Source organism: Photobacterium sp. J15, from assembly GCF_963870815.1.
In the GTDB taxonomy this organism is placed as follows: Bacteria; Pseudomonadota; Gammaproteobacteria; order Enterobacterales; family Vibrionaceae; genus Photobacterium; species Photobacterium marinum.
This window is the reverse complement of sequence record NZ_CAWMUI010000001.1, coordinates 2,881,691-2,938,458: the sequence shown is the minus strand read 5'-3', so window position 1 is coordinate 2,938,458 and position 56,768 is coordinate 2,881,691. Positions and strand designations below refer to the sequence as shown.

Annotated in this window: 58 protein-coding genes and 2 tRNA genes (2 of these 60 running past the window's edge); 43 read left to right on the top strand and 17 right to left on the bottom strand. The window is 46.8% G+C overall.

Going from position 1 to position 56,768, the window contains the following annotated elements:
• Positions 1–744 carry the start of a nitrate/nitrite two-component system sensor histidine kinase NarQ gene (narQ, locus tag AACQ93_RS13190; protein WP_064605520.1) on the bottom strand. It extends 948 nt beyond the left edge of the window, so the window shows 744 of its 1,692 coding nt (coding positions 1–744); the start codon lies at positions 742–744; its stop codon lies beyond the left edge, outside the window.
• Positions 745–1,042: 298 nt separating this feature from the next.
• Here narQ and napF point away from each other — a divergent pair, with 298 nt between their 5' ends.
• From napF to AACQ93_RS13160, 6 genes are all read left to right on the top strand, one after another.
• On the top strand, positions 1,043–1,531 hold the full coding sequence (gene napF / locus AACQ93_RS13185) for a ferredoxin-type protein NapF (RefSeq protein ID WP_064605518.1): 489 nt from the start codon (positions 1,043–1,045) through the stop codon (positions 1,529–1,531).
• Between the two features lie 5 nt (positions 1,532–1,536).
• Positions 1,537–1,809 carry a chaperone NapD gene (locus tag AACQ93_RS13180; RefSeq protein ID WP_007466547.1) on the top strand — a complete coding sequence of 91 codons (273 nt, stop codon included), beginning with the start codon at positions 1,537–1,539 and terminating at the stop codon, positions 1,807–1,809.
• The gene (gene napA / locus AACQ93_RS13175) at positions 1,806–4,292 is read left to right on the top strand and encodes a periplasmic nitrate reductase subunit alpha (RefSeq protein WP_064605517.1); all 2,487 of its coding nucleotides are present in this window, start codon (positions 1,806–1,808) and stop codon (positions 4,290–4,292) included. Before AACQ93_RS13180 ends, napA begins: the two co-directional genes overlap by 4 nt.
• A gap of 112 nt (positions 4,293–4,404) precedes the next feature.
• Entirely contained in the window at positions 4,405–4,848 is a 444-nt protein-coding gene (locus AACQ93_RS13170) for a nitrate reductase cytochrome c-type subunit (RefSeq protein ID WP_369808743.1), read from the top strand.
• Between the two features lie 30 nt (positions 4,849–4,878).
• Positions 4,879–5,451, top strand: coding sequence for a NapC/NirT family cytochrome c (locus tag AACQ93_RS13165; RefSeq protein WP_036800167.1), 573 nt, complete (start codon positions 4,879–4,881; stop codon positions 5,449–5,451).
• A gap of 36 nt (positions 5,452–5,487) precedes the next feature.
• Positions 5,488–5,622 carry a TIGR02808 family protein gene (locus AACQ93_RS13160; protein ID WP_007466543.1) on the top strand — a complete coding sequence of 45 codons (135 nt, stop codon included), beginning with the start codon at positions 5,488–5,490 and terminating at the stop codon, positions 5,620–5,622.
• A gap of 73 nt (positions 5,623–5,695) precedes the next feature.
• On the opposite strand, the gene AACQ93_RS13155 is transcribed toward AACQ93_RS13160, so the two are convergent.
• From AACQ93_RS13155 to AACQ93_RS13145, 3 genes are all read right to left on the bottom strand, one after another.
• Positions 5,696–5,926, bottom strand: coding sequence for a hypothetical protein (locus tag AACQ93_RS13155; RefSeq protein ID WP_064605515.1), 231 nt, complete (start codon positions 5,924–5,926; stop codon positions 5,696–5,698).
• Between the two features lie 83 nt (positions 5,927–6,009).
• Positions 6,010–6,462 carry a DUF1499 domain-containing protein gene (locus AACQ93_RS13150; RefSeq protein WP_064605512.1) on the bottom strand — a complete coding sequence of 151 codons (453 nt, stop codon included), beginning with the start codon at positions 6,460–6,462 and terminating at the stop codon, positions 6,010–6,012.
• A 50-nt stretch (positions 6,463–6,512) separates the two neighbouring features.
• The gene (locus tag AACQ93_RS13145; RefSeq protein ID WP_064605510.1) at positions 6,513–6,863 is read right to left on the bottom strand and encodes a DUF2956 domain-containing protein; all 351 of its coding nucleotides are present in this window, start codon (positions 6,861–6,863) and stop codon (positions 6,513–6,515) included.
• Between the two features lie 470 nt (positions 6,864–7,333).
• Between AACQ93_RS13145 and AACQ93_RS13140 the strand changes: the two genes are divergently transcribed.
• Together AACQ93_RS13140 and AACQ93_RS13135 are read left to right on the top strand one after the other, a co-directional pair.
• Entirely contained in the window at positions 7,334–7,795 is a 462-nt protein-coding gene (locus AACQ93_RS13140) for a DUF2919 domain-containing protein (protein ID WP_064606711.1), read from the top strand.
• 5 nt (positions 7,796–7,800) lie between these two features.
• Positions 7,801–8,205 (top strand): hypothetical protein, encoded by a 405-nt coding sequence (locus tag AACQ93_RS13135; RefSeq protein ID WP_064606709.1) that lies wholly within the window; start codon positions 7,801–7,803, stop codon positions 8,203–8,205.
• A gap of 3 nt (positions 8,206–8,208) precedes the next feature.
• Here the strand turns inward: AACQ93_RS13135 and AACQ93_RS13130 are convergent, their stop codons facing one another.
• Positions 8,209–9,804, bottom strand: coding sequence for a GGDEF domain-containing protein (locus AACQ93_RS13130; protein WP_064605508.1), 1,596 nt, complete (start codon positions 9,802–9,804; stop codon positions 8,209–8,211).
• A gap of 231 nt (positions 9,805–10,035) precedes the next feature.
• Here AACQ93_RS13130 and AACQ93_RS13125 point away from each other — a divergent pair, with 231 nt between their 5' ends.
• The gene (locus tag AACQ93_RS13125) at positions 10,036–10,932 is read left to right on the top strand and encodes a Dyp-type peroxidase (protein WP_064605506.1); all 897 of its coding nucleotides are present in this window, start codon (positions 10,036–10,038) and stop codon (positions 10,930–10,932) included.
• A 151-nt stretch (positions 10,933–11,083) separates the two neighbouring features.
• Here AACQ93_RS13125 and crr read toward each other — a convergent pair whose 3' ends face one another.
• The 5 genes from crr to cysZ form a co-directional block, all read right to left on the bottom strand.
• A complete protein-coding gene (crr, locus tag AACQ93_RS13120; protein ID WP_007466535.1) occupies positions 11,084–11,593 on the bottom strand; it encodes a PTS glucose transporter subunit IIA in 510 nt (169 codons plus the stop codon).
• A gap of 41 nt (positions 11,594–11,634) precedes the next feature.
• Positions 11,635–13,362 carry a phosphoenolpyruvate-protein phosphotransferase PtsI gene (gene ptsI / locus AACQ93_RS13115; protein WP_064605504.1) on the bottom strand — a complete coding sequence of 576 codons (1,728 nt, stop codon included), beginning with the start codon at positions 13,360–13,362 and terminating at the stop codon, positions 11,635–11,637.
• 53 nt (positions 13,363–13,415) lie between these two features.
• Positions 13,416–13,673: a phosphocarrier protein Hpr gene (ptsH, locus tag AACQ93_RS13110; protein WP_007466533.1), complete on the bottom strand. Its 258-nt coding sequence runs from the start codon at positions 13,671–13,673 to the stop codon at positions 13,416–13,418.
• Between the two features lie 315 nt (positions 13,674–13,988).
• Positions 13,989–14,957: a cysteine synthase A gene (gene cysK, locus AACQ93_RS13105; RefSeq protein WP_007466532.1), complete on the bottom strand. Its 969-nt coding sequence runs from the start codon at positions 14,955–14,957 to the stop codon at positions 13,989–13,991.
• A gap of 298 nt (positions 14,958–15,255) precedes the next feature.
• A complete protein-coding gene (gene cysZ / locus AACQ93_RS13100) occupies positions 15,256–16,017 on the bottom strand; it encodes a sulfate transporter CysZ (RefSeq protein ID WP_064605502.1) in 762 nt (253 codons plus the stop codon).
• Positions 16,018–16,394: 377 nt separating this feature from the next.
• On the opposite strand from cysZ, the gene zipA reads away from it, so the two are divergent.
• The 3 genes from zipA (at position 16,395) to AACQ93_RS13085 (ending at position 21,307) form a co-directional block, all read left to right on the top strand.
• Positions 16,395–17,495: a cell division protein ZipA gene (gene zipA / locus AACQ93_RS13095; RefSeq protein ID WP_339367450.1), complete on the top strand. Its 1,101-nt coding sequence runs from the start codon at positions 16,395–16,397 to the stop codon at positions 17,493–17,495.
• A 67-nt stretch (positions 17,496–17,562) separates the two neighbouring features.
• Complete coding sequence (gene ligA / locus AACQ93_RS13090; RefSeq protein WP_064605500.1) at positions 17,563–19,578, top strand: NAD-dependent DNA ligase LigA; 2,016 nt, start codon at positions 17,563–17,565, stop codon at positions 19,576–19,578.
• 652 nt (positions 19,579–20,230) lie between these two features.
• Complete coding sequence (locus tag AACQ93_RS13085) at positions 20,231–21,307, top strand: porin (protein ID WP_064605499.1); 1,077 nt, start codon at positions 20,231–20,233, stop codon at positions 21,305–21,307.
• A gap of 171 nt (positions 21,308–21,478) precedes the next feature.
• Here the strand turns inward: AACQ93_RS13085 and AACQ93_RS13080 are convergent, their stop codons facing one another.
• Complete coding sequence (locus AACQ93_RS13080; protein WP_064605498.1) at positions 21,479–22,141, bottom strand: DUF2057 domain-containing protein; 663 nt, start codon at positions 22,139–22,141, stop codon at positions 21,479–21,481.
• A 451-nt stretch (positions 22,142–22,592) separates the two neighbouring features.
• Here AACQ93_RS13080 and gltX point away from each other — a divergent pair, with 451 nt between their 5' ends.
• Complete coding sequence (gltX, locus tag AACQ93_RS13075; RefSeq protein WP_064605496.1) at positions 22,593–24,017, top strand: glutamate--tRNA ligase; 1,425 nt, start codon at positions 22,593–22,595, stop codon at positions 24,015–24,017.
• 59 nt (positions 24,018–24,076) lie between these two features.
• Here the strand turns inward: gltX and AACQ93_RS13070 are convergent, their stop codons facing one another.
• Entirely contained in the window at positions 24,077–24,253 is a 177-nt protein-coding gene (locus AACQ93_RS13070) for a hypothetical protein (protein WP_198160131.1), read from the bottom strand.
• A 263-nt stretch (positions 24,254–24,516) separates the two neighbouring features.
• On the opposite strand from AACQ93_RS13070, the gene AACQ93_RS13065 reads away from it, so the two are divergent.
• Positions 24,517–24,592, top strand: a tRNA-Ala gene (locus AACQ93_RS13065).
• Between the two features lie 185 nt (positions 24,593–24,777).
• Here AACQ93_RS13065 and AACQ93_RS13060 read toward each other — a convergent pair.
• Positions 24,778–24,854, bottom strand: a tRNA-Arg gene (locus AACQ93_RS13060).
• A gap of 61 nt (positions 24,855–24,915) precedes the next feature.
• Complete coding sequence (locus tag AACQ93_RS13055) at positions 24,916–26,052, bottom strand: flagella assembly protein FlgT (RefSeq protein ID WP_064606707.1); 1,137 nt, start codon at positions 26,050–26,052, stop codon at positions 24,916–24,918.
• Between the two features lie 201 nt (positions 26,053–26,253).
• On the opposite strand from AACQ93_RS13055, the gene AACQ93_RS13050 reads away from it, so the two are divergent.
• The gene (locus tag AACQ93_RS13050; RefSeq protein ID WP_064605494.1) at positions 26,254–26,889 is read left to right on the top strand and encodes a FlgO family outer membrane protein; all 636 of its coding nucleotides are present in this window, start codon (positions 26,254–26,256) and stop codon (positions 26,887–26,889) included.
• An 8-nt stretch (positions 26,890–26,897) separates the two neighbouring features.
• Positions 26,898–27,323 carry an LPP20 family lipoprotein gene (locus AACQ93_RS13045; RefSeq protein ID WP_064605493.1) on the top strand — a complete coding sequence of 142 codons (426 nt, stop codon included), beginning with the start codon at positions 26,898–26,900 and terminating at the stop codon, positions 27,321–27,323.
• Between the two features lie 282 nt (positions 27,324–27,605).
• On the opposite strand, the gene AACQ93_RS13040 is transcribed toward AACQ93_RS13045, so the two are convergent.
• The 3 genes from AACQ93_RS13040 to flgA all read right to left on the bottom strand — a co-directional run bounded on the left by AACQ93_RS13040 (position 27,606) and on the right by flgA (position 29,193).
• Positions 27,606–28,034: a flagella synthesis protein FlgN gene (locus AACQ93_RS13040; protein ID WP_064605492.1), complete on the bottom strand. Its 429-nt coding sequence runs from the start codon at positions 28,032–28,034 to the stop codon at positions 27,606–27,608.
• A gap of 54 nt (positions 28,035–28,088) precedes the next feature.
• The gene (flgM, locus tag AACQ93_RS13035) at positions 28,089–28,412 is read right to left on the bottom strand and encodes a flagellar biosynthesis anti-sigma factor FlgM (protein ID WP_064605489.1); all 324 of its coding nucleotides are present in this window, start codon (positions 28,410–28,412) and stop codon (positions 28,089–28,091) included.
• Between the two features lie 73 nt (positions 28,413–28,485).
• Positions 28,486–29,193 (bottom strand): flagellar basal body P-ring formation chaperone FlgA, encoded by a 708-nt coding sequence (gene flgA / locus AACQ93_RS13030; RefSeq protein WP_064605488.1) that lies wholly within the window; start codon positions 29,191–29,193, stop codon positions 28,486–28,488.
• Between the two features lie 125 nt (positions 29,194–29,318).
• Here flgA and AACQ93_RS13025 point away from each other — a divergent pair, with 125 nt between their 5' ends.
• The 27 genes from AACQ93_RS13025 to fliI form a co-directional block, all read left to right on the top strand.
• Positions 29,319–30,236, top strand: coding sequence for a chemotaxis protein (locus tag AACQ93_RS13025; RefSeq protein ID WP_064605487.1), 918 nt, complete (start codon positions 29,319–29,321; stop codon positions 30,234–30,236).
• Positions 30,237–30,255: 19 nt separating this feature from the next.
• Positions 30,256–31,086: a CheR family methyltransferase gene (locus AACQ93_RS13020; RefSeq protein WP_064605485.1), complete on the top strand. Its 831-nt coding sequence runs from the start codon at positions 30,256–30,258 to the stop codon at positions 31,084–31,086.
• 218 nt (positions 31,087–31,304) lie between these two features.
• Positions 31,305–31,700 carry a flagellar basal body rod protein FlgB gene (gene flgB, locus AACQ93_RS13015; RefSeq protein ID WP_064605483.1) on the top strand — a complete coding sequence of 132 codons (396 nt, stop codon included), beginning with the start codon at positions 31,305–31,307 and terminating at the stop codon, positions 31,698–31,700.
• A gap of 3 nt (positions 31,701–31,703) precedes the next feature.
• Entirely contained in the window at positions 31,704–32,120 is a 417-nt protein-coding gene (flgC, locus tag AACQ93_RS13010; RefSeq protein ID WP_007466515.1) for a flagellar basal body rod protein FlgC, read from the top strand.
• 19 nt (positions 32,121–32,139) lie between these two features.
• Positions 32,140–32,853: a flagellar hook assembly protein FlgD gene (flgD, locus tag AACQ93_RS13005; RefSeq protein ID WP_064605481.1), complete on the top strand. Its 714-nt coding sequence runs from the start codon at positions 32,140–32,142 to the stop codon at positions 32,851–32,853.
• Positions 32,854–32,874: 21 nt separating this feature from the next.
• The gene (gene flgE, locus AACQ93_RS13000; RefSeq protein ID WP_064605479.1) at positions 32,875–34,182 is read left to right on the top strand and encodes a flagellar hook protein FlgE; all 1,308 of its coding nucleotides are present in this window, start codon (positions 32,875–32,877) and stop codon (positions 34,180–34,182) included.
• Between the two features lie 241 nt (positions 34,183–34,423).
• Positions 34,424–35,173, top strand: coding sequence for a flagellar basal-body rod protein FlgF (gene flgF / locus AACQ93_RS12995; protein ID WP_064605476.1), 750 nt, complete (start codon positions 34,424–34,426; stop codon positions 35,171–35,173).
• 21 nt (positions 35,174–35,194) lie between these two features.
• Positions 35,195–35,983: a flagellar basal-body rod protein FlgG gene (gene flgG / locus AACQ93_RS12990; protein ID WP_064605473.1), complete on the top strand. Its 789-nt coding sequence runs from the start codon at positions 35,195–35,197 to the stop codon at positions 35,981–35,983.
• Between the two features lie 16 nt (positions 35,984–35,999).
• On the top strand, positions 36,000–36,764 hold the full coding sequence (flgH, locus tag AACQ93_RS12985) for a flagellar basal body L-ring protein FlgH (protein ID WP_064605471.1): 765 nt from the start codon (positions 36,000–36,002) through the stop codon (positions 36,762–36,764).
• A 42-nt stretch (positions 36,765–36,806) separates the two neighbouring features.
• Entirely contained in the window at positions 36,807–37,868 is a 1,062-nt protein-coding gene (locus AACQ93_RS12980; RefSeq protein WP_064606705.1) for a flagellar basal body P-ring protein FlgI, read from the top strand.
• Between the two features lie 27 nt (positions 37,869–37,895).
• Complete coding sequence (gene flgJ, locus AACQ93_RS12975) at positions 37,896–38,903, top strand: flagellar assembly peptidoglycan hydrolase FlgJ (RefSeq protein ID WP_064605469.1); 1,008 nt, start codon at positions 37,896–37,898, stop codon at positions 38,901–38,903.
• A 283-nt stretch (positions 38,904–39,186) separates the two neighbouring features.
• A complete protein-coding gene (flgK, locus tag AACQ93_RS12970; protein WP_064605466.1) occupies positions 39,187–41,070 on the top strand; it encodes a flagellar hook-associated protein FlgK in 1,884 nt (627 codons plus the stop codon).
• Positions 41,071–41,088: 18 nt separating this feature from the next.
• Entirely contained in the window at positions 41,089–42,279 is a 1,191-nt protein-coding gene (gene flgL / locus AACQ93_RS12965; protein WP_064605464.1) for a flagellar hook-associated protein FlgL, read from the top strand.
• A 308-nt stretch (positions 42,280–42,587) separates the two neighbouring features.
• Positions 42,588–43,736, top strand: coding sequence for a flagellin (locus AACQ93_RS12960; RefSeq protein ID WP_064605462.1), 1,149 nt, complete (start codon positions 42,588–42,590; stop codon positions 43,734–43,736).
• A 348-nt stretch (positions 43,737–44,084) separates the two neighbouring features.
• Complete coding sequence (locus AACQ93_RS12955; RefSeq protein ID WP_064605460.1) at positions 44,085–45,236, top strand: flagellin; 1,152 nt, start codon at positions 44,085–44,087, stop codon at positions 45,234–45,236.
• Between the two features lie 64 nt (positions 45,237–45,300).
• On the top strand, positions 45,301–45,759 hold the full coding sequence (locus tag AACQ93_RS12950) for a flagellar protein FlaG (protein WP_064605458.1): 459 nt from the start codon (positions 45,301–45,303) through the stop codon (positions 45,757–45,759).
• A gap of 23 nt (positions 45,760–45,782) precedes the next feature.
• On the top strand, positions 45,783–47,156 hold the full coding sequence (gene fliD, locus AACQ93_RS12945; protein ID WP_064605456.1) for a flagellar filament capping protein FliD: 1,374 nt from the start codon (positions 45,783–45,785) through the stop codon (positions 47,154–47,156).
• Positions 47,157–47,186: 30 nt separating this feature from the next.
• Positions 47,187–47,471 carry a hypothetical protein gene (locus tag AACQ93_RS12940; RefSeq protein WP_064605454.1) on the top strand — a complete coding sequence of 95 codons (285 nt, stop codon included), beginning with the start codon at positions 47,187–47,189 and terminating at the stop codon, positions 47,469–47,471.
• Positions 47,472–47,488: 17 nt separating this feature from the next.
• Entirely contained in the window at positions 47,489–47,893 is a 405-nt protein-coding gene (fliS, locus tag AACQ93_RS12935; RefSeq protein WP_064606703.1) for a flagellar export chaperone FliS, read from the top strand.
• A gap of 291 nt (positions 47,894–48,184) precedes the next feature.
• On the top strand, positions 48,185–49,639 hold the full coding sequence (locus AACQ93_RS12930; RefSeq protein WP_064605452.1) for a sigma-54 dependent transcriptional regulator: 1,455 nt from the start codon (positions 48,185–48,187) through the stop codon (positions 49,637–49,639).
• Positions 49,640–49,777: 138 nt separating this feature from the next.
• Positions 49,778–50,845, top strand: coding sequence for a sensor histidine kinase (locus tag AACQ93_RS12925; RefSeq protein WP_064605450.1), 1,068 nt, complete (start codon positions 49,778–49,780; stop codon positions 50,843–50,845).
• Entirely contained in the window at positions 50,845–52,227 is a 1,383-nt protein-coding gene (locus tag AACQ93_RS12920) for a sigma-54-dependent transcriptional regulator (protein ID WP_064605448.1), read from the top strand. The genes AACQ93_RS12925 and AACQ93_RS12920 overlap by 1 nt, the downstream gene beginning before the upstream one ends.
• 140 nt (positions 52,228–52,367) lie before the next feature.
• Positions 52,368–52,679 carry a flagellar hook-basal body complex protein FliE gene (fliE, locus tag AACQ93_RS12915; RefSeq protein WP_064605446.1) on the top strand — a complete coding sequence of 104 codons (312 nt, stop codon included), beginning with the start codon at positions 52,368–52,370 and terminating at the stop codon, positions 52,677–52,679.
• A 15-nt stretch (positions 52,680–52,694) separates the two neighbouring features.
• Positions 52,695–54,443 carry a flagellar basal-body MS-ring/collar protein FliF gene (fliF, locus tag AACQ93_RS12910; RefSeq protein WP_064605444.1) on the top strand — a complete coding sequence of 583 codons (1,749 nt, stop codon included), beginning with the start codon at positions 52,695–52,697 and terminating at the stop codon, positions 54,441–54,443.
• Entirely contained in the window at positions 54,436–55,476 is a 1,041-nt protein-coding gene (fliG, locus tag AACQ93_RS12905; RefSeq protein ID WP_064605442.1) for a flagellar motor switch protein FliG, read from the top strand. Before fliF ends, fliG begins: the two co-directional genes overlap by 8 nt.
• Positions 55,477–55,517: 41 nt before the next feature.
• Entirely contained in the window at positions 55,518–56,321 is an 804-nt protein-coding gene (gene fliH, locus AACQ93_RS12900; protein WP_064605440.1) for a flagellar assembly protein FliH, read from the top strand.
• Positions 56,321–56,768: the start of a flagellar protein export ATPase FliI gene (fliI, locus tag AACQ93_RS12895; RefSeq protein ID WP_064605438.1), read on the top strand. The gene runs 878 nt beyond the window's last position; the window shows 448 of its 1,326 coding nt (coding positions 1–448); it begins with the start codon at positions 56,321–56,323; the stop codon falls past the right edge of the window. Before fliH ends, fliI begins: the two co-directional genes overlap by 1 nt.

Sequence of the window (56,768 nt, the reverse complement as noted above, 5' to 3'; positions counted from 1 at the left end):
GAGTGACTCATTGGCATGGCGTAGGCGGCGCGTTTTTTCATCTACACTCTTTTCCAGTCCCCGGTACAGCTTGCCTAGCTCAGTAGCCATTTGAGAGAAAGTACTTGCCAGTGTGCCGAGTTCATTATTACTTTTGACATTCAATTCGATATCAAACACGCCGTTTTGGATCTGTTTGCTGGCGGAAACCAGTTGGTTGAGCGGTGACACGACTTTACGTTGAGTAAAGTGGATGGTGAACAGGACGATGATCAGGATCAGGCTGAGGCCGATCCCTCCTGTGATAGCAAGCACTTGGAGTTTAATGACTGAGAATTCCTGCAACTCAAAAACAAAGCGGTCGATCCTGTCGACAAAAGTTGCGACTTCGTCAAGAAATTGCTGCGATTGTCCGTTTTCAATCAGGGGTTGCAGGTTCTCCCACCGACCGATCAGGTTGTAGTAGTGAAGCCGGATATCAGACGGTACGGTCCAGTGTTCCAGCGCCGCCATTGAGGGGGAGAAGAGCGACTGTTCGAATTGAGCGATATGCGTGGCAACTTGTTCGGAATCGGTACGGATGTCATAGGCCAGACGATAGCTTTGCATTCGCATCGAGCCGGAAACATTGATGGCTTCGGCATCGTTGAGGCTGGAGGCCAGAGTCACCAGGGCAAAGCTGGTGGTCATCACCGATAGCAGCAGAATAGCCAGCATGGCTCGGGCTATGGTGGTTGTCACGGGTTTGAACGGCCTTTTTTTCACTTAAAGTCCTTTCTTCTACACTGAGATTTAGAGGCGGTACCAACCCTTTTGAGTATTTATTGCGCACTGTTCTTTAAAGGGCAGTAGTAGATAGTGTGAGGGATGTCATTTTCTTTTATTGATCCAAGACAAATTTACCCCCTAATTAACCCTTACTGGGTATTTAAGCATTTATTTCCGAATTTACACTGGTTGTAAACAAAAATGACAGCTTATTAATGCTAGAAAGTGCATTGAGTACAGCCTGAAATACATCAAATTTTCAATATTCAACCAAGGTTATACGGAGTAAGAGCATATGTTTGACCGTTCCCGCCGTAGCCTGCTGACCCGACGTCGCAAGCCTCAGTTGCAGCGAATGCCCTGGGTTGTCGATGAAGATACGTTTATTGACCGATGTACGCGCTGCAACAAATGTCTTCATGCATGTGAAACCAAGATCATTATTAAAGGCGATGGCGGATTTCCGACCGTCGACTTCAACCAGGGTGAATGTACGTTTTGCTATGGCTGCGCTGAAGCCTGCCCCGAAGCTTTGTTTCATCCCAGGACGGAATCGCCCTGGGCTCTGAAGGCCGACATTGGTCAGGGCTGCCTGGCCCGGAACCGAATCGAGTGCCGGAGCTGTGGGGATATGTGTGAGGTGCAGGCCATTAGTTTCCGGTTACAACCGGGCGGTGTTGCCCAGCCAGTACTGAATAATGAGGGTTGTACTGGTTGCGGTGCCTGCTTGTCGGTATGTCCGGCTTTGGCAATCACTATGGTTACCCATCAATTAGAAGAGTAAAAGCGATGGCATTACAAGAAGTGCACATATCTAGCCTGGTGGTTCACGTTAAACCTGAACACCTTGAGGGAGTAAAGGCTCAGATAGCGACTTTGCCAAATGCAGAAATTTACGGCGAAAGTGAAGAAGGCAAAATCATCGTGGTCCTGGAAACTGAAAATCAGGGCTTCGTGACCGACACCATAGATAAAATCAATAACTTAGAACACGTTTTAACTACTTTTTTGGTTTACCACCAAATTGAACACTTTGACTCGCAATCTGAGGATGACGCATGAAAATGACAAGACGTGCGTTTGTGAAAGCAAACGCCGCTGCATCGGCAGCCGCTGTAGCCGGTATTTCATTGCCGGCATCAGCCACTAACTTAATTGTTAGTTCTGATCAAACCAAAATTAAATGGGATAAAGCGCCTTGTCGTTTTTGTGGTACAGGTTGTTCAGTACTGGTTGGTACTCAGAATGGCCGCGTTGTGGCTACCCAGGGTGATCCGGAAGCGCCGGTGAACAAGGGCCTGAACTGTATCAAGGGTTACTTCCTGTCGAAAATCATGTACGGCAAAGATCGTCTGCAGACGCCGCTGCTGCGCATGAAGAACGGCAAGTTCGACAAAGACGGTGATTTCCAGCCTGTATCATGGGATCAAGCCTTTGATGTGATGGCTGAGAAGTGGAAAGAAGCACTGAAGAAGCAGGGCCCGTCCGGTGTTGGTATGTTCGGTTCCGGCCAGTGGACCGTGATGGAAGGTTATGCGGCTGCCAAAATGATGAAGGCGGGTTTCCGCTCGAATAACATCGACCCGAATGCCCGTCACTGTATGGCGTCAGCGGTTGGTGCTTTCATGCGTACCTTTGGTATCGATGAGCCAATGGGCTGTTACGACGATTTCGAACATTCTGATTCGTTTGTACTATGGGGCTCAAACATGGCCGAGATGCACCCTGTGCTGTGGACTCGCCTGACTGACCGCCGTTTGAGTAATCCTCATGTCAAAGTGAACGTGCTGTCGACCTATACCCACCGTTCTTTCGAACTGGCGGATAACGGTATGATCTTTGAGCCTCAGACCGATCTGGCGATTGCGAACTACATTGCGAACTACATTATTCAGAATGATGCGGTGAACTGGGATTTCGTAAATAAGCACACTCACTTCAAGCGTGCGACTACAGATATCGGTTACGGCCTGCGTGATGAGCACCCGCTACAGCAGAAAGCGGCGAATGCTAACTCTGGCAAACTGCATCCGATGAGTTTTGAAGAGTACAAGGCTTCTGTAGCTGAGTACACACTAGAGAAAGCTTCTGAGATGTCAGGCGTAGAGCCTGAGAAACTGCTGGCACTGGCGAAGCAGTATGCGGATCCGAATACCAAGGTAATGTCACTGTGGACCATGGGCATGAACCAGCACACCCGTGGTGTGTGGATGAACAGCCTGGTTTATAACATCCACCTTCTGACCGGTAAGATTTCCAAGCCGGGTTGTGGCCCGTTCTCACTGACCGGCCAGCCATCTGCCTGTGGTACAGCGCGTGAAGTGGGTACGTTTGCTCACCGTCTGCCTGCTGACATGGTTGTTAAGAATCCTAAGCACCGTGCGATCAGTGAGAAAATCTGGAAACTGCCTGAAGGCACTATTCCACCGAAGCCGGGCTATCACGCCGTGGTGCAGGATCGCATGCTGAAAGACGGAAAGCTGAATGCTTACTGGGTAATGTGTAACAACAATATGCAGGCTGGTCCGAACATCAACGAAGAGCGCCTGCCAGGCTACCGAAACCCGGAAAACTTCATTGTTTGTTCTGACCCATATCCGACAGTAACAGCACAGGCGGCTGACCTGATCTTGCCGACAGCAATGTGGGTAGAGAAAGAAGGTGCGTACGGTAACGCCGAGCGTCGTACTCAGGCCTGGTATCAACAGGTTGAAGCCCAGGGTGATGCGAAATCGGATCTGTGGCAGATCATGGAATTCTCCAAGCGCTTTAAGATTGAAGATGTATGGGGAGAGGATCTGCTGGCGAAAGCACCTCAATACCGCGGTAAGACAATGTACGACATGCTGTTCCGCAACGGTCAGGTAGATAAGTTCCCGCTGTCTGAAGCCCAGGAACTGAATGATGACGCTAAGTCACAGGGCTTCTATGTTCAGAAAGGCCTGTTTGAAGAATACGCAGCCTTTGGTCGCGGCCATGGTCACGACCTGGCGCCTTACGATGTTTATCACCAGGTTCGCGGTCTGCGTTGGCCTGTGGTTGACGGTAAAGAAACCCAGTGGCGTTTCGTAGAAGGTTCGGATCCATATGTACCAGCCGGTGAAGGTTACCGTTTCTACGGTAAGCCGGATGGTAAGGCAAATATCATCTTTGCACCGTACGAGCCTGCTCCGGAAATGCCTGACAAAGAATACGATATGTGGCTATGTACCGGCCGTGTACTTGAGCACTGGCACACAGGGACAATGACCCGTCGTGTACCTGAGCTATATAAAGCCGTGCCGGATGCTGTGTGTTATATCCACCCGGATGATGCCCGTGCTCGTGGCCTGCGCCGTGGTGATGAAGTCAACCTTGCTTCCCGTCGAGGTGAAGTTCGTTGTCGAGTTGAAACACGTGGACGTAACCGCCCGCCTGTCGGTCTGGTTTTCGTACCTTTCTTTGATGCACGGATTTTGATTAACAAATTGATTCTGGATGCAACGGATCCGCTGTCTAAGCAGACCGATTTCAAGAAGTGTCCAATCAAGATCACTAAAGTGTAACTCATTGAAGTAATAGTAAAGCCTGTCCGTTCCGAGGAACGGACAGCAGCTAGCCTGACTCGAATTTAGCCATAAGGCGGAGAAGAACATGAAACGTTTAGTTTTAGCTGTGATGGCAGTTGGCATGATGGTAGCCGGTGCCGTACAAAGTGCGGAAGCACTGAACAATCCTGGTGGAATCGGTGGCCTGGAATCACTGCGTGGTGGTATTGAACTGGAAACGACCCGTGCGGCGGATCCGATGAAACGTTATCCTCGCGATCAGGGCACAATCGATAGTGACTATGTGTATCAGCCACCACTGATCCCACATACCATTCGTAACTACGAAGTGTCATTGAATGCCAATAAGTGCCTGGCGTGCCACAGCTGGAAAAATGCCAATGAAATGGGCGCAACCAAAATCAGTGTGACGCATTACCAGTCACCGCGTAAGGGCCAGGTGCTGTCAGATGTCTCACCTTCACGCTACTTCTGTCTGCAGTGCCACGTACCACAGGCTGATGCCAAGCCATTGGTTGAAAATAACTTCCAGCGTGTTGACGCGCTGCGCTAGTCATAGCCAACAGACACAGAGAGGCTATAGATGAACATATTGAAAACATTTTGGCGGCGGATGACGTCACCGAGTAAGGTGGCTGTGGGATTGGTCCTGTTTATGGGCTTTATCGGCGGCCTACTGTTCTGGGGGGCTTTTAACACCGGGATGGAATTGACCAACACCGAAGAGTTCTGCTCCGGTTGCCATGCTCCGATTGTTAAAGAGATCCGTGAGACGGTGCACTATTCAAACCGTTCCGGTGTACGTGCTATCTGTTCAGACTGTCACGTACCGCATAACTGGACTGATAAGATTGTTCGTAAAGTCCAGGCATCGAAAGAGCTGGTGGCCTTTGCGATGGGGACAATTGATACCGAAGAGAAGTTCAAAGAGCGCCGGGGGTATCTGGCAAACCGTGAATGGCACCGGATGAAGAACAACGATTCGAAGGAATGTCGTAACTGTCATGACTTTGAATATATGGATTTCTCCGAACAGGGTGCGCGCAGCGTTAAACAGCATTCAACTGCGCTGGCATCGGGTGAGAAGACCTGCGTTGATTGTCACAAAGGGATCGCCCATAAACTGCCTGACATGAAAGATGTGGAAGGCTGGTAATCCGGATTCCCGGCAATAACAGAAAGGTACAAGACGATGAGTACATTAGAGTCGATTATCTGGCATACCCTGGGCTATGCCGCTATGCCGGTGATTATCCTGACAGGATTTGTTGGGGTGGCTGCCATTTCTATCTGGCTTCTTTCCTTGGGTAAAGACAAAGAAGTTTGAGTAGCTTCTGCTTCTATTTCTGGAAGCTGAACATCGCTAATCAAAAAAAGCCATGTCTTACGACATGGCTTTTTTACAGGTGTTTCCCAGAACTCGTGTGAAAGTGGTTTTCTGAGTTTTGTAGCGAGCGCTTGAACACACCGATAAGCAACAGGCTTGCCCAGCAACAGTAAAGTGGTAACCACTCGAGAAGGAACTGCTTCAGTGACATAGCTTGTCCGCCCAGCCAAATTTCACCAAGATGCAAGGCGACCATACTAAATAAGCCGATAATGCTGAATATCAGAAATGATGGTCTGTCCATGGTCTTCCCTCCGGATCGATAGGGTAACTATAGATCTAAATGGGAATTATTATCAAGTGGGTTTTATACCTTTTTTAACGTTATTAAGGTTTGAGTAAACCCGCAGCAATTAACAGTTGGCGAAATTGTTCTGCTCGCTCTCTATTAACACCAAAATCGGAATAACCGGTTCTTGATTCAGATCGGACGATGAGGGTATCGCCCTGTCGGCGAACCTCAAAATCATCTACAAAGCCAAAGATCCGGCTACGGCATTCTACGCGGAAGTAATTGTCTTCTTGTTGCGCCATGCTGGCTCCGGGAAGCTCAAGGGCATTATCAATAATAGCCTGCCAGTTCTGTCCACCTTGTTGGCTGAGCGTAAACTGCGCCAGTGTGAAATCTTCTCTGGATTCCAGTGTTGAAACACAGTTAGGTTTTTCACCACAGGGAGAACCGGTGCGATCGGCCATTATTTGCTGCTGGTCACTATTAGAGCAACCGAAAAGAAGCAGACCGGAGAATATTACCAATATATAAGTTGATGCCTTTTTCATAACACGATCCTTGTTCTTTCGAGCGTTTAGCAAATAAAGGGAGAGCCCTTTTATTTTACTGCCGGCAAAAAAGTATAGGCAGCAAAACCAACCCATGACAAAGCAAGCAATAGCCAAGGTAGCCAGTGCTGTTTATAAATGGTTTGTTGCTCAGTAGCCGTATGAGTTTCTGTGGATTCTACTGTTTGTTTTTCTTTCGCCTGCTTTTTGCGGAATTTATCGCGTTCGCGGGCCTTCATCTTTTGCTGCTTTTTGTATTGCTCAATACCTTTTTGAATTCCCTGGGCAATGAGTTTGGTTTGCTCTTTGGTCTGGCCTTGTTTCTGTGTTGCTTTCGCTATTCTCATCGCTTCAGCCTGAGTTTCCGGCGACGGGGTGTTTTGCTGGTTTTTTTTAGCCATGATTAATCCATGAGGAACAGTGAATTATTTATTCTGTGGTGATTATACCCTGAAGTCGGACGCTTTTGATGAGAGGCAACTAGGAGATTTTCCTTACAAATGTAGGAAAGTTTCACATTGTGAACAAAAAATGAACGGGCTAAACTGTTTTATATCATTAAGCCTAAGTTAATGATATTTAATGGCTTGGTGAGGGTTTTAATGAATCAAAAAACTTAAATTCAGACTGTGAGCTATGTAATAAAATGAGAAAATCACACGATATTAGCTACGCAAAGCGTGATCTGGGCTACAAGACAAACAATCGAAAAGTGCGGTCAGCCACAGAATTTACCACTGCCGGGTTGTGATTAGGGCGATATGAATTATGGTATCAGCATAATAAATATAACGTGCTACTCCTATTGAGGTTGAATTCTGTAATCTGTGCCGCCATTGCTAAAAAGAGAAATGGTGTACGGGGAATCAGTTTGCTTTATCCGATAGATGCTTATGACAAGCATGGCTTATTAAAGCCGTCAGCAATGCTCTGGCTGACTTTAATTTTTAATGCAAAAGCATGGATTATATTTGTTATGGCCGGCGCCAGTCGTGAACAGGGCGCCCAGGTTTTAGAAATTTTGTATCCGGTGCGAAATAACCTTTATTTCGCAATGGTAATGGGGTTACCCGCATTGTTTTTAATGTGGTTAACCGGACAACGACACAAAAACAAAAAACTAATTAATGCATTGTGGCGGCGTGGTAAATCGATCTTGCTCGCGGCCTACATGACAGATTGTGCTTTGCAAGTGTATCAACTGACATTATTACATGGTGCATTTAGCTGGTCCCGAGCGATAACGCTGTTAATAACCGTATGGCTGGGCCTCTATCTTATCCGTAGCACCAGGGTTAGAAATACATTTGCAGACCAGCCTTTGGAGAGGTGATGCAGATGAATGATTGGGGTAAAGGTTTAGTTCTCTTTAGCGCCTTTTTAAGCCCATTGGCCATGGCTGATTGGCTTCTGGATGTGGACTTTGAACTATCAAGCGCTGGTATGACCCAGACAGTGAATACATCCCTGTCCCTGTTGCCGGGTGAAGAGACCGTGTTCTTTGGTACTGATAATGAAAATACTAATCGTCGGGAATTAGTCGGTAGCGCAGAGTTATTGGAAGTATCGGCTGAAGAAGTAAAAATCGCCTTTAAGGTGCAGGAGCGACTTGATGATGGGGCCTGGCGGACGATTATTTCACCAACAATTTCGACTGGTTTGAACTCACCGGCATCATTTGAAAGTTCTGATGGCGATGCAGATGAGCAAGTGAAACTGAAAGTGGAAGTGACATCTGTTTAGAGTTTAAAGAACATGACTGACGTTTCTGAAACGCTCCTTCTGGGAGCGTTTTTTGTTTCTGTACATTTTGCTGTCGGCCCGGGAAAGAAAATAATCTGGTGTATCATTTTGTCGATAAAAGGTAATACCAACACTGGCACCAATTTGGATCCGATTGTTATCAATGAAGAAGGGTTTTCCGGCATAAGCTGACAGCGATTGAGCCAGTCTTCGCGTCTCATGTTTATGGCTGTTGTAAAGCAGGATGACAAATTCATCGCCTGCCAGCCGGGCAAAAAAACTCTTTTCACTATCCAGCAGTGTACTTACTCGTGCGCAGAACCGCTGCAATACCTGATCGCCGATGGAGTGACCATAGGTGTCATTAACAGCTTTAAAGTTATCAAGATCGATGAATAACAAGGCAGGTTTCCAGGAGTTGCTGTTTGCTATCGTATGATGCAGTTTTTCGACCAGGGCATAACGGTTTGCAATTCCTGTAAGGGTGTCTTTTCGGGCCATTTCTTCGGCCCTTTGTTCCGCCTCTTTCCTTCGCGATATCTCCTTTTTCAGCATTTGATTGACATAAGAAAAGTAAGCGGCAGCCATGGATGTAATTGTCAGCAAGATAGCGCCAATAAGAATCCAAAGCTTCAGTTGTTGCCAGGAGATTTTGCTTCGTAATGGGTAGAGGAAGTTCTGATCTATAGTCGTCTTCGGAATGATATTGAGTTCAGCTAACTCATCCGCAATAAGCTGCCAGCGTGCTTGGCTCATGTGACCGATATCGACAACATCAGGCATGATCAGTTTTGATGCTGTCTTTAATTCATACTCAAGGTTAGCCCGACTTTTCTGTGGGTGATACTTTTGCTCTATGATATCCAGTGTTTCTTCTATATGGGTAAGGGCGTAATACCATCCTTTTATCGAGGCATTCAGAAAATTATCAACAGTTTCTGGTCGGTTTTCAGCCAGTGCCTGGCTGGTAAAAATAACATCACTGTAAAAGCGAATACCGTAATCGGCAGGGTTGAAAATCAGCGCTTTTACGCCGCTTTCCTCAAAAAAGAATGGCTCATTGGTCAGGTAACCATTGAAGGCATCTACTTTTCCTGAAAGCAGGTCATTGATATTGGCTGATGTTGTTATTTGTTCAAAGTCGGTAAGGGAGATATGGTTACGAGAAAGAAGAAGGAGCAGTTCAGCATCTTCAGTGCCGGAAAACATCATTACACGCTTGCCGACTAAATCATGGATAGTTTGAATATCACTGTCAGCGTTTGCCATCAGGATAGATGGTGACAGCTGGAAAACAGCACCAAGAGCAGTAACAGGAAACCCTCGGCCATAGGCTACTAGCACTTCAGTGTTGCCTACACCGAAATCAGCATTGCCGTTAAGAACTTCTTTGATTGGAACTTTGTTGTTACCGCCTGGCAGGATAGTAACGTCAAGTCCGGCATCATGATAAAAGCCTTTTTCTTTTGCCATGTAAAAGCCGGCAAATTGTGCCTGATGCAGCCAGCGTAGCTGTATAGAAACGCTTTCAGTGGCGGCCGAAGGGGAAGCTAGTGCAAGTAAACATATTGAGATGAGCAGGGACAGAAGGCTTTTCATTATATGCAATTATTTGTATTTGTGAGCTGTGCCAATTTTCGTTTACGAACGTAAGGAAGTAAAGAGCAGATTTAATTTTTGATAGCAGAGGAAATACTCAGTTATTTGGTACCTTGAGGGTTATAATTATGCCTTTATACCCTGGTATTTTTGAGGATACTTAGGGGATTGCTCGGTAACTTTAATGTGCCAGGGTATAAGATGTCAGTTAATAATAATTAGGAGAAATATATGGCTATTGCACAACCAGCCATTTTGCCGGAAGCTGGCCCGTTTGCACTTTATGTAGTAATGAAAGTTACTGGTGATAAGCAAGCTGTGATCAAGCAATGTCAGGAGCTTCATAATGTGCTGGCGCAAGTGAATGAGCAGCAGCCAGGTGCTTCACTGCGAGCTAGTATTGCCTTTGGTAAGTCATTCTGGTTGAGCCTGGAAAAAGGCTGCCCGGCTGGTTTTGAAGATTTTCGTCAGTTAGGTTCAGGTGATACTACTGCACCGGCAACAGGCGGTGATATTCTGCTTCACGTGAACTCCAGCCGTCATGATCTTAACTTTTACACGCTACGTCAGTTCCTGCAGCCAATTGCTCAGGAAGTGGAAGTTATGGACGAGACTTATGGTTATAAGTACCTGGACGCGCGCGATATGACCGATTTTATTGACGGTACTGAGAACCCGAAAACGGAAGAATCCCGTCGAAATGTTGCTCTGATTGCTGATGGAGAGTTTGCCGGCGGTAGTTTTGTTATGGTTCAGCGCTTTATTCACAACTTACCAGCCTGGAATAAGATGGCAGTAGAAGCGCAGGAAAAAGTGATTGGCCGAACTAAGCCAGATTCTGTTGAGCTTGAGGACGTTCCTGCTGATTCACATGTTGGTCGTGTTGATATCAAAGAGGAAGGTAAAGGGCTTAAAATTGTTCGTCATAGCCTGCCATATGGCTCGGTAACAGGTGATCACGGCCTGCTGTTTATTGCTTATTGCAATACGCAGCATAACTTCAACGCCATGCTGGAGAGCATGTATGGTGAAACTGATGGTACAGTTGATCAACTGCTACGTTTCACTCGAGCTGTTACCGGTGCATATTTCTTTGCACCTTCGCAGGAAGTTTTAGAGAGTTTATAGCAGAAGCGAGTTCGCTTCGAAGGACAAGAAAAGCAAGAGTTCACCGCTCTTGCTTTTTTATATCACGCATCTTTGTGCTCGATACTGATATCTTTTCTACTCATAAAAAAACGCAGCCCGGAGGCTGCGTTTTCTTGAAGATATTACTATCTTACTTCTTGATGCGCAGGATTGGTGTTTCACCAACTGTAGTTGCACCAGAAAGCTTGTTCAGCTCTTTGATTTCGTCCATGTTAGAGATAACAACTGGAGTCAGAGTTGATTTAGCTTTTTCTTCAAGAAGAGCTAGGTCGAATTCGATGATTGCGTCACCAGCTTTAACAGTTTGGCCTTCCTCTGCGATACGAGTGAAGCCTTCGCCTTTCAGTTCAACAGTGTCGATACCGAAGTGAACGAATAGTTCGATACCATCATCAGACTCAATAGAGAAAGCGTGGTTAGTTTCGAAGATCTTGCCGATAGTACCGTTTACTGGTGCAACCATTTTGTTGCCAGCAGGTTTGATAGCAACACCGTCACCAACGATTTTTTCAGCAAAAACAACATCTGGCACATCTTCGATGTTTACGATTTCACCAGATAGTGGTGCGATGATTTCAATTGCACCAGCTTCGTTGCTGTCGTCTGAAACCAGCTTCTTCAATTTGTCAAACAGACCCATATCGTTGCTCCTAAGCGTTTTATTCTATCTGCAGCTATTAATTAGCAGATGGTCTTTTCTGCGATGAATTTTTCTACGTGTGCTTCAATCTCAGCAGCAGTAGGCATAGCCAGTGCTTGCTCAGCCATAGCTTTAACGTCAGCAAAATTCGCGTTGCGGATAACTTTCTTAATGCGTGGAATCGAAATTCCGCTCATGCTGAATTCGTCCAGACCCATACCTAGTAGAAGTAGGGTTGCACGCTCGTCACCAGCAAGCTCGCCACACATACCAGTCCACTTGCCTTCTTTGTGAGAAGCATCGATTACTTGCTTAATCACTGTCAGTACTGCAGGTGATAGTGGGTTATAAAGGTGAGAAATCAGCTCGTTACCACGGTCAACAGCAAGAGTATACTGGGTTAAGTCGTTAGTACCAATACTAAAGAATGCAACTTCTTTCGCCAGATGGTGTGCAATTGCAGCAGCTGCAGGTGTTTCAACCATCACACCGATCTCGATGTTTTCGTCGAATGCCAGGCCTTCAGCACGAAGTTCTGCTTTGTATTCTTCGATAGCTGCCTTCAGTTCACGGATTTCTTCAACAGAGATAATCATCGGGAACATGATGCGAAGCTTACCGTGTGCAGATGCACGTAGGATAGCACGAAGCTGGTCACGTAGAATTTCACGACGGTCCAGGCTGATTCGAACTGCACGCCAGCCAAGGAACGGGTTCATTTCTTTTGGCAGATCCATGTACGGCAGATCTTTGTCACCACCGATATCCATAGTACGGATAATCACTGGCTCGCCGTGCATTGCTTCTGCAACATCTTTGTACGCTTGGTATTGCTCTTCTTCAGTTGGAAGGGCATCGCGATCCATGAACAGGAACTCTGTACGGTACAGGCCAACACCTTCACCGCCGTTGCGAAGAATACCGTCACAGTCTTTAACTGTACCGATGTTACCGCAAACTTCTACCTGCTTGCCGTCTAGCGTGATAGCTGGAAGATCTTTCAGTTTAGCCAGTTCTTCTTTTTCAGCTAGGTATGCGTCACGGATAGCTTTGAATTTAGTTAGCTCATCGTCAGATGGGTTGATCACAATCTTGTTGTTGATTGCGTCAAGAATCAGCATGTCGCCATTCTTAACCTGAGCTGTGATGTCGTTAGTACCTACGATTGCAGGTAGTTCCAGAGAACGTGCCATGATAGAGGTGTGTGAAGTACGACCACCGATATCAGTCACGAAGCCAAGAACGAACTTCAGATTGATCTGAGCTGTTTCAGAAGGAGTTAGGTCGTTAGCAACAAGGATAACTTCTTCGTTGATTGCGCTCAGGTTTACGATGTTGATGCCCAGAGCATTCTTAACAACGCGGTTACCGATATCACGGATGTCGGTTGCACGCTCTTTTAGGTATTCATCGTCAAGTGATTCAAGCGTTGTTGCCTGCTCTTCAATCACAGAGTGAATAGCAAGGTCTGCAGACGCTTTGTTGTCTTTAATGAAGGCTATGATTTCTTCTTCTAGCTCTTCATCTTCCAGCAACATGATGTGGCCTTCAAAGATGGCTTCCTTCTCTTCACCGAAGGTTGCTCTTGCTTTTTCTTTGATTACTTCTAGTTGCTCAGAGGATTTTTTTCGAGCATCGAAGAAACGCTGAATCTCGTTTTCGATTTGGTCTGCAGCGACTGGAGTTTTGTTTAGAACAATCTCTTCTTCCTGCAGTAGTAGTGCTTTACCAAAAGCAATACCAGGAGATGCCAGGATACCTGAAATCATAGCCTTACCTTAAATTAACTTAAAACTAGGGGAAGTAACAAACGGACTGCGAATTAGTGCAGTTCGTCCATTAGGGCAACTAGGTGATCTACAGCTTGCTGTGCCTGAGCACCTTCAGCAGAGATAGTCACAACTGTACCTTTTACCAGACCTAGAGTTTGTAGTTTGAACAGGCTTTTCGCGCTTGCGCTCTTACCGTTAGAAGTAACAGTGATGTCCGCGTCGAAACCTTTAGCTTCTTTTACGAACTGAGCTGCTGGACGAGTGTGTAGACCGTTTTCTGCAGTGATCTCAACTTGCTTCTGATACATATTTCACCCCGATTATTGATATAGTAGTATTTGATATTTACTTAACTGAAAGTAAGCTTAACGCGGATAACATTAGCTCGCTAATCTGGAGTATAAACTACCCAACAGTCCGTCGTATTTGCTTAATCCAAGTCAAATTTTTGTGACATTTCTTGTTTTCGAGGCATCAAAATGGCGGTTTATTGACCTTTTATTTTGATGCTTAAAATAAAATTCAACGGATTTATATTAAAGCTCAGTTCAAAATGCAACAAAAAACCCCCCTGTTGGGGGGCTTTTGAGCAACAATCGTGAACCTAATCTTTCAAAATGTGATCACTGTTGGGTTTCTTTTTCAGTGAATAGCCCTGCAAAGAGTGCGGTTGAAAGATAGCGTTCACCCGAGCTTGGTAGAATAACAACGATGTTTTTGCCTGCGTACTCCGGACGCTCTGCAATTCTGTTTGCTGCAATCACCGCTGCGCCAGATGAAATTCCGGCCAGGATCCCTTCTTCATCCATCAGGCGGCGAGCCATTTCGATGGATTCTTCAGAGCTTACTCGCTCAACTTCATCAATTAATGTCAGATCAAGGTTGCCAGGAATGAAGCCTGCGCCGATACCCTGAATTTTATGCGGAGCAGGTTGTACTTCGTCGCCGTTCAGGGTCTGAGTAATAACTGGCGACTCTGATGGCTCAACAGCAATAGTCGTAATGGCTTTGCCTTTTTGCTGTTTAATATAACGGCTGACACCTGTTAATGTACCGCCGGTTCCGACGCCTGAGACAAAGACATCTATTTCGCCATCTGTAGCATCCCAGACTTCTGGTCCAGTGGTCTTTTCATGGATTTCCGGGTTAGCCGGGTTGTTGAACTGTTGAAGAAGCAGGTACTTCGATGGATCGGACGCCACAATTTCTTCTGCTTTTTCAATAGCGCCTTTCATGCCTTTTGGTGCTTCAGTCAGGACAAGATTGGCTCCAAGGGCTTTGAGCAGTTTGCGGCGCTCCAAGCTCATACTTTCCGGCATGGTTAGGGTTAGCTTGTAGCCGCGAGCTGCTGCAACAAAAGCAAGGGCAATACCTGTATTACCACTGGTTGGTTCAACCAGTTCGACGCCTTCTTTCAGAATACCTTTTTTTTCGGCATCCCAGATCATGTTTGCGCCAATACGGCACTTAACACTAAAACTTGGGTTACGCGCTTCTATTTTGGCCAGTACATTACCTTTACTGACACGGTTCAGACGAACTAGCGGGGTGTTACCAATAGTCAGGGAATTATCTTCGTAGATTTTGCTCATGCTTTTCGTTCCTTCGTAACGCGATCTGTAAAAATGACACTTAAAGAATAATCGGTCATATTCATTTGGAAAGTAATTAATTGTTATATCTTATTGTTATATAAGAGGCGCTTTGTTGGGGGAAAGGGAAATAGATGATCACTACAAGCGAATCTTTCTCAGAAGGGGGACTACCAAGGGGCAATGTGAGTTAAGTTGTGAAGGCTTGGGGGGAGGGAATACTGTTGATCTGACCTTTTATAAATAAGAAAGGCGAGAATCGACAGACACTCGCCTTTCCTTTGTTCATTACCTGAGCTTATCTCTGTTTGTATTCATCCCGGTAGTTGTCTACCCACATGGCTGTAGCGCCGCAGACTGCGATTGGCATAACAAACAGATTTAGGATTGGAGTTATAGTAAATAGCATCACCAGGCTACCAAAGCTTAGTGACTTACCGCGCTTAACTTTCAAGGCATCACGCATAGCGGTAAATGGTACCTTATGGTTATCGAAAGGGTAGTCGGCATACTGAATACTCATCATCCAGGCACTGAACAGGAACCAGAGCACCGGGCCCACAGTCTGGCCGATAGCCGGGATACATAGCAGAATAAGCAGGCCAATGGCCTTAGGCAGGTAGTACTTCAGCTTTACCCATTCTCTATGCATGATACGAGGGAGATCTTTGATGATGGCTTTAATACCAGCATCCGGCAGGCATTCACCGGTAAGTTTGGCTTCAAGGTGTTCTGCCAGTAAGCCATTGAAAGGTGCCGCAATCCAGTTAGCAATGGTGCTAAAGAAATAGGAAAAGGTGACTAGGGTGGCAACTGCCAGTAATGGCCACAATATATAAGACAGCCAGTCCATCCATTCCGGCAGGTAAGCCAGCCAGCTATCGATCCACTCGCTGAGTTGACTCAACACCAGAGTAAAAGCCGTTCCGAAAAGCAGAATATTCACCAGCAGCGGTAAAATAACAAAACGGCGGGTACCGGGCTGCATGGCCAGTGACATTCCTTTGAAGAAATACTGGGCACCGCTGACCGGGTGTTGGATTGCTGGTGATTGACGCATCTGATTCTCCTTTATGTGCTTTTCTCTATCAATGAACATAAATATGAGAAAAGGCTGGTGAGTGCATGTTAACGGTGAGCGGTGCAGTGAATCAAATATCATCGCCAGAATCATGTAGATTAAAAGTAAAATATCGCAATATTCCGGCTGATTTTTGTCCGTTTTTGTGCTCAGCCACACTATCTTGCAGGAATCGATATAATCAACTTCTCTTTATGATCTTAGATTTGGTACATTATTGGAGATTCCTTTTATTATCTGCCTTGGGATAAGCGAGATAATAAAAGGAATCGGTAGAGTTATTCGGTGTTACTCCAGGCCTGATGGATTCATGTTCTGGGCAGCCCGATGAATTATCGTGTGTCATTAGTCCCGTAATGGGTAACGAGTATATTCAGAGTATTCATATGCAGGAATTGCGTCTGGTTCTTATTATTGTCGGTGCGTTGGCGATTGCAGCGTTACTGTTGCATGGCCTTTGGAGCAGTCGAAAGGAAAAACCCGCTAAGTTCAGTGAAAAGCCGCTGGGCAAGTTAGATGAATCATCCAAGCCGGTTGATGCGGATGGTTTTGATGAGGACGGTGTGGGTAGCGTAAGAGTGGTTAACAGTGATGAACCGGCTCAGGGAAATCCGCGACCGCCTCGTAAAGAACCTGAACTGCACTTTGGTGATAAGGCTGAGGTTGATCCCCTGATGGATTCAGCCGCAGGTAATTTTAAAGAATCTGCTGATTTTGATTTGCCGAAGATGTCAGCTCAGCAAGAGTCTGCTTCTAAAGTTGCAGAGGCGGTCAGTCAGCCGTCAGCAGAGCCTATGATGACGCCAGAGGTGAATGTACCTCAGCCACAAATTGTTCAGCCTCAGTCAGAAGGCATTAAGCAGGTGACAACTGAGGCTGAGCTTCCTCAGCCTGAGTTGAAAGAACCAGAGCAGATGATTGTTGTTGAGCCAATTGAAACGGCTGTAGCTGCGGAACCTGTTGTTGAACCGCAACAACCGATCAGTAATGAAGCGATTGCTGATGAAGTTGCAGAGTCTTCAGTGGAGCCAGAGCCAGTGTTGCCACCTGATTATCTGGTTCTGAATATTCATGCCCGTAAAGGTGAGATTCTGACTGGTAGTAAATTGTTTAATACTCTGGAACAAAATAATTTGTTCTATGGGGAAAATTCGGTGTACCACCGCCATGCTGAAAGTGCAGGTACCGGAGCCATTATTTTCTCGGTCACCAACATGGTACATCCGGCCCAGTTCCCTGAAGGCGGCGATGATAGTTTTGAAACTCCAGGAATTGCATTTTATCTGATGTTGCCTTGTCCGGGCAGAGCGGATTACAACTTTAATATTATGCTTCAGACGGTTCAACGAATTGCTGATGAGCTCGGAGCTGATGTGTTAGACCATGAAAGGGCGATGATTACCCCGCACCGTATTGATGAATATCGGGAAAAGGCAAAACTCTACTCTCGGGCATAACACCAAGAAATAATTAGCTTATAATCAGGCCCCTCTTCGGGGCCTTTTTTATTCGATAGGAAGAACAATGAGTCAAGACATTCAGCAGCAACTGAAGGAGCTGCGCGACCAACTTGCATACCACGGGCATCGCTACTACGTAGAAGATAACCCGGAGATCCCTGACGCTGAATATGATCGGATGATGCAGCAACTGCTGGCGCTGGAAGCTGAAAATCCAGCGCTTATTACTCCGGATTCACCAAGTCAGCGTGTTGGCGGCAAGCCGCTGGATGGATTTACGCAAGTGACTCATGAACTGCCAATGTTATCGCTAGACAATGCGTTTAACGATGATGAGTTGCGTGCGTTTGAGAAGCGAATGCAGGATCGCCTGATCCCATCGCTATCTCTGAGCTACTGTTGTGAGCCAAAGCTTGACGGTTTGGCTGTCAGCCTTATGTATGAAAATGGCATTTTGGTTCAGGCAGCCACCCGTGGCGACGGTACAACCGGTGAAAACATTACAACCAATGTTCGTACTATCCGTTCTATCCCTCTGAAGTTGCAGGGAGAAGGCTGGCCGGAGCGTCTGGAAGTGCGTGGTGAAGTATTCATGCCTAAGCAAGGCTTTGATGAACTGAATGCCAGAGCTCAAAAGAAAGGTGAAAAAACCTTTGCTAACCCGCGTAATGCTGCTGCCGGCAGTTTGCGTCAGCTGGACTCAAAGATCACTGCGACTCGTCCGCTAAGCTTCTTTGCTTACTCGGTGGGTGTTGTTGAAGGTATGGATCTGGCGGCAAGTCAGTATGAACGCCTGGTTCAGCTGAAGTCGTGGGGTATTCCAATGTGCCCTGAAATTCGTCAGCTGAATAGCTTAGACGACGTGATTGCTTATTATCAGGATATTGCAGAAAAACGTCCGTCGTTGCCTTATGAGATCGATGGTGTTGTTATCAAAGTTGATGATGTCGAGACTCAGGATCAGCTCGGCTTTGTTGCCCGTGCACCTCGCTGGGCGATCGCCTATAAATTCCCGGCACAAGAAGAAATGACTTTACTGAACAACGTAGAGTTTCAGGTCGGTCGTACAGGTGCGATTACTCCGGTTGCCAAGCTTGAGCCTGTCTTTGTTGGTGGTGTGACGGTGAGTAATGCAACCCTTCACAACGCAGATGAAGTTGAGCGTCTTGGTGTGATGATTGGCGACACTGTGATTATTCGTCGTGCTGGTGATGTGATCCCACAGATCGTGTCTGTAGTGGAGTCTCGCCGTCCGGAAAATGCCACGCCAATTATTTTCCCGGAAGCCTGTCCGATCTGTGAATCCAAAGTTGAGCGTGTCGAAGGAGAAGCTGTTGCCCGTTGTTCAGGTGGCTTGTTCTGTCAGGCTCAGCGTATCGAAGCCCTTAAGCACTTTGTTTCCCGTAAAGCACTTGATGTTGATGGTTGCGGCGAGAAAGTTATCGAGCAGTTGGTAGACCGTGAAATGGTTTCCACACCGGCAGATCTGTTTAAGTTGTCTGCGGGTGTACTGACAGTGCTGGAGCGAATGGGGCCGAAATCAGCCCAAAAGCTGGTGGATGCGCTGGATAAATCCAAGCTGACAACATTGCCTCGTTTCCTTTATTCACTGGGTATTCGTGAAGTGGGTGAAGCGACAGCCGCTAACCTGGCCCTTCACTTTGAAACACTGGATGAAATTAAAGCGGCCAGCAAAGAGCAATTGATTAAAGTGCCGGATGTCGGTGATATCGTTGCTGAGCATGTTTATAACTTCTTCCGTGAAGAGCATAACCTTAAAGTGATCAACGAGTTGCTGGAAGAAGGGATCAACTGGCCAGCGATTGAGAAGCGTGAAGAAGGTGTTGAATTGCCGCTTGACGGAAAAATTGTGGTACTGACAGGTTCCCTGTCGCAGCTAACTCGTTCTGAAGCAAAAGCGGCACTGCAGGATCTTGGCGCCAAAGTAACGGGTAGTGTTTCGAAGAAGACCGATTTGCTAGTTGCCGGTGAAGCAGCGGGCTCAAAACTGACAAAAGCCCAGGATCTTGGTATTGAAATCTGGGATGAGCAAACCCTGGTTGATTTCATGAATCGTTAATACTATTTCCATCAGTAAATATGGCGCAGGCAAAAGTGTTTGCGCCATCATTGTTTCCAATCTCCAATCTCCAATCTCCAATCTCCAATCTCCAATCTCCAATCTCCAATCTCCAATCTCCAATCTCCAATCTCCAATCTCCAATCTCCAATCTCCAATCTCCAATCTCCAATCTCCAATCTCCAATCTCCAATCTACTTTACAAATATACCTTTTAGTTATTTTTCAACTCCAAAATAGTATCAAAAAACAGCTGATTGTCTGGCGTATAAATTAATGAAACCACTAACAGTTTCATCAGCTTTTTTCGAAAGGTATCACAAGATTTAGTATGCTGTCTTTTTAATTGATTGATTCTTAATGGATTTTTCTTTTGGGGTTATCTGGAGTTAAAAAGATATGATACTGATCACTTTAGCAGCAAAAGTTTGTACCTCATCATATTTTTTAAACAATTAATTAAGTTCTAATTGATGTTTTGCGCTGCAAAAGTAGTCTAATAGTTGAAGTGAAACAGCAGTTCTGAATGAACTTAAAATTATGATTTAACGGGGTTATTACCTGCGTTGACATATTGGGAGAGTCACTCGGTGCCTTCGGCGGCCAACCTATCAGGCACCGGTATACAGCTAGTATTTTTAGGAGTTTTTCCATGAATAAGATCTTTAAGCGTTCTGTTCTGGGCGCGGCTATTGCAACAGCTGGTTTAGTTTCTGCATCTGCAAATGCATATACAATCGGTGAGTCAAATGACTCTCAAGTTGAACTTTATGGCATCGTATCCATCTCTGCTGTAGATATGGGCAAAAAGGATAGTAGTTGGGAGTTAGATAATGAAACTCGCATTGGTTTCCGTGCTGCACAGGCTATGAGTGATAGTGTTGAAGCCTTTGTTCAGGTTGAATCTGGTTGGATGAAGGACGAAGGTGCTGATCTTGGTCACCGTGATACATTTGTTGGTATGCGCGGTGATAACTGGGGTCAGGTTCGTTTCGGCCGTATGCTGACACCAATGTATGAATTGGTTGACTGGCCATACAGTGCATCAAACATGGGTGAGACATTTGACCGTGGCTGGCGTAGTGGAGAGCGTTTCTTATTTGATCGTAAAAGTCAGCAAATTCGTTATGATTCAGTCAAACTTGCTGACATGATAACTTTCAGTCTGTCAGTTGGTAATGGTAGTGAAAATACTGACGACTCAAACTTCTACGGTGGTAAAATCTCTATTACACCTGCTGATATGTTAACTCTGCACGCTGCTTTTGAAGTTGGTGAAGATACCGAGTTTGAATCTGGTTCTGATGCTACTTTTAACAAAGATGGTACACTGAAGGAAGCTGGTAAAGAGGCATCCATCGGTGATACAGATTCATTCTTTGTTGGATTTGAACTTCGTCCAATCGATAGCGTAATGGTTGCTGGTGCATATAAGACCGGTGAATATGATGCAAGTAATAAAGGTAGCTTCACTTACGATAAGCGAGAAATTGATGCGTACTCAGTGCAGGCTAACTACTATATGGGTAACGCTAATTTCCGTATTGGCTACGCGAACCAGGATGGTGATACTGACGGCGTGAATGATGCTCATCTTGACCGTGAAACAATTACTGGTGAGTTTGGTTATACCTTTAATAGTGTTTACACTTTCCTTCGTGTAGCTGAGCATAGTAACGATGGTGACGGTGACACAATGGTACGTATCGGTACTGAATGGTACTTCTAATTAACGTTTAAATTATTCACTGCTTGATAAAAGGCTTCGGTAAACCGAAGCCTTTTTTGTTCTACAATTAAATTTGCTTTTTATTAAAGAATAATAATATAAGCTGATAAATGTATATTATGCTTTATTCTTGCCAGGCTAGTTGATTTACCTGGCAAGAGTAAAAAATGATTAGTTGATGTTTTTTATTGCCCAGCTAAGAAATTCTTGTTTTTCTTCCTCATTCATTTCGCTAAATATATCTTTCAGGAGAATCATTTTTGAAGATGTACTTTGGTCTGAATTATTGGATGCTTGTGGTTGTTGTATGGAGGCGCTTGTTTCATTGACTGTTTGAGTTGCAAACTGGTTGTTTTTGCTTTGGTTGTAGTTGGTAAGTAACTTGCTGTAATACCTGGAAAATGAAAGACCATCTAGCGGCAGCTTTTCGTTGATAAAGTAAATGTCTTTTCCTGAGCTATTTGCCAGGCTAATCGATATGTTTTTATCAAAATCAATAGCCGACTTATATGACTTTAGTGGTGGAATGGTCATCACCAGATTTTCATCGTTACTGTTAAAGCTAAGAATTAATGGTGCTGAGCGATATTTTACACCTTGGCTTGAACCTTTGTTATAAATCTTGCTTATTTCATAAATAATTTGGTTGTTGCCATCTGGAAGTGTTATTTCATCTGACGATGAATTCACAAAAGATAATAGTCCACTTTTTCCAGTTTGACCATTGATAGATAAAATTGAAACTTCCTTAGGTAATTCTAAATTTACATCGGCTACAGCTGGGAGTGATAACATGCCAAGCATAATGCAGGCGAGTATGTGTTTTTTGTTCATCAGAGTTGCACCTCTTTAGTAATTGTTATCTGAAGCAAATAATCCTTATTTCATCTCATATAATAACTTATCAATATATTGATTTATGCTGGTTTTTGTTAAATTGGCAATGAAATAAGAGAGGGGTCACAACATGTTCTTTTTCCATCTGTAGTCTTAAATTTTCTTTATTTTGTAAGTATAGAAGCTTAAGAAACGATTCTTTGTCAGTATATTGGCTTTATGATTGCTGAAGTCAGAGGGGCTAACAATCAGAATGATGTTCGCCGTCAAACTTGAAATGGATTAGCCTGAAAACTCATTGCATTGGCTTTATTAGTGCTTTTGATAGAGTTCGGTATTCATAACTGTGTTGAGGATTACAGCTCTGGTGGTAAAATGCATCCCTAATCGATGAAGGCGGTGCGGTCGCACTGCCGTTTGTGTCATCATTCTTATTTAAGGTTCTTTCATGACGGTTAAAACTCGTTTTGCTCCAAGCCCTACAGGCTTCCTGCATGTTGGTGGTGCGCGAACTGCACTTTATTCTTGGTTGTTTGCTAAACACATGGGTGGTGAATTTGTTCTTCGTATCGAAGACACTGACCTTGAGCGTTCTACTCAAGAAGCGATTGATGCCATCCTAGAAGGTATGGAATGGCTAGGTTTGAACTGGGATGAAGGCCCTTACTACCAGACTAAGCGTTTCGATCGTTATAACCAGCTTATTGATCAGCTGCTGGCGGAAGATAAGGCTTATAAGTGCTACTGCCCTAAGGAGCTTTTGGATGAGCTACGTGAAGAGCAGATGGCTGCTGGTGTGAAGCCTCGTTACGATGCTAAACACCCGCGTGTAATTGAAGCAAATGAAGCGGCAACAGAAGAAACACCTTTCGTTATTCGTTTCCGTAACCCGAAAGAAGGCACTGTTGTTTTTGACGATCACGTTCGTGGCCGAATCGAGATTTCAAACAGCGAGCTTGATGATTTGATCATTCGTCGCGCAGACGGTAGTCCGACTTACAACTTCTGTGTTGTTGTTGATGATTGGGATATGGGTATTACGCAGGTTGTTCGTGGTGAAGACCACATCAACAATACACCTCGCCAGATCAACATCTACAAAGCGCTGGGTGCACCTGTACCTGAATTCGCTCACTGTGCAATGATCTTAGGTGACGACGGTGCGAAGCTGTCTAAGCGCCATGGTGCGGTAAGCGTAATGCAGTACCGTGATGAAGGTTACTTGCCACAGGCGCTATTGAACTACCTGGTTCGTCTTGGTTGGTCTCACGGTGATCAAGAAATCTTCTCTCTGGAAGAGATGATCAAGCTATTTAGCCTAGACTCTATCAGCAAGTCAGCATCTGCATTCAATACTGACAAACTGTTGTGGTTGAACAACCATTACATCAAGACATCCGAGCCAGAATATGTTGCTGAGTACCTGCAATGGCACCTAGCTCAGAAAGAAATCGATATTACGAACGGCCCGGCAATCACTGAGGTGATTAAGCTGGTGGGTGAGCGTTGTAATACTCTGATTGAGCTGGCGGAGCAGTCTCGTTACTTCTACCAAGACTTCAGTGAATTTGAAGCTGGTGCTGCTAAGAAACATCTACGCCCGGTTGCAAAAGAAGCACTGACGCTGGCGCTTGCTAAAGCAGAAGCGATGACTGAGTGGACAACAGAAAACCTGCACAATCTGATCAAGGAAACTTGTGAAGAGTTAGAACTTGGTATGGGTAAAGTAGGTATGCCACTGCGTGTCGCTGTTACTGGTCAGGGCCAGTCACCATCAGTAGATGCGGTAATGCAACTTGTTGGTAAAGAGCGTGTAGTTGCTCGCATCAATATGGCATTGGCATTTATTGCTGAGCGTGAAGCTAACGCATAATTCAATTATTTGATTAAAGAAAAGTGAGCGGAAGAGGTGATCAGCCTCTTCCGCTTTTTTTATTTTTTGGTTCGCTCTTGATAATTTTTCACACAGTCAAAAAAACTTTCAGCTGTGGCACATTCTTGAATAGCTCTCTTTGGTATCTCAACTTGTTCACCAGCAAGAAGGTATGCTGAGGTATTAAAGCTAGCGGCGAGTAACATGATTGCCCCAAGGGCAGCTAGTTTTTTCATATGTCTACTTCTCCATACTTACTTTATGGTTACATATGTATTGGTTATCAATTGATACAGTTAAAGCGTAGAACACGATCATTTTTTTTAATTCTTATTAAGCGATTCATTGCTTTTAGTTAATCTTGGTATGATAAAGCGCAAGTTATCGAATAGGTGTTATAGTGTGAATTGGCTAACAGAATTGTTATGTGGCTTGGTTTGATAGAAAGTCATGTATTGACATGATTTCATTGTGTTTTTACTATTATAGGCAAGCTTAAGGGGCTATAGCTCAGCTGGGAGAGCGCTTGCATGGCATGCAAGAGGTCACCGGTTCGATCCCGGTTAGCTCCACCAAATTTTGTCTTTTTCTTAAGTAAGGGAAAGAGATATCAAACCTCGCTTCGGCGGGGTTTTTTGCTATTTGTCGAGATGAAATTGTGGTGATGTACAGGGTCTTGATGCTCAGGATTCAGTGAGGATGATTGCTGAGTAGCAGGAACACAAGATAGTTGCGATGATATATAGGCAAACCTAGAGAATGGCGCTCCCTACAGGAGTCGAACCTGTGGCCTTCCCCTTAGGAGGGGGACGCTCTATCCAGCTGAGCTAAGGGAGCATTCCAGATTTTCTTGGTTTGCCATTATACCTGAATCTTTCCATTTTTTAAGCAATTAGTGTCATCGAGGTAACTGCTTGGTTAGTAAATCACCAGGCTGAATGCTTGAGGCAAGTTCAGACTGCTCTACAGTTAATTCGGCTGACTTTTCATAAACGCGTTCAGCCGTCAGGGTAATATCGGTTTGAATCATTCGATTACGCGGGATCCCCTGTTGATCAATAAAACCAGCGCTGTGCCATAGCTTTAGTTGATCACCGCGCTTGATACCGTGGATACGACCAATATTGATGTGGACGGTATTGCCAAATACGTTAACTACTTCCGGCAGACTGGTGCGGCATGAAAGTGCCGTTTCCAGATCTAGCATCATATTTCGGCTTACGCGTTGAACCGCTTGTCCATAACCTGATTGCCAGAAACGAGCACTGCGGGTATCAACCTGACTGACTTTAGTAAATGGCCACTGGGCGATCTCCCTGTAATTATTCTGCAGCAGGACTTCACCGGTTTTGCCGTCTATTACCTGTAAGGTGGCGGCAAATTGACGATTGATTTTGTCATCCCTCAACAGTTTTTGGTCCAGCGTTGAACTTAAGTCGGTAATTTGACCATTGACTATATACTGGGCGTCAGTGTCATCGGCCAGCATGGTTAAGGTTTCTGGCTGGCCGGTATTGATTGGTACACGGGTCATGCCTGAGACGATAAAGCTCTGTGAGCGTTTTTCTATTTGTCGCTTCAGCATATGGGTAAAGTCATTGCCGAGTTGATAAATGCCGCCCATCGATGCGTGCTGTGGAGAAGTGATAGCAAAGTTACCCAGTAGCAGGCCTTTTTTGTACTGTATTTTGTGGCAAGTCTTTGCCGACGGATAAACGTCTATTCTCGCTGTTAGGTAATATTTGCCGCTTTTCTTTTTCGTATCCAATACCATCACGTGACGAACTTCACTTCCACTGAACTGATATTCAGCTTGTTCGGTGGTAAGGTAAGGCCGCAGGTGTGAGAAGCTGGCAATATCGGCTCCAGCATAACTCATAGCTTGGTATACTGCGTCTTCCAAGGCGTTGATGCGCGCAGAACTTTCACTTTCCAGCATCACAGCTGAGCCTGTAACTTCCATCCAGGCTGCATTTGCCTGGACGGAGGCAAGTAAGCACAGGCTACCGAGGAGTTTCTTTATTTTTCTATTCATGGTCTTCAACTTAGGTACGAAAATTGCTTGCCAAGTGTTTAACTGAAGATAAAACTTGCTGTGTATTCTTTCAAGTATATGAACATCATGCAAAGAGTGTTCCTTAACTCATTTTTTTAATGATAAGGAATTAATCAGTAAAGTTTTTCGGAAAATGAACGATAACAGGCTACAACTATCTTTTCACCGGAGCAGGCAAGAATGAAAAAATGGATAGTCCTGATACTGGCAGCGATGACTGTATCTTGCTCATATTCTCCGATATATAACGGTAAAGAACCCTATACCGGGAGTTCTTTTCTGTTAGCGGAAACGCCACGTCACACGTTGGATTTTTTTGTTGAGGGACTCACAGAACAGTTAGTGACTTCTAATCATTACCTGAGTGCCAAAACACCGCTGGCTGTAACATCATTTGTTGATCTGCAGGACATGAGTGAAACCAACTGGCTGGGCAATACTGTCACGGAAGGCTTTATCTACCAGATGCAACAGCGGGGTTATACCGTTGTTGACTATAAAGCAACCGGGGCTATTAAAGTAACGCCAGACGGCGACTTTGCTATTAGCCGAAACTGGCAGGAGCTGGCATCCCAACAACCGGTCGACTATGTACTGACAGGGACTATGCTAAGGCAGGGTGGTGGTGTTATGGTCAATGCCCGTATTATTGGTATGCGTTCGCGGGTCGTTATAGCCACGGCACAGGGGTTCCTTCCATCAGACCGTATCGGTCGTGATCTTGATACCCTGAATAAAATGCGCCTGCAAAACGGAAAAATTATCCGCAGTGAGGCGGATACCTTTGAGCGCAATAACATTGTGCTGAAACCTTAGGAGTTGTTATGCGTTATTGGTTAATGCTGGTAATTGTTTTACTGGCTGGTTGTCAGCCCCTGACACAAATCCCGAATAAAGACCTGATCACAGCAGTTGGTTATGCCTCTATTAGTGAGCAGCGTGGCCGAACCTTAGAAGAGAAGCAGGTTCGTGCTATGCGGGCATCTAAGCTTGATGCATATCGTGAACTGACTGAGCAGGTTTATGGAATGCGTATCAGCGCCCGTGCCGGCCTGGAAGATCAGCAGTTAGGGATTGAAAATACCGATGGCGCAGTTGATGGCATTATCCGTGGTGCAAAGGTCATTCGCAGCTATCCTGTTGGCGACAGCTACGTAACAGAGATGGAACTTGATCTACGACAGATGGATCGCATGAAAGAGCACGGGGAAGTGTATCACGTCCCGACAAACCAAGAGACGTTGTTCTAGAAATTCATCTGAGCAATCTGATTTAGAACTTACAGGCGAAGCGATGTGTTTACACGCTTCGCCTTTTTGATCTGATTAGATACTGAAGCATGATGTTTGAGGTGATATCGTGATGAGGCAACGCCTTGCCACACCAGTTTGACACAAAAGCAAACTGATTTTAGATAATATCGTTTTGAGGAAGCGAGTAGATGCGAGTATCTGTCCGCTAACAAAACGACAATTATTGCCAAGTTTAGCCACGGATAGAATAGAGTGATGGAGTATTCAGATATTAGTGAGTTAAGCTTTGATGTTAGTCCCCAGAGAGCGGATGTTCTGAGCCACGCCGCTGCTGTTATAAGTCATCTGCTGTTTGCCGCGACTTTGCTGGAACAAGTTGTTAAGTTTGTGGAAGCTGAGCTGTGCCCGTTGCAGAGCCTCGCCATTGACTTCGTTTATTTCCTTACATCGTGAGACTGTGGTTTTGATGGTTTCCACCTTCTCAGCCAGTTCTGGGCTTTCAGTCAACTGTTGGCGATGAACATGACTTGCAATTTGGTGATCCTGCTGCTGTACCTTGTTTATCAGGGCCAGCTTGTCGCCTGCGAGCCGGGCTATGTCTGCTGCTTTTCGCGCGACAATAGCTTCTTTTTCCTGTTCAAGCAGGCGAGAGAGAGAAATAAGAGTTGCCAGTTGCAGCTCTAGTAACTGTTCAATTGATTGTGACATTACCTTCTCTCTGAATCACATATTGCACGGTTGCATAGAGGTAACGGGCTGCGCTTACAGGCCACGCAGCTCATCTTCAAATTTCAGCATATTTGATGCCAGCTTTTCTGCATCAATCTGGTATTCGCCGTTGGAAATGGCATCCTTGATTGCTGCAACTTTAGCACTGTCAAAGCTGGGTTCAGCAGCGAGCTGTTGGTGAATTTGCCCGACAGCCTTACCTTGCGAACTCAGGGAAACGGCATCTTTAGGGCCGCTTCCGGAGGCCGCAAGTTGCTGATTTTTAGCAGCTCCTGACGCAGAGCCAGATACGCTGTTGCTACTGCTTCGGGCCGTAGTCATCGGTTGGCCGGAGCGTAGCTGATCAATACTTGCCATAAAATAAGCCTTTGAGCATTAAATTAGATACAGCCTCTGTTTCGGCCGCCTCAAAAATAACTTTAGCATTAAATTAAAAATTTACGGTTACTTCACCAACGCCAGTGATAATACCATCGACAACACGTTTTGACTTAGTATTTTGAACTCGGATTTGTTCTCCGAGAGAGCCGTCAGACAAGGCGATGCCTTTGGTCACGATATTGAGACCGTTGCCGCCAGCTTTGATCAGTACTGAATCATTACGGCAGACAAGGCATATGTCACCACCTTCTACTGCGTCTCCCATATTGACGTTTCTTTTTACTTTCGAACCGATAATTTGTTGTGGATTATCAAAAAGAATGCCGCGCTGGAAGCGGGTTTCAACCATTCTGATATCAAGGTTGGCTGCAGAAAGGACTTCGCCTCGTGAAAGAGGTTTGGCGGCTACGACTCGTGGTAGGAGCAGTTTTATCCGTACCGGGACATAAACTTGCCAGTTTTCTGGCTCACAGCGAACTAAGACGGTAACATTACCAGAAAGGTTCTGTTTACCGGGAATTGAGCTTTCTAGTGGGGCAGAACATGGAGTCAACCTGAGACGGGAATCTAAATTTGCTGCTTTGACAGTGAGTTGCCCTTTTTCTGGCTTTTCGACAATATTTTTGACGAATTCCTCAGCGGTATGTTGTACTCTATCCAGGGTATTTTGCGGCGCTGCTGACATATTTGTGCTAAAGAAAATTGCCGGCAGGCCGATTAGTAATATTAAGAGTGTTAAATGTGTTCTTTGGGTCACGGTTTCTACTCTTCAATGCATAGTCTCAGGGGCTAAAATTAGTCTCGAAGCTCATCATATGTGAACGATAGGGCTGCTTATCGTACATGTATAGAAATAAAAACGCATAACATGGAGTCACCCTTATGTCGGGGATACTTGATTCAGTGAATCAGCGCACCCAGCTTGTTGGTCAAAACCGGTTGGAGCTATTAACCTTCAGACTCAACAGACGTCAGCGCTACGGTATAAACGTATTTAAAGTCAAAGAGGTACTTCAGTGCCCGAAGTTGACTACAATGCCAAATTTGCACCCATTAGTAAAAGGGATTGCTCATATTCGTGGACAGACTATCTCTGTAATCGATATGAGTCTTGCAACTGGCGGTCGTCCAATTGATGATTTGGATAACTGTTTTGTGATCATTTCGGAATTTAACCGTTCGATCCAAGGCTTCCTGGTTTCATCTGTTGAGCGAATCATTAATATGAACTGGGAATCGATTCTTCCGCCGCCAAAAGGTGCTGGTAAAGAAAACTACCTGACAGCGGTAACAGAAATCGATGACGAACTGGTAGAAATCCTGGATGTTGAAAAAATCCTTGATGAGATTTCTCCGGTTGATACCGATATCACAGGTACGGTACTTGAGGAGCTGGTTGAAGCCATGCCAGCTGTTCGTCGAGTATTGGTTGCTGATGATTCTACCGTTGCCCGTAAGCAGATCCAGCGCGCAATCGAAGCGATTGGTTGTGAATGTGTGATGGTGAAAGACGGTAAAGAAGCTATCGACCTGCTGAAGGAGATGGCGAAAGAGTCAAGTATCTACGAGCAGCTTGCCCTGGTGATTTCAGATATTGAAATGCCGGAGATGGACGGTTATACATTAACGGCAGAGATCCGTAATCATGCCGACCTGAAAGATCTGCATGTAATCCTGCACACCTCTCTGAGTGGTGTATTTAACCAGGCAATGGTTGAGCGTGTAGGCGCCAACGCATTCATCCCTAAGTTTAACCCGGATGAGTTGGGGGCTGCGGTTAAGGCCGCGATGCCTGAATAACCTGAAAATAGAGTAGTAGATGACAGCTATAACAATAAAAGACCAGGAATACCGCGATTTTTGTCGTTTTCTTGAAGCGCAGTGCGGTATTGTACTTGGCGACAGTAAGCAGTATTTGGTACGCAGCCGTCTGAGTCCTTTGGTCAGCCGATTTTCGCTATCATCTCTTTCCGAGTTACTGCAACTAGTTATCAGTGGCCGTAATCGTGAATTGCGTGTAGCTGCTGTGGATGCCATGACGACGAATGAGACGTTGTGGTTCCGCGATACCTATCCGTATACCGTGCTGGCGGATCGTATTTTGCCGGAGCTTGCGGCAAATAAGCGCCCGCTCAAGATCTGGTCATCAGCCAGCTCTTCAGGGCAGGAGCCATATTCGATCGCTATGACTGTGCTGGAAACCCAGACTCGTCGTCCTGGTATGCTCACCAGTGGCGTACAGATCACAGCAACTGATATTTCACAGACTATGCTGGAAACGTGTCGTGCTGGCATTTATGACAACCTGGCACTGAGTCGAGGTCTTTCTCCTGAGCGCCGCCGTACTTTCTTTGAAAATAACGGTGACGGTCGAATGAAAGTCAACGATAAGGTGAAGCGAATGGTTAACTTCCGTCCGCAGAACCTGAAAGACAGTTATGCGTTGCTGGGTAAGTTCGATGTGATTTTCTGTCGTAACGTACTGATTTACTTCTCGCCTGAAATGAAGGCGAAGGTACTTAACCAGATGGCTGCCAGCCTGAACCCTGGAGGTTATCTGTTGCTAGGTGCCTCTGAATCATTGACTGGTCTGACTGACAAGTTCGAGATGATTCGCTGTAACCCTGGAATTATTTACAAACTCAAATAGCTGCGGCGGGTTTCACCGACAATCGTTGAAACGCAATGCATGACATAGCTGTTTGGGATGAATTCCAACCGCTTAGACTCCTGAGTGATCGGGGAACTATAGTGTTCCCCGATACTCAATTTCCACCTCTCTTTCTTATTTTCCCTTTCTATTCCTAGTTAATTTCAAATTTGGCATACCCTTTGCTTATATATCGGTAACGATTTTTGGAGGCAGTTATGTCTATCTCTTTTGATAAAGCACTAGGTATTCATCAGCACACCGTAGGTGTTCGCGCTAAGCGCGCGGAAACACTGGCAAGTAACCTCGCCAATGCCAATACGCCGGGCTATAAAGCAAAAGATATCGACTTTCAGCGGGCATTGAGTGCGGCAACATCGGAGGCAAAGATTGGCCTTAGCCGTACCAATAATCGGCATATCTCTGCCTCTACGACTTTGATGGGTGAGCAAAAGTACCGTGTACCTACTCAACCGGATACCGGTGACGGCAATACCGTTGATGCACAGCTTGAGCGAAACCTGTTTATGCAGAACTCACTGGAATACCAGGCATCTCTCGACTTTCTGGGTTCTAAGTTCAAGAACCTGAGCAAGGCATTAAAAGGAGAATAATAAATGAGCTTGTTTAACATTTTTAATGTCAGCGGATCGGCGATGAGTGCAGAGTCAGTGCGCTTGAACACCACGTCAAGTAACCTGGCTAACGCCAACAGTGTGAGCAGTTCTGCCGAAGAAACATATAAAGCGCGCCACCCGGTATTTGCAGCAGCGCTGCAGAGTGCCAGTTACCAGCGCGATGACAGTGTACCTGTCCAAGTAAAAGGCATTGTTGAAAGCCAAAAGCCGTTACGTGCGGAATATAACCCGGATCACCCGTTGGCGAATGCTGAAGGTTATATCTACAAGCCAAACGTCAACGTAATGGAAGAAATGGCGAATATGATTTCAGCTTCTCGTTCCTATCAGAGCAATGTTCAGGTGGCAGATGCCAGTAAGCAGATGTTGATGAGCACGTTGCAGATGGGTAAATAAGGGTTAAGGAGTATCTGTTATGACCGGTATTAACGGCACAGGTCAAAGCACTCTGTCCTACCTTGACCAGCTCAAGGGGATGCAAGAGAAAAAGCTGCAGGAAGAGCAGAAAGTTACTGGGCAGAATGAGCTCAAGCAAGAAGACTTTCTTTCTCTTTTGACCAAGCAGCTTGCGCAGCAGGACCCGTTTAAGCCTGTCGGTAACGACCAGATGATTGCCCAGATGGCATCATTTGCTACGGTTGACGGGATCACTCAGATGAATGAGCAGTTCGGCAGCCTGAACTCTGCCATGACGTCAAATCAGGCGTTGCAGGCTTCATCACTGGTCGGGCGTGATGTGCTTATTCCGAGCGCAACCGGAGTTAAGAAAGGCGAAGGCGGTATGACCGGAATGGTGAAGCTGCCGAATGCAATTAATAACTTGATGGTCCGGGTCGAAAATGAGCAGGGCCAGCTAATTAAAACCTTCGACATGGGTGCTAAACCGGCAGGTGATCACCGTGTGGAATGGGATGGTAAAGACGATAGTGGCAATGCGTTGCCGGAAGGTCGCTACAAGCTGAAAGTTTCAGGCATGCTTGATGGTGAAAACCGGGAATTCGATGTGTCTACCTATGCGAATGTCAACAGTGTGTTGCTTGGTAAAGGTGATGGCAATGTCATGCTTAACCTCGCGGGCTTCGACTCGCCATTTAAACTAGCCGAAGTTCTTGAAGTAGGCCAGGCATAAAGCTTTTAGGAGATTCATAACATGGGTTTTAATATTTCTCTGAGCGGTATCGGGGCGTCGCAGAAAGACCTCAATACTACAAGTAACAACATTGCCAACTCTAATTCTTACGGCTTTAAAGAATCCCGCGCTGAGTTTGGGGACGTTTATTCTAACTCGGTCTTTTCTAATGCCAAGACCACAACCGGTGGCGGTGTTCAGACCTCTGTGGTAGCTCAGCAGTTCCATGAAGGCTCAAGTATTTATACCAACAACCCGATGGATCTTCGTATTTCAGGTAGTGGTTTCTTTGCAGTTGCTGATGACCGACTTCAGCCTCAGAACAACAGCCTGACACGTAATGGTGCATTCCATCTGGACAAAGACAACAACATTGTTAACTCAGAGGGTCAGTACCTGCTGGGTTACCAGGTGGATCAGGATACGGATCAGGTCACGTCTTATGAATCTCAGTCACTGAAGGTACCGGATCAGTTTGGTCAGCCTCGTGCATCAACTACCCTTAATGTGGGTGTTAACCTGCCAGCTGGTGGTGACCCGAAAGATCCTAAGCAATTTGATTTCAACGATCCGAATACTTACAACAAGTCGACTTCTGTCACTATTTATGACTCTCTGGGTCAGCCGTACAAGATGACGACTTACTATGTGAAAGACAACACGGCGTCTAACCGTTGGTCTGTTTTTTATACAGCAACCGATGCGAATGGTGAAAAGCCAGTTGATATCACCAACGGTGGAGCATCAACAGCAACCGGTCAGAAAGGTAGCTTTATTGACTTCAACACTGACGGTTCCGTGGCATCGGTCAACGGTGGCAACCCGGTGATTGCCGAGCCACTTGGTGCAGCTGGTGCAGGCCTTGATTTGAACGGTGCTGATGAAAATCAGGCTCTGACTATTAATTTTGACGATCCGACTCAGTATGCTGCGCCGTTCGAAGTTCGTCGTTTCAATGAGGATGGTGCGACAACAGGCTACCTGGCTAAAGTTGATATCGATGCAAAAGGTTCGATAGTTGCCACCTACAGTAACGGTGAGAACGTTACCCTTGGCCGTGTAGGTATGGTACGCGTTCCTAACGAGCAGGGCCTGGTTTCTAAAGGCGGTACCCAGTGGGTGGTGAGTCAGGATTCTGGCGCAGCTATCTGGGGTGAAGCCAGCCAGGGTGCATTCGGTGCTGTTAAGAGCGGTACATTGGAGCAGTCAAACATTGATATGACGCAGGAGCTGGTAGATTTGATCACCGCGCAGCGTAACTTCCAGGCGAACTCCCGTGCTCTGGAAGTGGATAATCAGCTACAGCAGACAATCCTGCAAATTCGTTAATAAATAACGAGTTGATGTTCTGGTAATCCCACTAGACAGAAAGCAATAAATAGCAAGAAGATTGCCGCTTGTTCCATCAGGTGTCGAACAAGCGGCAAATTTTGTCCTTCACTGTCAGAAATTTGTCCTTCCTCTGCCTTGTATTCTAAGGCCTTATTCCTAATTTATTGATTTATAACGCCATATATCAGTGGCATAGTTATTGCTTAAAAATCAGCAGAATGTGATTGGAGAGTCGATAATGGATCGCGCACTGTATTTGGCCATGAGTGGCGCTAAGCAAGATATGCACGGTATGCAACTGCATGCTAACAACCTTGCCAACGTGAAAACAACCGGTTTCCGGGCAGATCTTGAGCAGGCGCGAAGCATGCAGGCTTACGGTGAAGGTTTACCGTCACGAGTGTTTGCGATGACTGAACGTCCGGGACAGGACTTTTCTCAGGGCGCGGTAATGACTACGGGACGCGATCTGGATGTGACTGTTGAAGGCGACGGTTGGCTGACAGTATTAGATGCCTCTGGTCAGGAAGCTTACACTCGCGCAGGTCATCTGAAGATCGACGAAACAGGTATGCTGCAAAACAGTAACGGCAACCTGATGTTGGGCGAAGGTGGCGCACCGATTTTTATTCCTCTTCCAATCAGCAAAATTGAAATCGGTAATGACGGGACAATTTCAGTACTTCCTCAGGGGGCACCACCGGAAGCGATGGAGGTGGTTGACCGCCTGAAGCTGGTTCGTCCTGACAACCGTGATTTATTTAAAGACGTCAACGGCTTGTTTAAGCCGAAAAATCCGGGTATGACTTATGACGCTGATGCCGGTGTGACCTTGCTGAAAGGCGCGCTGGAGGGCAGTAACGTTAATGCCGTGGGTGAAATGACAAGTATGATCGATTTGCAGCGTCACTTTGAAATGCAGGTCAAGTTGATGAAAACCGCAGAAGAGATGGATGCTGCGTCCTCTTCACTGCTGCGTTTAGGCTAAACCGATAATAAGGAATAAAACATGCATCCAGCTTTATGGGTAAGTAAAACCGGTCTTGACGCCCAGCAAACAAATATCTCGACCATTTCTAACAACCTGGCTAACGCCTCAACCGTAGGCTTCAAAAAGAGCCGGGCTGTATTTGAAGATCTGTTCTATCAGAATATTAACCAACCGGGTGGTCAGTCTACCCAGGATACCGAACTGCCATCAGGCCTGATGCTGGGTGCCGGTTCGAAAGTTGTTGCGACTCAGAAGGTATTTACCCAAGGTAATACCCAGACTACCAACAACGCGATGGATATGATGATCGAAGGTGACGGTTTCTTCCAGATCCTGCTGCCGGACGGCAACATCGGTTATACCCGTAACGGTCAGTTCACTATCAACGCGGAAGGCCAGCTGGTAACTAGTGGTTCGGGTTATGTGGTTCAGCCTGAGATTGTGGTTCCTGAAGATGCGGTGGCAATTACTGTCGGTACGGATGGTGAAGTGTCTGCCCGTATTCGTGGACAGCAACAGAACCAGGTGTTGGGTCAGATCACAACCGTTGATTTCATCAACCCGGGCGGTCTTGAGCCAATCGGCCAGAACCTGTTCTTGCCAACCGGTGCCAGCGGTGACCCTCAGGAAGGTGTTCCTGGTCTTGACGGTTTCGGTTCTATTCGTCAGTCGATGCTGGAAACATCGAACGTAAATGTTACGGAAGAACTGGTGAACATGATTGAAGCTCAGCGCGTGTACGAGATGAACTCGAAAGTGATCTCGACCGTCGACCAGATGCTGAGCTACGTTAACCAGCAGCTATAACAGGAGTAGAGTGGCAATGAAAAAACTTCTCGCAGGTGTCATGATTGTCCTCTCCGGCTGTACTCAGTTGCCGGTTGAAGAATCAGATGTCAGCCAGGCGACAACCATGGTCGATGCTGTAGAAGGTTCAACTGAACAAGGACCTTCTTTGATTGAAATGATGCGTCGCCGTGAAGATCCTCAGGCTGGTGATCCGGCGTGGGCAAGTATTCGTCCGCAAGAAAAGCCAGAGCACTATGCCGCAGCAACTGGCTCTCTGTTCGATGTGAATGGTGCCCAGGACCTGTATGATGACACCAAACCTCGTGGTATCGGCGATATTGTCACTGTATTACTGGAAGAAAAAACCCAGGCTAAGAAAAGTGCCAGCTCAGATTTGGATAAGTCGACAGATATGTCGATGGATCCGCTTCAGCTAGGTGGTAAGGCGGTGACTATGGGTGATCGCGACCTTTCTTATGAAGTTAGTAATGCCAATAAATTTGCAGGCAGCACATCGGCGGACCAGAGCAACAGCATCAAAGGTTCTATCTCTGTTGAGGTGATTGAAGTGCTGTCAAACGGCAACCTGCTGGTGCGTGGTGAGAAGTGGCTGACGCTGAATACCGGTGACGAGTACATCCGTCTGAGTGGCACGATTCGTCCGGATGATATCAGCCAGGAAAACACGGTTGCCTCTACCCGTATTGCAAATGCCCGCATTCAGTATTCCGGTACCGGCGATCGCCAGGATGTCCAGGAGCAAGGCTGGCTGGCTCGTTTCTTCAACGTTAGTATCTAACGGAGTTTCATAGTGAAATTACGGACTTTTTGTCTTGGTTTGATGATGTTTCTGGCCCTGCCGTTACAGGCGGCAAGGATCAAAGATGTTTCCGCTGTTGCCGGAGTACGGAGTAACCAGCTGGTGGGTTATGGTCTGGTTGTGGGTTTGCCGGGTACAGGCGAAACTACCCCGTTTACCGACCAGAGCTTTAATGCCATGCTGCAAAACTTCGGCATCCAGTTGCCGCCGGGCACTAAGCCGAAAACCAAAAACGTTGCCGCAGTGGCCGTAAATGCCACTTTGCCGCCATTTACCAAGCAAGGCCAGTCTATTGATATTACCGTATCTTCAATTGGTTCTGCCAAAAGTCTGCGCGGTGGTACTTTGCTGCAAACCTTCCTTAAAGGTCTGGATGGAAAAGTCTACGCGATAGCCCAGGGGAGCCTGGTCGTAGGCGGATTCAGTGCCACTGGTGCCGATGGCTCAAAAGTTGTCGGTAATAACCCGACTGTTGGTCGTATCTCAAACGGCGCGATTGTTGAGCGTGAAGTGCCTAACCCGTTTGGCCGTGGAGATTTCCTGACTTTCAACCTTTACGAGTCTGACTTTACTACCGCTCAGCGTATGGCTGATTCCATCAACCAGTTCCTTGGCCCGCAAATGGCAGCAGCTGTTGATGCGACATCAGTACGTGTTCGTGCGCCGCGGGATGTCAGTCAGCGTGTGGCATTTCTGTCGACAGTTGAAAACATTGAGTTTGATCCGGCAGAAGGGGCGGCCAAGATCATTGTTAACTCCCGTACAGGTACTATTGTGGTTGGTCAGAATGTGAAACTGAAACCAGCGGCAATTACTCACGGTGGTATGACGGTTTCTATTAAAGAGAACTACTCGGTGAGCCAGCCAAATGGTTTCTCTGGTGGTAACACTGTTGTTGTTCCAAATTCAGATATTCAGGTGACAGAAGAAGATTCCCGAATGTTCAAATTTGAACCTGGGGTTACACTGGACGAACTGGTGCGTGCCGTTAATCAGGTGGGTGCGGCTCCGTCGGACCTGATGGCGATATTGCAGGCGCTGAAACAGGCCGGTGCCATCGAAGGCCAGCTGATCATTATTTAATTGAGGTTTCAGGATCTCGAGGGTGATATGAAAACAACTGATCCGGGTTTTATCCATGATATATCCAACCTTGAACGATTGAGGGCGGGGATCAAAGATGACGAAGGTGCGTCTTTGAAGGCTGCGGCGCAGCAGTTCGAAGCGATCTTTACTCAGATGTTGTTTAAGTCGATGCGTGAGGCCAATGAAGCCTTTGAATCTGACTTGATGAGCAGTAGCAATACCAAGTTCTTTGAGCAGATGCATGATGAACAGATGGCCAGTGAGCTGAGCGCGACTGGCTCCCTCGGTCTGGCTGATCTGATTGTTGAGCAGTTGGGTGGTGAAGAGCTAAAGGAGAAAGCAAAGGCAGATTCATCCGATGAGCAGCCTGCTCAGGATGTGCCGCTTCGTCCGCAGGCTCCGCAAGAAAAGCCACTGGATGATGTGTTTGCTGCCAAGAGTAATGATAGTTTACCGCCGGTGGCTAATTCGCCTCGGAAAATTACGCCTCAGGAACCGGCCCCTCAGCCAGAGGTTATTGCACCTGCTGCGATTTCATCAATGAAGATGGTTGATATGGCACGAGGGTTTGATTCCCCGGAAGATTTCGTCGCGCGGATGCGCCCTTATGCCGAGAAAGCCGCTCATGCGTTAGGTACTGATCCATCAGTGCTTATTGCACAGGCCGCACTGGAAACCGGCTGGGGTAAAAAAGTGGTGAAGAACGCGGCTGGTTCAAGTAATAACCTCTTTAATATTAAGGCGGATCCACGCTGGTCAGGGTCTAAAGTTGCTACCCGTACTTTGGAGTTCCACAATGGTATTCCAGTTCAGGAGAACGCGGCTTTCCGTTCTTATGACACCTACCAGGAAAGCTTTAATGACTATGTCAGCTTTTTGAATGCCAATCCGCGATATTCTGAAGCACTACAACAGCCAGAAGATCCGGTGACGTTTATCCGCAACCTGCACAAAGCCGGTTATGCCACCGACCCGAATTATTCCGATAAGATCATCAGCGTGATGGATCGGGTTAATAAGCTGATGAAGTAAAAGTGTAAATAACTTAAGACGGAGAGGCGAGTTATAAAGGCCCAGCGTTAAGGCTATAGTGTGTAGCCAGAGCTGCACCGGATATTCTGACTCGCCACTCGCCACTCGCCACTCGCCACTCGCCACTCGCTTCGGCAACCCTTTGCCCTCGCTCAAAAAAACGCCATCTTTTCAATCTTCCCTTCTTTTAAAATCAAAGGTTTAGATCTAATTAAAAGTTGGAACGCTTTTTGCAAAATAAACCCTAGTTGTATTGTAACCCCCTCAAATTACTGGAGGCTTCATGGGGTTTGACTTGCTCAATATGGGTACCCAGGGCGTTTTAACTGCACAGCGGCAGTTAAACACGACCAGCCATAACATTAATAATGTTAATACTGAGGGCTACAGCCGTCAGTCTGTGGTACAGCAAGCTAATGACCCTATGTGGTGGGGGGGCAACCAGTATGGTACTGGTGTGCATGCGGCAGAAGTTCGCCGCGGCTACGATCAGTTTGCCACCGATGAGCTGAACCTGACTACCACCAACCTTAGCTACGCGACAGAACGTGAGTCTCAGCTTGGTCGCCTGGACAGCATGTTGGCAAACAGTGCCAAGAAAATTCCAGAGGACATGAACCAGTGGTATGACGCGGTAAAAGCGCTTGCCGACAGCCCGAGTGACATGGGGGCTCGTAAAGTGGTGCTTGAGAAAGCAAAGCTGGTGGCGGCAGGGCTGAATGACAATCACACCATTCTTACTCGTCAAAAATCAGAAACCAACGAAGCGTTGTCACGCACGCTGGGACGTATTAATGATATCGCCAAAGAGCTGGTGGATGTGCACAAGGCACTGGTGAAATCACCGGTTTCAAAGCATGACAATGACTTGATGGACCGCCACCAGAACTTGATCAATGAGCTGTCTGAGTACACTAAGGTCAGTGTTTCCCGCAAGAATGACGAAACCTTCAATATTATGATTGGCAGCGGTCATACCCTGGTATCGGGCACCGAATGCAGTGAACTGCGCATGGTGAACGGTAAACCAGATCCGCAGCAAACACAGCTGGCAATTGTTGAAGGTAAATCGCTGAAAACCATTCGTAATGATGATATCGGCGGCAAAATGGCGGCATTATTCCAGTACCGTGATGAAACCCTTTCTCATGCCATGGATGAGATGGGCCGTATTGCAATCGGTTTTGCAGAATCTGTGAACAACCTTCAACACCAGGGCCTGGATTTGAATGGTCAGGTGGGTGAGAACATGTTCCGTGATGTTAATGATCCATCCGTTGCTGCGGCAAGGGCTATGTTGCCACCGGGTTCAACCGCTGATGTGAAAGTGTACATCGAAGATTTGAACGAACTGAAGATTGGGGAATACGACCTGACATTCGATGGCAGTCAGCATACGTTGGCAATGCCTGACGGCTCGCGTCATAAAGTGATCCCGAGCGGCAACCCGCCTGCTTTTATGGCGGATGGTTTCCGGGTGGAAATGAATGTACCGATGAAAGCCGGTGAGCGAATCGTGTTGCGCCCGACCCGTTCTGCGGCAGGTGAAATTGATGTGCCGATGACGGATCCGGCAAAAATTGCCGCCCAGAGTTATCTGAGCTCAGCAACCAAAACTCAGGGGCAGGCTCCGTTTAACATTACCCGTGCCGGTGCCCTGACGGAGTTTCAGGTAGCGGTATCGCCGGATGCCAGCCAGTTTGCCGTCTTGGATATGAAAGGCAATATCTTGCAGGCTCCGCAGCCTTATCCACCAGCAGGTGAAGTAAATGTAGGCGGGACTGGTTTTACTCTGGGCCAAGGTGCGGTTGGTGGTGACTTGTTTGCCGTTAACCTGAACGACGCAGATGGTGATAACGGCAACCTGATCAGAATGCAAACGTTGCAGTCAACCAAGATAATGGATGACGGCCGTTCAACAGTGATTGATGTTTACCAGGGGCTGAACACCGAAATGGGTGTACAGATGGCATCTGCATCACGATTGAAAGAAGTCGGCCTGGTAGAAAAAGATGCGGCAGAGAGCCGGGTTGCTGAAATCGCAGGCGTAAACCTCGATGAGGAAGCGGCAAACATGATGAAATTTCAGCAAGCTTACATGGCCTCGTCACGGATTATGACAGTGGCTAATGAAACTTTTGACACGCTACTTAATGCGTCACGCTAATAGAGGGGACTGACTGAAATGATTAGCCGAATTGCCAGTTTCCATAACTACAGCTCTGTAGCCAATGACATGAACCGTCAGCAGGTGAAAGTGGCGGAAAACCAGGAGCAGTTGGCTTCCGGTAAACGTCTGCTGACTGCCGGAGATGATCCGGTATCTTCTATTTATATTCAGAATTTTGATCAGCAAACCACTCAGCTCGAACAGTCTCTGAAGTCGATCACCCTGGCCAGAAACCGTCTGGACAATGAAGAAACAGTGATCACTGAAGTTGAAAGTATGCTGGATGAAGCCAAGCGTAAATCCATGTTGATGGTTAACGGTTCCTTGTCTGATGATGACCGTATTGCCCATAAGCAGGACATGCAGGGGCTGTTTGATAACTTCATGAACTTGGTCAATGCCAAGGATGAATCCGGTAACTTTATTTTTGCCGGAACTCAATACAGCAAGCAGCCATTTTTCCGAGATAATGGCGGCAATGTGACTTATGCAGGTGACAGTTACCAGCGTATGGCAAAAATTGCCCCGGCGGTTGATGTTCCGGTCAATGATCCGGGTGATAAGTTGTTTATGGAAGTTGATAACCCATATGGCGACTACCAGCCGGATTATGCTTTGCAGAGCGGCTCTATGCTTTTGTTGTCTCAGGCGAAAAACACCAATAACGCCGATCAGGCCAGTTATCGGGTTGAGTTCTCGTCAACTCCGGCCGGCACATCTTATCAACTGTTCCAGAATGGCAGTGTTGTTAGTTCTGCTCAGTATGATCCTAATAAAGGGATCGAGTGGGGGACACTTCAGATCGATGTCGAAGGCGAGATCGAAGACGGCGACATCATTGATCTTAACCGTCAGGATAAGGTGAATATCTTTGATTCATTCCGTCGCAGTATTGAATTGTCCGAGCGCAGCGTATCAGATGCATCGGCAACCGCTGAGCTGCATCAGACAGCTGCGGAATTATCAGAAGGTTTTAAACATATAAACCGTGCTCGTTCTGAGGTAGGTACCCGACTGCAGACCTTAGATCGTCAGGAAGACATGCATGAAGATTTTAAGATCGTAATGAGCCAGGCTCGCGGTACGCTGGAAGATCTTGATTATGCTACTGCGGTTATTGAGCTGAACGAAAACATGATGGCGCTTCAGGCCTCTCAGCAGGCATTTGCTAAGACCAAAGACCTGAATCTGTTTAACTACATTTAGTAGTTGAGAAAGTTATTCCAAACCTTTGCTCCGGCAAAGGTTTTTTTTAGGCGGCAAAACGGCAAACCAGATAGGCATTCGGTTGCCACCTACTACATTTAAAAACAATAAAGCGATGTAAGTTATTGTTTTTAAAATCCTTTAATTTTTGGCACGATGATTGCTAATTCTTAAGAAGAAATAATTAGGTGGCAAGTGACTTGCCAAGAAAGTTTACACATATGGCTGGCCCCGCTTCACTGTCTTTAGTACTGACTGTTGCGGGTAGGCTGTTTCGCTAACAATAGCGAAAGTCAAAGGAGAGCAAAATGGGTGTAACAGTAAACACCAACGTGTCTGCCATGACTGCGCAGCGTTACCTGGGCAAAGCAACAAGCGATCTTAATACCTCAATGGAACGTCTTTCTACAGGTAGTAAGATTAACAGTGCTAAAGATGATGCTGCAGGTCTGCAGATTTCGAACCGATTGGTTGCGCAGACGCGCGGCCTGAATGTCGCAATGCGTAACGCCAATGACGGTATTTCTATTGCACAGACCGCAGAAGGTGCGATGCAGGAATCAACCAGTATCCTGCAGCGTATGCGTGACCTGTCACTACAGTCTGCGAACGGTGCTAACTCCAACGAAGACCGTGAGGCAATCCAACAGGAAGTAACTGCACTTCAGGATGAATTGAACCGTATCGCGGAAACTACAGCCTTTGGTGGTCGTAAGCTGCTTAACGGAACATTCGGTGAAGCTGCATTCCAGATTGGTGCGGACTCAGGTGAAGCCTTGATCATGGGTATGGACAGTGTCCGTGCTGATTATGACAAAATGGGTGGCAGCCTATTAGTGTCGACCACGAAAATTGAGCCGAAAGCGATTCTGAACGCTGATGCCAAAATAAGCTTCCAGGTTACTGATAAGCTGGGCAATGTTTCTGATGTGAGTGTTGACCTGCTTAAAGGTGACGACATCGAAGAGATCGCAACTCGAATCAATGGTCAGAATAGTTCTGTTAATGCCTCGGTGAGCGAAGAAGGCGAGCTTCAGTTGTTTGCTGATGGCGGTACGCTGGCTGTGACTCAGGGCAAGATGAGCATGATGAACGAAGACGGTAAAGTGGTTCCGGGTGATATCACCGGTACATCACAGAACGTTACTGTCGGTGGTATTAATGTGGAATCTGTAGGCGGCGCACAGCAGGCCGTGCCAATTATCGATGCCGCTTTGAAATACATTGATACTCAGCGTGCAGACCTGGGTGCGAAACAGAACCGTTTAGGCCATACCATTAACAACTTGGCGAACGTATCTGAAAACGTATCTGAGTCTAACAGCCGAATCCGCGACACAGATTTCGCAAAAGAAACAACGGAAATGACGAAGAGCCAGATCCTGCAGCAAGCAAGTACTTCTATTCTTGCGCAGGCAAAACAGGTTCCTCAGGCTGCAATGAACCTGCTGCAATAATTTTCCGAACTCAGATGAGCGAAAACGGCAAGGGGGCAACCCCTTGCCGTTTTTGTTTGTGGTGAAAGTGAACCTATTTTGCCTTTTCTCTCCATACATTCGTTTTTTCTTTCTTGTAAGTTTCAAGAAGGCATTGGTGGTTAAGCTGTTGATTTGTATTGATTTAAACTTTATTGTGCGCTGTCGGTTTTTTATGAGCTTGATCACATTTCAGAACTACCACAAAAAAAATCAAAAAAAATCTTAAAGGTTTCCAACCGTATGCCGTTAAAACTCATGTACAAAGAATAACTAGGTTTTTCCGGCTGGGCTGGTCAAGCCATATCGAACACTTTAAGGAGAGACATTATGGCAGTTACAGTAAATACTAACGTTTCTGCAATGACCGCTCAGCGCTACCTGGGTCAGGCGACCGAAGCTCAAAGTAACTCAATGGAGCGTCTTGCTACTGGTAGCAAGATCAATAGTGCAAAAGATGATGCAGCTGGTCTTCAGATATCTAACCGTTTGGAAACTCAGAGCCGTGGTCTTGACGTAGCAGTACGTAACGCCAACGACGGTATCTCGATGGCACAGACCGCTGAAGGTTCTATGCAGGAAACAACAAGCATCCTGCAACGTATGCGTGACCTGGCACTGCAGTCGTCTAACGGTTCTAACTCACAAGAAGACCGTAACTCTATCCAGGAAGAAGTAACAGCGCTGAACGACGAACTTAACCGTATCGCAGAAACAACTTCTTTCGGTGGTACTAAGCTACTGAACGGTACTTTTGGTTCTCGCTCATTCCAGGTTGGTGCTGACTCTGGTGAAGCAGTTCAGATGAACTTCAAGAACATCCGTTCAGATGAAGCGAAGATGGGTGGTAGCATGCTGGTTTCAACCAAGACTGCACCAGCTGACTCTACACTGAAAGCCGATACGACAATTGGTCTGACAGTTACTGACAAGATCTCTGGTGTGGCGACTGATATCAGTGTTGACTTGGTTAAAGGCGACGATATCGAAGAAATCGCGACTCGCATTAACGGTCAGAACGACCAGATCAACGCATCAGTTTCTGAAAAAGGCGAGCTTCAGCTGTTCACTTCAGAAGGTACAGTTGGCGTTAAGACCGGTGCAATGACCATGGTTGGCAGTGACGGTAAAGACGTTGATGCAACAATCGGTGGTGTTGCGGCAGACAAGACTGTTTCTGAGATTGACGTAACCTCCGTTGGTGGTGCACAGCAGGCTGTTGCTGTTCTTGATGGTGCGATGAAGTATGTTGATTCACACCGTGCAGAGCTGGGTGCATCTCAGAACCGTCTGAACCACACAATCAACAACCTGGACAACGTTAACGAGAACGTAAACGCATCGAACAGCCGTATCCGCGATACTGACTTTGCGAAAGAAACAACTAACATGACGAAGAACCAGATTCTTTCTCAGGCTTCTACGTCTATCCTGGCTCAGGCAAAACAGGCTCCTCAAGCCGCTCTAAGCCTGCTAGGTTAATACCTCCGTATAACGGCAAGGAGGCACCTCCTTGCCGTTTTCTGCTTTCAGAAGGTGAAAGAATATGGATGTCAAACCCGTTTCTACTTCTTCACTTCCTACTCGTTCTTCTGAGAATGGCACCCATTCTTCTGTTGGCACAAATATTGCTAATAAATCTGGTAGTAGTACTCAGGGGACACCCGCTGCCGCTCACTCATCCAATCAACAGCCAGTGGCATCAAGCAGCGATAAAGGTGAGACCGATGTTCGTCGCGTAGAACAAAGCTTCAACATAGAACAACAGCGCCACCTTCAGCGTGAAGAGCTGGAGAAAGTCGTTGAAAAAATTGAAGAGTTTGTTGGAAATACGCTGAATAAAGGTCTGGCTTTTCGGATTGATGAAGAGTCCGGCAAAAGCATCGTCACTATTTACGATAAACGTACCGGTGATGTGGTTCGCCAAATTCCTGATGAAGATATGTTAGCTTTATCCCGACAGCTTGCCGCTCATTCGGGAGGATTGTTACAGACGAAAGTGTAAACCGACATCATTTGGGGTAGTCAATGAATATAGGCGCAGCAGCCACAGCTTCCGGTTTTGACATCAACGGTATGGTGAACAAAATCGTTGAAGCTGAGCGAGCACCGAAAGAAGCGCGAATCAATGAGCGCCGGGACAACGTCGATGTCAATATCAGTGCCTATGGAAAACTGAAAAGCTCGTTGAATGAACTGAAGTTCATGATGGCTGACTTTCGTCGTAACCATACCTTATCGGCACGTACTGCTTCATCAGATAACAATGAGGTGCTGACAGCAACGGCATCACATGAAGCTATTCCCGGAAAATACACCGTCAAAGTTGACCAGCTTGCACAGTCACACAAGATTGTATCAAGCACATTTGACGAAGATGAAAAAATGGGAGCCGGTAAACTGGCCATCTCTCTGGGGGCAACTAAGTTTGATGTTGAGATCCCAGAGGACGAAAGCAAAATTATTGATGTTGTACGCCTGATAAATCGTCATCCTTCAAATACAGGTGTGATGGCATCAGTTATCAAAGATGATGCCGGTGCGAGATTGGTTCTGTCTGCTGATAAAAGCGGTGAGCAGAATACGATTAAGGTTCGGGTTGATGCGCCACCAGCCAGTACACTGCAAAAGTTTGGCTTCAATGCACATAATGAAGTCAGCCCTATGAGTGAAATGCAGGCTGCGAAGGATGCTAAGGTCGTCATTGATGGTTTGGCCACAGTTACCAGTGACACCAATACGATTAAAGATGCCATTAAAGGCGTTGATCTCAACTTGGTAGCGTTGAAAGACAGTAAGGGTGATTCGGATGCCATTATAGATGTGGCTTATGATCGCGTTGCTGTTGGTGGGGCGATTGAGCAGTTCGTTAACGCCTATAACCAGTTTTATCAAACATCCCAGGAGCTGGCTAAATTTGACCCTGAAACTCAGGAGAAAGGCCCGCTGGTGGGCGATAGTATTATCCGCACGGTAGATAACCAACTTCGTTCAGCATTTTCTGCGCCGATTGAAGGCGCGCCGGAAACAGTAAAAACGCTGAGTGAACTCGGGGTGATGACCACTATGGCCGGGCGACTGGAAATTGACTATGACCTGCTGGATAGACAGCTGGAGCAAAATTTCACCGATGTTGGTGAGTTTTTTGGCAGCCGGAAAGGTTTTGCCCGCCGGATCGAAGATTTGGTTCATGCCCATACCGGGATAACAGGCAGTATTAAGAGTCGCCAGAACAGTCTTAACGATCAGATGATGCGTCTGAATAAAGAGCAGACTAATCTGGATCGCCGGATGCAAAGTGTTTATCAGCGTACCCATGATCAGTTTACCGCGATGGATGGAGCTATGGGGCAGATGAAAGGCCAGCTTAGCTCTATGATGAGTATGATGCCGGCGGCATAATCAATTAGGAATTAGGTGAGAGAGTAAAACATGCAACGTTTACAACAGTTGGATAGCCAACTGGAGGCAATGCTCTCCACCGATGGAGATGTGGATCCGCAACTTTTGCAGCAGTTGCTGCAGCAGCGTGAACAGATCTTGCATGAATTAATGGCGGAGCCTGAACTGCTGGAAAAATCAGCATGGCAGGCAGCCGTTGAACGAACGTCGTGTTTGCTTGAGCAGATCAGTCAACGCCGGGATCAATCTGCAGGCCAACTTCAGCGACTACAGCACGGGCAACGCTCGATGCAGGTATACAATAAATTTCGGTAAGGTTAGAAAAAATGGCAATGAGAGGATCTCTACAGGCTTATAAACGAGTCTCAGTGGATAGTCAGCTGACATCAGCATCACCACACCGAGTGATCTCGATGTTAATGGCTGGAGCAATTGAGCGCTTGATCCAAGGCAAGGCTGCTATGCAGCAAGGCTCAATTGCAGTTAAAGGTGAACGCTTGGGCAAGGCGTTGGATATTGTGATTAGTTTACGCAGCTGTCTTTCTATGGAAGACGGTGGTGATATTGCGTCAAACTTAGATTCACTTTATGACTTTATGATTCAGCAAATTTATAAGGCAAACCAAGATAATGTGCCTGAGCCTGTTGATGATGTAATTGACATGCTGCGCGAAATTAAAGTTGCTTGGGACCAGATCCCTGCCGAATACCATAATATGACGCAGCTGGATATGTAATAACACCTTCCTGCTTTGTGCAATCAGTTTATTATTGGCTTCCTCCTTCAGGAAGCCAAAAAATAAACTAAAATGATCTGGATTGCACTTTCCTTTGTACAGGGTTCACAGCTTTTGTGTGTCCTTAGTTGCCTTATGCTGAGCTTTTATTACAATGGAAAGCAATAATTTTTGGTTGCTGTTCCTCAGTAATACAAAATTGAATAACTTCATAAAAATTTGAAAGTTGTTCAGTTTGGTATAAAAGCCACAGAAATAGAAATTCCTATAAAGGCAGGCAATATCTCTCCTATGCAAGGTTTAGCTAAAACCCTCGTAATTGATGACGATCAGCAGCATCGTCATGACCTTGGCGTCATTCTTAATTTTGTTGGAGAACAGCATGAGGCTTTCTCTACGCGCGAGGTGGAAAATTCGCTTTGGGAAAAGGATTGGAGTGCCTGTTTACTGGGTAAAATAAGTACCGGTAAGTCACTTAGCAAGATTCTTGACTACCTGCGAATTCACAATCATATCCCGGTTATAGCGCTATCGGATCATGCCGGCGAATTGGCAGGGTTCCCTAATTATGTTGGTGAACTCGAGTTGCCGCTGAATTACGCACAGTTGTCTGATGCATTGCGTCATTGCCAGGAGTTTCTTGGTAAGCGCGCTTATCAGGTTCCTCAGCTGGCCCGAAAGAATACGTTATTCCGTAGTATGGTTGGTCGTAGCGAAGCGATCAGTGAGATCCGTCATCTGGTTGAACAGGTGGCGGGTACAGATGCCAGTGTGTTAATTCTGGGTGAATCAGGCACCGGTAAAGAGGTCGTGGCTCGTAATATTCATTACCACTCGTCCCGGGGTAAAGGTCCTTTTGTGCCGGTTAACTGTGGTGCTATTCCACCTGACTTACTGGAAAGTGAACTGTTTGGTCACGAAAAAGGGGCATTCACCGGCGCTATTTCTGCCCGTAAAGGTCGCTTTGAGTTGGCTGAAGGCGGTACTTTATTCCTGGATGAAATTGGTGATATGCCAATGGCGATGCAGGTTAAATTACTGCGTGTGCTTCAGGAACGCTGTTTTGAGCGTGTTGGCGGTAATTCCACGATTAAGGCTAATGTTCGGATCATTGCGGCAACGCACCGTAATCTGGATGAGATGATCAAAGAAAATACGTTCCGAGAGGATTTGTATTATCGACTGAATGTTTTCCCGATCGAGATGCCGGCGTTGCGTGAGCGTATCTGTGATATTCCGTTGTTGCTGCAGGAACTGCTGGCTCGTATGGAAGCAGAAGGCGCGAAACGTGTCCACTTTACACCTCGAGCTATTACTTCTTTGATGGATCACGACTGGCCGGGTAATGTCCGTGAATTGGCAAACCTGGTTGAGCGTCTGATCATTCTGTATCCGGGTGAAATGGTGGATGTAAATCACCTGCCGATGAAGTACCGTTACAATGACTTGCCGGACTTCCAGCCGGAGGATCAATTCCTGTCGACAGAAGATCAGGAGCGAGCTGCGTTGGCTGATATGTTCGCTACCAGTTATGCTGAACCGGAAGTGCCGTCGGTGAATGATCTTCCGCCTGAAGGAGTTAATCTGAAGGAAATGCTGGCAGAGCTTGAAGTGGAAATGATCCGCCAGGCACTTGAGGCGCAGACAGGCGTAGTAGCTCGTGCTGCTGACATGCTGGGTATGCGACGTACGACGCTGGTAGAAAAAATGCGTAAGTACGGCCTGAACAAGGAAGACCTTCGCTAAGCTCCCTAAATCCGACGGTGTCATATTCTTGACACCGTCAATTTTCTTTTCAAAGACATAACCTGTTGATACCATTAATTTTATTTTGGCATAGAAAGTGCTTTATTAGGACTTTTCTGCGAACTGATCAGGTATTTCATGGGCGACAATATATCTCCGCTGGGTTCTCTTACTAAGCAGGTTGGCCGTTACCAGCAGGCGCTGGATGTGATGCCTTCAGGGGTTATTTTTCTCGATTCAAAAGGTGAGGTTTTTGAAGCCAATCCTGAAGCCCTTCGTCTTCTTGGTGAACCGCTTGTCGGCGAGCGATGGTTTTCTGTCATTCAGCGCGCTTTTGCGCCGAAGGAAGATGATGGCCATGAAGTGTCACTGCGCAATGGCCGCAAGGTCAAATTGGCTATCTCGGCATCAGACAGCGGGCAATTGATTTTCATCACCGATATGACAGAAACACGATTATTACAATCACGGATCAGTGAGATGCAGCGACTGTCATCATTGGGCAAAATGGTAGCCTCGTTGGCACATCAGGTCAGAACACCACTTTCAAGCGCAATGTTATATGCCTCGAATTTATCGTCACCAAACCTGAATTCTCAGACTCGTGGCCGCTTTCAGGCCAAATTAGTCGATCGCCTTCATGATCTCGAAAAGCAGGTTAATGATATGCTGCTGTTTGCCAAAGGTGGTGATAACAAGGTTGTTGAGCTGTTTTCACTGGAGAGTCTGCTTAATGAATTTGAAAGCATGGTTGAAACCATGATTGTTTCTAATCAGGTTGATTTCAGTATTGACTGTGATGATGAAAGCCTGAAGGTGTTGGGTAACGCAAACGCCCTTGCCAGTGCAATAAGTAACCTGATTACGAATGCCGTGCAAATGGCAGGAAAGCAATGCAAAGTTGCGGTGAACTGTCAGCAACGAGATGGTGTTATTCATCTTTCGGTGCTGGATAACGGCCCGGGTATTGAGCCTGAGATGCAGGCAAAAATCCTGGAGCCGTTCTTTACGACAAGAAAGCAGGGAACCGGGCTCGGTCTTGCTGTGGTACAAATGGTGGCCTCGGCTCATAAAGGTCACCTGTCTTTGAAATCCGAGCCGGGCCAGGGGGCGTGTTTTACAATCTCGCTGCCTTTGGCCGACGCTCAGGCCGCTATGCCTGAATCCGCCCAAAACGAGAACGAAGCAGCAATTGGAGAGTTATGATGAATCAAAGCCGCGTACTGGTTGTTGAGGATGATGAAGGGCTACGCGAAGCTCTGGTTGATACTTTGGCATTGGCTGGTTACCAGTGGCTGGAGGCCGAAAGTGCCGAGCAGGCCCTGTTGCTGCTGAAATCTGAACCTGTCGATATTGTTGTTTCTGACGTACAGATGGCGGGAATGGACGGTCTGGGTTTGTTGCGCAGTATTAAGCAGCACTGGCCAAAATTACCTGTGTTGCTAATGACCGCTTACGCCAATATCGAAGATGCGGTATCGGCAATGAAAGAAGGCGCGATTGACTACATGGCAAAGCCGTTTGCGCCGGAAGTATTGCTGAATATGGTGAGCCGCTATGCGCCTGTCAAAAATGAGTCAGGCAGGGCGGTTGTTGCCGACGAGAAATCTCTGAAATTGCTGTCACTGGCAGAAAAAGTTGCGAAGACTGATGCCAGCGTTATGGTTCTGGGACCAAGCGGTTCGGGTAAAGAAGTGATGTCACGCTATATCCATGAGCACTCAAACCGTAGCGAAGGCCCTTTCATTGCGATTAACTGTGCTGCGATTCCAGACAACATGCTGGAAGCAACCCTGTTTGGTTACGAAAAAGGTGCGTTTACCGGTGCGGTACAGGCCTGTCCGGGGAAATTTGAGCAGGCGCAGAGCGGCACAATCCTTCTTGATGAAATCAGCGAAATGGATTTGAACCTGCAGGCAAAACTTCTACGTGTTCTTCAAGAACGCGAAGTAGAACGTCTTGGTAGCCGAAAAAGCATCAAACTGGATGTTCGGGTACTGGCTACCAGTAACCGGGATCTGAAACAGTATGTGGCTGAAGGTCACTTCCGCGAAGATTTGTATTATCGTCTTAATGTATTTCCGTTAGTATGGCCTGCACTGGCTGAGCGAAAAGGCGATATCGCTCCGCTGGCTACCTACCTGACAGAACGTCATTGTGTGAAGCAGGGACTGCCAGTGCCAAAAATCAGTCAGACAGCATTGTTGAAGTTGCAGCAGTACGGTTGGCCGGGTAATGTGCGCGAACTGGATAATGTCATTCAGCGCGCCTTGATCCTTTGCGATGGCAGTAATATCGAAAATGAACACATTTTGCTGGAAGGACTTGACTGGCTGGATGCACAAAGCCTGCAAACCGCGGTAGAATCAACGGCCGTTGTACCGAATGTTGAACCTGTTCAGGTTTCCGGTTCAACGGAAGGTTTGGGCGGAGAGCTTCGAGAGCAGGAATTTGCCATTATTCTTGAGACTATCCGGGCTTGCGACGGGCGTCGGAAAGATGTCGCTGAGAAATTAGGGATCAGTCCGCGAACCCTTCGTTATAAACTGGCGAAAATGCGTGACGCCGGGATAGAGATCCCGGTTTAGGGTGAGAATTCTATTTTATTGGCATTTTAAGCCGACTTGGCGTTAAGCTTGCAGGAAACAGTAGAAAAGTATCTCAAACGAATAAAAATCGTCACTATTTTGATTAAAGTGACAATCTTTTGACTGTGCGGGGAAGAGTTATGAAAGTCAACGGACTACAAGCCGAATTGCAGGCGATGAAACTGGAAGCCCAGAGTACAAACCGTCCGGCAACCAGCCAGCAGGTTAGTGCCGATTTTGGTGCTGTGTTGGGTGATGCCATTAAGACAGTAAATAATCTTCAGTCTGCGTCGAGTGAACTGGCGACACGTTTTGATGAGGGAGACCGTAACGTATCCCTGTCTGATGTGATGATTGCTCGTAACAAGTCCAGTGTTGCATTTGAAGCGACCGTTCAGGTCCGCAACAAGCTGGTAGAAGCGTATAAAGAACTAATGAACATGCCAGTTTAATTCGGGAATTAATCAGTGTCTGAACCATCTTCAAACAATGAGTTAGCTGTTGCTGGTAATGCTCCTGCTCCGGTTGTTTCCGATACCGAGCTTGAATTGCAGGATCCTGATACAGAAGAGAAGAGTGCCACGCGTGTCGATAGCATGCTGGGTAACCTTGATTTGTTACGCCAGGTTATTCTGGTGCTTTCTGTTGCGATCTGTGTGGCATTGATTGTATTGGTTGTTTTCTGGTTGCGTGAGCCGGAGATGCGACCACTCGGCACCTTTGAAACAGAAGAGCTTATCCCTATTCTTGATCACTTTGATCAGAAAAAAATCGAGTACACCCTGGATGGAAATACGATTCGTGTTCCCGCAGATACGTTTTCATCTATAAAGCTCGAAATGACCCGCGCTGGCCTGAATAGCACCGTTCAGGAAGGGGATGAGATTCTGCTTAAAGACATGGGGTTCGGTGTTTCCCAGCGTCTTGAGCGCGAGCGCCTGAAGCTGAGCCGTGAGCGTCAGCTGGCAAGGGCTATCGAGCAAATCCGTCAGGTACGTAAAGCGCAGGTTCTGCTGGCTATGCCAAAGCAGAGTGTGTTTGTTCGTCATAATCAAGAAGCTTCAGCCACCGTATTTTTGACACTGGGTGGAAATGGCTCTCTGGGTCAGCAAGAGGTTGACTCGATTGTTGATATGGTGGCAACGGCAGTTCCAAGTTTGAAGCCGACCCGTGTAACTGTTACTGATCAGCACGGACGTCTGCTGAGCTCGGGTACAGAAGATCCTGCTGCGACCGCACAGCGCAAGGAATATGAGCTTGAGCGTAAACAGGAGCAGGCGCTGCGTGAAAAAATTGACGCTATCCTGATCCCGGTCCTGGGTTTGGGTAATTACACCTCTCAGGTTGACGTGACGATGGACTTCAGCGCAATTGAAGAAACGCAGAAGAAATACGATCCGTCTACACCGTCTACCCGAAGTGAATATACGCTGGAAGATTATAATAACGGCAACATTGTTGCTGGTATTCCGGGAGCTCTGAGTAATCAGCCGCCGGCAGATTCTTCCATCCCGCAGGATATTGCTGAGCTGCAGTCAGGCAAAGGATCGAATAACGGTTCGGTTCATCGTGAGTCTACCCGTAACTTCGAGCTGGATACCAAGATTCGCCATAAGCGGGCTCAAACTGGCGTCATCAGCCGCCAGACAGTGTCGGTCGCGATTGACTACAAGCAGGTTGTGAATCCTGAAACCGGTGAGATCACACGCGTTCCTGTCAGTGAAGCAGAGCTTGTTAAAATCAGCCGTCTGTTGAAAGGAGGTGTAGGTTTCTCAGATCTGCGGGGCGATATGTTGGAAGTGATTTCTGTACCGTTCGCTGTTCCGGAAGAAGAACAGATAGCGGATCTGCCAATTTGGGAACATCCGAATTTCAATACCTGGATCCGTTGGCTGGCTGCTGCACTGGTTATTATTGTTATCATGCTTGTTATGGTTCGTCCGGCAATGCGTAAGCTGCTTTACCCGAACCAGGCTGCCGATGGAACGCCGTTGGATGAGAATGGTATGCCAATTCTTGCCGGCAGTGATGATGATATTGATTTGATTGGTGCTGAGCTTGATGGGGCTGATGTTCTTGAACTGAGCAGTAGTAGTTTGAATCTGCCGAATCTGCATAAAGATGAAGATCTGTTGAAAGCTGTCAGGGCTCTGGTTGCGAATGAACCGGATCTGGCTGCACAAGTTGTTAAGAATTGGGTGAGTGAAGATGGCTAACGAAGTCGCAACCACAGAAGAGAAAAAGTTTGATGTCTCGACGCTGACTGGGGCTGATAAAGCGGCGATTTTGCTGCTTAGCCTTAGTGAGCAGGATGCGGCCAGTATTATTCGTCACCTGGAGCCGAAGCAAGTTCAGCGTGTCGGTGGAATCATGGCCTCGATGGCAGATTTGAGTCAGGAGAAAGTAGCTGCCGTTCACCGCCACTTCCTGGAAGATATCCAGAAATACACCAGCATCGGTATGGGTAGCGAAGACTTTGTCCGTAATGCTCTGGTTGCTGCGCTGGGTGAAGACAAGGCGAATAACCTGGTTGACCAAATCCTTATGGGTAGCGGCTCCCGTGGCCTGGATTCATTGAAATGGATGGATCCGCGTCAGGTGGCTAGCATTATTCTTAACGAACACCCGCAGATTCAGACGATCGTACTGTCTTACCTGGAACCTGAGCAGTCGGCAGAAATTCTGTCCCAGTTCCCGGAGCGTGTCCGTCTTGACCTTATGATGCGTATCGCCAACCTTGAAGAAGTTCAGCCAGCCGCATTGCATGAGCTGAATGACATCATGGAGAAACAGTTTGCTGGTCAGGCTGGTGCTCAGGCCGCGAAGATTGGTGGTACTAAGGCCGCCGCAGAAATCATGAACTACCTCGACAATAATGTTGAAGGTCTGTTGATGGATCAGATCCGTGAAAACGATGAAGACATGGCTGCTCAGATTGAAGATCTGATGTTCGTGTTCGACAACCTGGCCGAGGTGGACGATCGTGGTATCCAGACATTGCTGCGCGATGTACCTCAGGAACTGCTGCAGAAAGCCCTCAAGGGGGCAGACGATATGTTGCGTGACAAGATTCTGCGTAATATGTCGAAGCGTGCGGCAGAAATGTTGCAGGATGATCTTGAGGCAATGGGACCAATTCGTGTTGCTGACGTTGAAGCTGCACAGAAAGAGATCCTGTCCATTGCACGTCGCCTGTCTGATGCCGGTGAATTGATGTTGTCCGGAGGAGGTGCTGATGAATTCTTGTAATGTTGCCCTTAATACAAAGAGCTGCGCACTAGGGACAAACTATGTCTTTTGAACGTCGTCGTGGGTTCCTGCGCGTAACTGAGCATCAGGCGCAGGAGCTGGAACGCTGGGCTTATCCGGATTATGCCGATGACCACAGCGCTCCGATCGACAATGCCATAAATTATGACCCGCAATGGCAGCCTGAACTTCCCGAAGAAGAGGAAGAACAGGGCCCGCCGCCGCTGACGGCTGCTGATCTGGAAGATATTCGTCATTCTGCTTATGAAGAAGGCCATGCTGAAGGTATCGCAGCCGGTCATGCCGAAGGCTTTGAAGTAGGCAAAAAAGAAGGGCTGGAAGCTGGCCAGCAGGAAGGTCTGGAGCAGGGGCTACAGCAAGGGCTGGAACAGGGACAGGTTCAGATTAACGAGCACGTTGCTCACCTTACAGCGCTGATTGAGAAGCTGGCAACGCCGCTGCAGCAGCTTGACAGTGATGTGGAAAATCAAGTGCTGAACATGGTGACCAGTTTAGCTCGGGAACTTATCCGGGTTGAAGTTCAGACAAATCCGCAGGTGATTTTGAACACGATTCGTGAAGTCATCGGTGCGCTACCAATTGTAGACCGTCAGGTACAAGTCCATCTCCATCCGGAAGATTTAGAGCTCGTTAAACAGGCATACGGTGAAGAAAACCTGAGTGAGCGTAACTGGAGCCTTCAGGCTGAGCCGTCACTGAATCGTGGTGACTTGCAGGTTCAATCAGGCGATTCCAGTATCGATTATATGATGGAAGATCGTATTCGTCATTTGCTTAATCAATTCAATGGGGTGAACAGTCAGCAGATGAACGGAGGGCAGTAATGTCATCTCCTCTGGCTGAGCGCCTTTCTCGTTACCAAACCCAAAATCTGGCGACCCGCCCGGTCGCTTCCGGACGTCTGGTTCGGGTTGTCGGCCTGACCATTGAAGCAGTTGGTTGTCGTGCGCCTGTTGGTAGTCAGTGTAAAGTTGAAACCATAAACGGTGATATTGAAGCAGAGGTCATTGGTTTTTCCGGAGATACTCTGTTTCTGATGCCAAGTGAGTCGGTCACAGGGATCATGCCCGGTGCTAAAGTGACGCCAATGTTGCAGGACAGTGGCCTGCCGGTCGGAATGGAATTGTTAGGCCGGGTGATTGATGGTTGTGGTAACCCGCTTGACGGACTTGGTGAGATTTATACTGCTAACCGTGCCTCTTTCAATGCTGATGCTATCAACCCACTGGCGCGAAAGCCTATCAAAGAACCCCTCGATGTTGGCCTTAAAG

Excerpts from the sequence above, each read along its gene's own strand:
- napF (WP_064605518.1), top strand. The coding sequence starts at position 1,043 with ATGTTTGACCGTTCCCGCCGTAGCCTGCTGACCCGACGTCGCAAGCCT.
- AACQ93_RS13180 (WP_007466547.1), top strand. The coding sequence starts at position 1,537 with ATGGCATTACAAGAAGTGCACATATCTAGCCTGGTGGTTCACGTTAAA.
- napA (WP_064605517.1), top strand. The coding sequence starts at position 1,806 with ATGAAAATGACAAGACGTGCGTTTGTGAAAGCAAACGCCGCTGCATCG.
- AACQ93_RS13170 (WP_369808743.1), top strand. The coding sequence starts at position 4,405 with ATGGCAGTTGGCATGATGGTAGCCGGTGCCGTACAAAGTGCGGAAGCA.
- AACQ93_RS13165 (WP_036800167.1), top strand. The coding sequence starts at position 4,879 with ATGAACATATTGAAAACATTTTGGCGGCGGATGACGTCACCGAGTAAG.
- AACQ93_RS13160 (WP_007466543.1), top strand. The coding sequence starts at position 5,488 with ATGAGTACATTAGAGTCGATTATCTGGCATACCCTGGGCTATGCCGCT.
- AACQ93_RS13155 (WP_064605515.1), bottom strand. The coding sequence starts at position 5,926 with ATGGACAGACCATCATTTCTGATATTCAGCATTATCGGCTTATTTAGT.
- AACQ93_RS13150 (WP_064605512.1), bottom strand. The coding sequence starts at position 6,462 with ATGAAAAAGGCATCAACTTATATATTGGTAATATTCTCCGGTCTGCTT.
- AACQ93_RS13145 (WP_064605510.1), bottom strand. The coding sequence starts at position 6,863 with ATGGCTAAAAAAAACCAGCAAAACACCCCGTCGCCGGAAACTCAGGCT.
- AACQ93_RS13135 (WP_064606709.1), top strand. The coding sequence starts at position 7,801 with ATGAATGATTGGGGTAAAGGTTTAGTTCTCTTTAGCGCCTTTTTAAGC.
- AACQ93_RS13130 (WP_064605508.1), bottom strand. The coding sequence starts at position 9,804 with ATGAAAAGCCTTCTGTCCCTGCTCATCTCAATATGTTTACTTGCACTA.
- AACQ93_RS13125 (WP_064605506.1), top strand. The coding sequence starts at position 10,036 with ATGGCTATTGCACAACCAGCCATTTTGCCGGAAGCTGGCCCGTTTGCA.
- crr (WP_007466535.1), bottom strand. The coding sequence starts at position 11,593 with ATGGGTCTGTTTGACAAATTGAAGAAGCTGGTTTCAGACGACAGCAAC.
- ptsI (WP_064605504.1), bottom strand. The coding sequence starts at position 13,362 with ATGATTTCAGGTATCCTGGCATCTCCTGGTATTGCTTTTGGTAAAGCA.
- ptsH (WP_007466533.1), bottom strand. The coding sequence starts at position 13,673 with ATGTATCAGAAGCAAGTTGAGATCACTGCAGAAAACGGTCTACACACT.
- cysK (WP_007466532.1), bottom strand. The coding sequence starts at position 14,957 with ATGAGCAAAATCTACGAAGATAATTCCCTGACTATTGGTAACACCCCG.
- cysZ (WP_064605502.1), bottom strand. The coding sequence starts at position 16,017 with ATGCGTCAATCACCAGCAATCCAACACCCGGTCAGCGGTGCCCAGTAT.
- zipA (WP_339367450.1), top strand. The coding sequence starts at position 16,395 with ATGGGTAACGAGTATATTCAGAGTATTCATATGCAGGAATTGCGTCTG.
- ligA (WP_064605500.1), top strand. The coding sequence starts at position 17,563 with ATGAGTCAAGACATTCAGCAGCAACTGAAGGAGCTGCGCGACCAACTT.
- AACQ93_RS13085 (WP_064605499.1), top strand. The coding sequence starts at position 20,231 with ATGAATAAGATCTTTAAGCGTTCTGTTCTGGGCGCGGCTATTGCAACA.
- AACQ93_RS13080 (WP_064605498.1), bottom strand. The coding sequence starts at position 22,141 with ATGAACAAAAAACACATACTCGCCTGCATTATGCTTGGCATGTTATCA.
- gltX (WP_064605496.1), top strand. The coding sequence starts at position 22,593 with ATGACGGTTAAAACTCGTTTTGCTCCAAGCCCTACAGGCTTCCTGCAT.
- AACQ93_RS13070 (WP_198160131.1), bottom strand. The coding sequence starts at position 24,253 with ATGAAAAAACTAGCTGCCCTTGGGGCAATCATGTTACTCGCCGCTAGC.
- AACQ93_RS13055 (WP_064606707.1), bottom strand. The coding sequence starts at position 26,052 with ATGAATAGAAAAATAAAGAAACTCCTCGGTAGCCTGTGCTTACTTGCC.
- AACQ93_RS13050 (WP_064605494.1), top strand. The coding sequence starts at position 26,254 with ATGAAAAAATGGATAGTCCTGATACTGGCAGCGATGACTGTATCTTGC.
- AACQ93_RS13045 (WP_064605493.1), top strand. The coding sequence starts at position 26,898 with ATGCGTTATTGGTTAATGCTGGTAATTGTTTTACTGGCTGGTTGTCAG.
- AACQ93_RS13040 (WP_064605492.1), bottom strand. The coding sequence starts at position 28,034 with ATGTCACAATCAATTGAACAGTTACTAGAGCTGCAACTGGCAACTCTT.
- flgM (WP_064605489.1), bottom strand. The coding sequence starts at position 28,412 with ATGGCAAGTATTGATCAGCTACGCTCCGGCCAACCGATGACTACGGCC.
- AACQ93_RS13025 (WP_064605487.1), top strand. The coding sequence starts at position 29,319 with ATGTCGGGGATACTTGATTCAGTGAATCAGCGCACCCAGCTTGTTGGT.
- AACQ93_RS13020 (WP_064605485.1), top strand. The coding sequence starts at position 30,256 with ATGACAGCTATAACAATAAAAGACCAGGAATACCGCGATTTTTGTCGT.
- flgB (WP_064605483.1), top strand. The coding sequence starts at position 31,305 with ATGTCTATCTCTTTTGATAAAGCACTAGGTATTCATCAGCACACCGTA.
- flgC (WP_007466515.1), top strand. The coding sequence starts at position 31,704 with ATGAGCTTGTTTAACATTTTTAATGTCAGCGGATCGGCGATGAGTGCA.
- flgD (WP_064605481.1), top strand. The coding sequence starts at position 32,140 with ATGACCGGTATTAACGGCACAGGTCAAAGCACTCTGTCCTACCTTGAC.
- flgE (WP_064605479.1), top strand. The coding sequence starts at position 32,875 with ATGGGTTTTAATATTTCTCTGAGCGGTATCGGGGCGTCGCAGAAAGAC.
- flgF (WP_064605476.1), top strand. The coding sequence starts at position 34,424 with ATGGATCGCGCACTGTATTTGGCCATGAGTGGCGCTAAGCAAGATATG.
- flgG (WP_064605473.1), top strand. The coding sequence starts at position 35,195 with ATGCATCCAGCTTTATGGGTAAGTAAAACCGGTCTTGACGCCCAGCAA.
- flgH (WP_064605471.1), top strand. The coding sequence starts at position 36,000 with ATGAAAAAACTTCTCGCAGGTGTCATGATTGTCCTCTCCGGCTGTACT.
- AACQ93_RS12980 (WP_064606705.1), top strand. The coding sequence starts at position 36,807 with ATGATGTTTCTGGCCCTGCCGTTACAGGCGGCAAGGATCAAAGATGTT.
- flgJ (WP_064605469.1), top strand. The coding sequence starts at position 37,896 with ATGAAAACAACTGATCCGGGTTTTATCCATGATATATCCAACCTTGAA.
- flgK (WP_064605466.1), top strand. The coding sequence starts at position 39,187 with ATGGGGTTTGACTTGCTCAATATGGGTACCCAGGGCGTTTTAACTGCA.
- flgL (WP_064605464.1), top strand. The coding sequence starts at position 41,089 with ATGATTAGCCGAATTGCCAGTTTCCATAACTACAGCTCTGTAGCCAAT.
- AACQ93_RS12960 (WP_064605462.1), top strand. The coding sequence starts at position 42,588 with ATGGGTGTAACAGTAAACACCAACGTGTCTGCCATGACTGCGCAGCGT.
- AACQ93_RS12955 (WP_064605460.1), top strand. The coding sequence starts at position 44,085 with ATGGCAGTTACAGTAAATACTAACGTTTCTGCAATGACCGCTCAGCGC.
- AACQ93_RS12950 (WP_064605458.1), top strand. The coding sequence starts at position 45,301 with ATGGATGTCAAACCCGTTTCTACTTCTTCACTTCCTACTCGTTCTTCT.
- fliD (WP_064605456.1), top strand. The coding sequence starts at position 45,783 with ATGAATATAGGCGCAGCAGCCACAGCTTCCGGTTTTGACATCAACGGT.
- AACQ93_RS12940 (WP_064605454.1), top strand. The coding sequence starts at position 47,187 with ATGCAACGTTTACAACAGTTGGATAGCCAACTGGAGGCAATGCTCTCC.
- fliS (WP_064606703.1), top strand. The coding sequence starts at position 47,489 with ATGAGAGGATCTCTACAGGCTTATAAACGAGTCTCAGTGGATAGTCAG.
- AACQ93_RS12930 (WP_064605452.1), top strand. The coding sequence starts at position 48,185 with ATGCAAGGTTTAGCTAAAACCCTCGTAATTGATGACGATCAGCAGCAT.
- AACQ93_RS12925 (WP_064605450.1), top strand. The coding sequence starts at position 49,778 with ATGGGCGACAATATATCTCCGCTGGGTTCTCTTACTAAGCAGGTTGGC.
- AACQ93_RS12920 (WP_064605448.1), top strand. The coding sequence starts at position 50,845 with ATGAATCAAAGCCGCGTACTGGTTGTTGAGGATGATGAAGGGCTACGC.
- fliE (WP_064605446.1), top strand. The coding sequence starts at position 52,368 with ATGAAAGTCAACGGACTACAAGCCGAATTGCAGGCGATGAAACTGGAA.
- fliG (WP_064605442.1), top strand. The coding sequence starts at position 54,436 with ATGGCTAACGAAGTCGCAACCACAGAAGAGAAAAAGTTTGATGTCTCG.
- fliH (WP_064605440.1), top strand. The coding sequence starts at position 55,518 with ATGTCTTTTGAACGTCGTCGTGGGTTCCTGCGCGTAACTGAGCATCAG.